This window comes from Sphingopyxis sp. SCN 67-31 (genome assembly GCF_001725095.1).
Genome location: NZ_MEFH01000051.1, coordinates 1 through 56623 on the forward strand (window position 1 = coordinate 1; position 56623 = coordinate 56623).

The 56623-nt window shown below is 68.3% G+C and carries 48 protein-coding genes and 2 tRNA genes (1 of these 50 cut by a window edge); 20 read left to right on the forward strand and 30 right to left on the reverse strand.

All coding sequences use genetic code 11. The annotated features are described in order from the left end of the window. Positions 1-73: 73 nt before the first annotated feature. Positions 74-460, reverse strand: a complete 387-nt coding sequence (locus tag ABS88_RS06705; protein ID WP_286749458.1) for a hypothetical protein — start codon at positions 458-460, stop codon at positions 74-76. Positions 461-469: 9 nt separating this feature from the next. Beyond that, on the reverse strand, positions 470-3472 hold the full coding sequence (traA, locus tag ABS88_RS06710) for a Ti-type conjugative transfer relaxase TraA (RefSeq protein ID WP_286749459.1): 3003 nt from the start codon (positions 3470-3472) through the stop codon (positions 470-472). Positions 3473-3607: 135 nt separating this feature from the next. Here traA and traD point away from each other — a divergent pair, with 135 nt between their 5' ends. Together traD and ABS88_RS06720 are read left to right on the forward strand one after the other, a co-directional pair. Then, entirely contained in the window at positions 3608-3913 is a 306-nt protein-coding gene (gene traD / locus ABS88_RS06715; protein WP_286749460.1) for a conjugal transfer protein TraD, read from the forward strand. A 37-nt stretch (positions 3914-3950) separates the two neighbouring features. Further along, the gene (locus ABS88_RS06720; RefSeq protein ID WP_286749461.1) at positions 3951-4172 is read left to right on the forward strand and encodes a conjugal transfer protein TraD; all 222 of its coding nucleotides are present in this window, start codon (positions 3951-3953) and stop codon (positions 4170-4172) included. A 6-nt stretch (positions 4173-4178) separates the two neighbouring features. Here the strand turns inward: ABS88_RS06720 and ABS88_RS06725 are convergent, their stop codons facing one another. From ABS88_RS06725 to ABS88_RS06735, 3 genes are all read right to left on the reverse strand, one after another. Next, positions 4179-5012 carry an NYN domain-containing protein gene (locus ABS88_RS06725; protein ID WP_286749462.1) on the reverse strand — a complete coding sequence of 278 codons (834 nt, stop codon included), beginning with the start codon at positions 5010-5012 and terminating at the stop codon, positions 4179-4181. Positions 5013-5095: 83 nt separating this feature from the next. Further along, positions 5096-5683: a hypothetical protein gene (locus ABS88_RS06730; RefSeq protein WP_286749463.1), complete on the reverse strand. Its 588-nt coding sequence runs from the start codon at positions 5681-5683 to the stop codon at positions 5096-5098. 2 nt (positions 5684-5685) lie between these two features. Further along, positions 5686-6276, reverse strand: a complete 591-nt coding sequence (locus tag ABS88_RS06735; RefSeq protein WP_286749464.1) for a hypothetical protein — start codon at positions 6274-6276, stop codon at positions 5686-5688. Between the two features lie 160 nt (positions 6277-6436). Here ABS88_RS06735 and ABS88_RS06740 point away from each other — a divergent pair, with 160 nt between their 5' ends. Next, positions 6437-6682 carry a YlcI/YnfO family protein gene (locus ABS88_RS06740; protein ID WP_286749465.1) on the forward strand — a complete coding sequence of 82 codons (246 nt, stop codon included), beginning with the start codon at positions 6437-6439 and terminating at the stop codon, positions 6680-6682. 27 nt (positions 6683-6709) lie between these two features. On the opposite strand, the gene ABS88_RS06745 is transcribed toward ABS88_RS06740, so the two are convergent. Next, a complete protein-coding gene (locus tag ABS88_RS06745) occupies positions 6710-6991 on the reverse strand; it encodes a type II toxin-antitoxin system YafQ family toxin (RefSeq protein WP_286749466.1) in 282 nt (93 codons plus the stop codon). Further along, positions 6978-7241 (reverse strand): type II toxin-antitoxin system RelB/DinJ family antitoxin, encoded by a 264-nt coding sequence (locus tag ABS88_RS06750; protein ID WP_286749467.1) that lies wholly within the window; start codon positions 7239-7241, stop codon positions 6978-6980. The genes ABS88_RS06745 and ABS88_RS06750 overlap by 14 nt, the downstream gene beginning before the upstream one ends. 525 nt (positions 7242-7766) lie before the next feature. On the opposite strand from ABS88_RS06750, the gene ABS88_RS06755 reads away from it, so the two are divergent. Further along, a complete protein-coding gene (locus ABS88_RS06755; RefSeq protein ID WP_105998980.1) occupies positions 7767-7970 on the forward strand; it encodes a helix-turn-helix transcriptional regulator in 204 nt (67 codons plus the stop codon). Between the two features lie 12 nt (positions 7971-7982). On the opposite strand, the gene ABS88_RS06760 is transcribed toward ABS88_RS06755, so the two are convergent. From ABS88_RS06760 to ABS88_RS06785, 6 genes are all read right to left on the reverse strand, one after another. After that, positions 7983-9215, reverse strand: coding sequence for a tyrosine-type recombinase/integrase (locus ABS88_RS06760; protein ID WP_286749469.1), 1233 nt, complete (start codon positions 9213-9215; stop codon positions 7983-7985). A 163-nt stretch (positions 9216-9378) separates the two neighbouring features. Then, positions 9379-9454: transfer RNA gene (locus ABS88_RS06765), tRNA-Glu, on the reverse strand. An 89-nt stretch (positions 9455-9543) separates the two neighbouring features. Further along, a complete protein-coding gene (gene recJ, locus ABS88_RS06770) occupies positions 9544-11313 on the reverse strand; it encodes a single-stranded-DNA-specific exonuclease RecJ (protein ID WP_067186406.1) in 1770 nt (589 codons plus the stop codon). Further along, positions 11310-12815, reverse strand: coding sequence for a PH domain-containing protein (locus ABS88_RS06775; RefSeq protein WP_076077337.1), 1506 nt, complete (start codon positions 12813-12815; stop codon positions 11310-11312). Before ABS88_RS06775 ends, recJ begins: the two co-directional genes overlap by 4 nt. Then, on the reverse strand, positions 12812-13342 hold the full coding sequence (locus ABS88_RS06780; protein ID WP_067105972.1) for a PH domain-containing protein: 531 nt from the start codon (positions 13340-13342) through the stop codon (positions 12812-12814). Before ABS88_RS06780 ends, ABS88_RS06775 begins: the two co-directional genes overlap by 4 nt. A 24-nt stretch (positions 13343-13366) precedes the next feature. Then, positions 13367-15328 (reverse strand): alkyl/aryl-sulfatase, encoded by a 1962-nt coding sequence (locus ABS88_RS06785; protein WP_067186404.1) that lies wholly within the window; start codon positions 15326-15328, stop codon positions 13367-13369. A 96-nt stretch (positions 15329-15424) separates the two neighbouring features. On the opposite strand from ABS88_RS06785, the gene ABS88_RS06790 reads away from it, so the two are divergent. Then, positions 15425-15910: a flavodoxin family protein gene (locus ABS88_RS06790; protein ID WP_067186402.1), complete on the forward strand. Its 486-nt coding sequence runs from the start codon at positions 15425-15427 to the stop codon at positions 15908-15910. A 46-nt stretch (positions 15911-15956) separates the two neighbouring features. Here the strand turns inward: ABS88_RS06790 and glpX are convergent, their stop codons facing one another. The 3 genes from glpX to ABS88_RS06805 all read right to left on the reverse strand — a co-directional run bounded on the left by glpX (position 15957) and on the right by ABS88_RS06805 (position 19524). After that, complete coding sequence (gene glpX, locus ABS88_RS06795) at positions 15957-16928, reverse strand: class II fructose-bisphosphatase (RefSeq protein ID WP_067186401.1); 972 nt, start codon at positions 16926-16928, stop codon at positions 15957-15959. Between the two features lie 337 nt (positions 16929-17265). Further along, a complete protein-coding gene (locus tag ABS88_RS06800; RefSeq protein ID WP_286749474.1) occupies positions 17266-18585 on the reverse strand; it encodes a homoserine dehydrogenase in 1320 nt (439 codons plus the stop codon). 129 nt (positions 18586-18714) lie between these two features. Next, positions 18715-19524, reverse strand: coding sequence for a hypothetical protein (locus tag ABS88_RS06805; RefSeq protein ID WP_067186398.1), 810 nt, complete (start codon positions 19522-19524; stop codon positions 18715-18717). A 344-nt stretch (positions 19525-19868) separates the two neighbouring features. On the opposite strand from ABS88_RS06805, the gene ABS88_RS06810 reads away from it, so the two are divergent. The 6 genes from ABS88_RS06810 (at position 19869) to ABS88_RS06835 (ending at position 24580) form a co-directional block, all read left to right on the forward strand. Further along, entirely contained in the window at positions 19869-20525 is a 657-nt protein-coding gene (locus ABS88_RS06810) for an energy transducer TonB (protein ID WP_067105960.1), read from the forward strand. A gap of 123 nt (positions 20526-20648) precedes the next feature. Beyond that, positions 20649-21407: a MotA/TolQ/ExbB proton channel family protein gene (locus ABS88_RS06815; protein WP_067106044.1), complete on the forward strand. Its 759-nt coding sequence runs from the start codon at positions 20649-20651 to the stop codon at positions 21405-21407. A gap of 98 nt (positions 21408-21505) precedes the next feature. Then, on the forward strand, positions 21506-22024 hold the full coding sequence (locus ABS88_RS06820) for an ExbD/TolR family protein (RefSeq protein ID WP_067105958.1): 519 nt from the start codon (positions 21506-21508) through the stop codon (positions 22022-22024). Between the two features lie 35 nt (positions 22025-22059). Then, complete coding sequence (locus ABS88_RS06825; protein WP_067105956.1) at positions 22060-22485, forward strand: ExbD/TolR family protein; 426 nt, start codon at positions 22060-22062, stop codon at positions 22483-22485. Between the two features lie 147 nt (positions 22486-22632). Further along, the gene (locus ABS88_RS06830; RefSeq protein ID WP_067186396.1) at positions 22633-23943 is read left to right on the forward strand and encodes a UDP-glucose dehydrogenase family protein; all 1311 of its coding nucleotides are present in this window, start codon (positions 22633-22635) and stop codon (positions 23941-23943) included. Positions 23944-24010: 67 nt separating this feature from the next. Further along, a complete protein-coding gene (locus tag ABS88_RS06835) occupies positions 24011-24580 on the forward strand; it encodes a superoxide dismutase family protein (RefSeq protein ID WP_076077326.1) in 570 nt (189 codons plus the stop codon). Positions 24581-24779: 199 nt separating this feature from the next. Here the strand turns inward: ABS88_RS06835 and ABS88_RS06840 are convergent, their stop codons facing one another. Next, positions 24780-26378, reverse strand: a complete 1599-nt coding sequence (locus tag ABS88_RS06840) for a spinster family MFS transporter (protein ID WP_067186394.1) — start codon at positions 26376-26378, stop codon at positions 24780-24782. A 118-nt stretch (positions 26379-26496) separates the two neighbouring features. Between ABS88_RS06840 and ABS88_RS06845 the strand changes: the two genes are divergently transcribed. After that, complete coding sequence (locus ABS88_RS06845) at positions 26497-26970, forward strand: low molecular weight protein-tyrosine-phosphatase (protein ID WP_067186392.1); 474 nt, start codon at positions 26497-26499, stop codon at positions 26968-26970. Here ABS88_RS06845 and thpR read toward each other — a convergent pair. Further along, positions 26952-27494 (reverse strand): RNA 2',3'-cyclic phosphodiesterase, encoded by a 543-nt coding sequence (gene thpR / locus ABS88_RS06850; RefSeq protein WP_067187202.1) that lies wholly within the window; start codon positions 27492-27494, stop codon positions 26952-26954. The genes ABS88_RS06845 and thpR overlap by 19 nt on opposite strands. A 171-nt stretch (positions 27495-27665) precedes the next feature. Here thpR and ABS88_RS06855 point away from each other — a divergent pair, with 171 nt between their 5' ends. After that, positions 27666-28394, forward strand: a complete 729-nt coding sequence (locus ABS88_RS06855; protein WP_067105949.1) for a Bax inhibitor-1/YccA family protein — start codon at positions 27666-27668, stop codon at positions 28392-28394. 76 nt (positions 28395-28470) lie between these two features. On the opposite strand, the gene ABS88_RS06860 is transcribed toward ABS88_RS06855, so the two are convergent. Further along, positions 28471-29106, reverse strand: coding sequence for a glutathione S-transferase family protein (locus ABS88_RS06860; RefSeq protein ID WP_067186390.1), 636 nt, complete (start codon positions 29104-29106; stop codon positions 28471-28473). A gap of 68 nt (positions 29107-29174) precedes the next feature. On the opposite strand from ABS88_RS06860, the gene ABS88_RS06865 reads away from it, so the two are divergent. Continuing rightward, complete coding sequence (locus ABS88_RS06865; RefSeq protein ID WP_067186389.1) at positions 29175-29933, forward strand: competence/damage-inducible protein A; 759 nt, start codon at positions 29175-29177, stop codon at positions 29931-29933. Here ABS88_RS06865 and ABS88_RS06870 read toward each other — a convergent pair. From ABS88_RS06870 to ABS88_RS06910, 9 genes are all read right to left on the reverse strand, one after another. After that, positions 29906-30064 (reverse strand): hypothetical protein, encoded by a 159-nt coding sequence (locus tag ABS88_RS06870; protein ID WP_158682342.1) that lies wholly within the window; start codon positions 30062-30064, stop codon positions 29906-29908. The genes ABS88_RS06865 and ABS88_RS06870 overlap by 28 nt on opposite strands. A gap of 88 nt (positions 30065-30152) precedes the next feature. Then, a tRNA-Gly gene (locus ABS88_RS06875) sits at positions 30153-30226 on the reverse strand. Positions 30227-30358: 132 nt separating this feature from the next. Continuing rightward, positions 30359-33217, reverse strand: a complete 2859-nt coding sequence (locus tag ABS88_RS06880; protein ID WP_148650934.1) for a CHAT domain-containing tetratricopeptide repeat protein — start codon at positions 33215-33217, stop codon at positions 30359-30361. A 31-nt stretch (positions 33218-33248) separates the two neighbouring features. Beyond that, positions 33249-33842, reverse strand: a complete 594-nt coding sequence (locus ABS88_RS06885; RefSeq protein WP_286749475.1) for a hypothetical protein — start codon at positions 33840-33842, stop codon at positions 33249-33251. Continuing rightward, a complete protein-coding gene (locus ABS88_RS06890; protein ID WP_311880232.1) occupies positions 33839-35179 on the reverse strand; it encodes a sensor histidine kinase in 1341 nt (446 codons plus the stop codon). Before ABS88_RS06890 ends, ABS88_RS06885 begins: the two co-directional genes overlap by 4 nt. Before the next feature lie 2 nt (positions 35180-35181). Then, positions 35182-35868: a response regulator transcription factor gene (locus ABS88_RS06895; protein WP_067112595.1), complete on the reverse strand. Its 687-nt coding sequence runs from the start codon at positions 35866-35868 to the stop codon at positions 35182-35184. Positions 35869-35947: 79 nt separating this feature from the next. After that, positions 35948-36826, reverse strand: a complete 879-nt coding sequence (locus ABS88_RS06900) for a hypothetical protein (protein ID WP_067186376.1) — start codon at positions 36824-36826, stop codon at positions 35948-35950. A 113-nt stretch (positions 36827-36939) separates the two neighbouring features. Continuing rightward, positions 36940-41982: a hypothetical protein gene (locus tag ABS88_RS06905; protein ID WP_286749476.1), complete on the reverse strand. Its 5043-nt coding sequence runs from the start codon at positions 41980-41982 to the stop codon at positions 36940-36942. Between the two features lie 19 nt (positions 41983-42001). After that, the gene (locus ABS88_RS06910; protein WP_286749478.1) at positions 42002-43306 is read right to left on the reverse strand and encodes a tetratricopeptide repeat protein; all 1305 of its coding nucleotides are present in this window, start codon (positions 43304-43306) and stop codon (positions 42002-42004) included. Positions 43307-43481: 175 nt separating this feature from the next. Between ABS88_RS06910 and ABS88_RS06915 the strand changes: the two genes are divergently transcribed. Further along, complete coding sequence (locus ABS88_RS06915) at positions 43482-44030, forward strand: GNAT family N-acetyltransferase (protein ID WP_067112583.1); 549 nt, start codon at positions 43482-43484, stop codon at positions 44028-44030. Positions 44031-44323: 293 nt separating this feature from the next. Here the strand turns inward: ABS88_RS06915 and ABS88_RS06920 are convergent, their stop codons facing one another. Then, the gene (locus ABS88_RS06920) at positions 44324-44794 is read right to left on the reverse strand and encodes an Lrp/AsnC family transcriptional regulator (RefSeq protein ID WP_067112580.1); all 471 of its coding nucleotides are present in this window, start codon (positions 44792-44794) and stop codon (positions 44324-44326) included. Positions 44795-44891: 97 nt separating this feature from the next. On the opposite strand from ABS88_RS06920, the gene putA reads away from it, so the two are divergent. Continuing rightward, entirely contained in the window at positions 44892-47984 is a 3093-nt protein-coding gene (gene putA, locus ABS88_RS06925) for a bifunctional proline dehydrogenase/L-glutamate gamma-semialdehyde dehydrogenase PutA (protein ID WP_286749479.1), read from the forward strand. 224 nt (positions 47985-48208) lie between these two features. Here the strand turns inward: putA and ABS88_RS06930 are convergent, their stop codons facing one another. Further along, positions 48209-49120, reverse strand: a complete 912-nt coding sequence (locus ABS88_RS06930; protein WP_148650933.1) for a tetratricopeptide repeat protein — start codon at positions 49118-49120, stop codon at positions 48209-48211. Between the two features lie 287 nt (positions 49121-49407). Here ABS88_RS06930 and ABS88_RS06935 point away from each other — a divergent pair, with 287 nt between their 5' ends. The 4 genes in view from ABS88_RS06935 to ABS88_RS06950 are tightly spaced (at most 5 nt apart) and all read left to right on the forward strand, a layout consistent with a single transcriptional unit that may run on beyond the window. After that, positions 49408-50847, forward strand: coding sequence for a multiheme c-type cytochrome (locus ABS88_RS06935; RefSeq protein WP_067186368.1), 1440 nt, complete (start codon positions 49408-49410; stop codon positions 50845-50847). Between the two features lie 5 nt (positions 50848-50852). Then, entirely contained in the window at positions 50853-52832 is a 1980-nt protein-coding gene (locus ABS88_RS06940; protein WP_067186366.1) for a heme-binding protein, read from the forward strand. Between the two features lie 3 nt (positions 52833-52835). Next, positions 52836-54734, forward strand: coding sequence for a hypothetical protein (locus ABS88_RS06945; RefSeq protein WP_076077310.1), 1899 nt, complete (start codon positions 52836-52838; stop codon positions 54732-54734). 3 nt (positions 54735-54737) lie between these two features. Next, positions 54738-56623, forward strand: partial view of a hypothetical protein gene (locus ABS88_RS06950; protein ID WP_076077308.1) — the 5' end (the start) only. Its footprint extends 2347 nt past the window's final position; the window shows 1886 of its 4233 coding nt (coding positions 1-1886); it begins with the start codon at positions 54738-54740; the stop codon falls past the right edge of the window.

Sequence of the window (56623 nt, forward strand, 5' to 3'; positions counted from 1 at the left end):
TCATATCCGTCCTTAAGCTCGCTCACACGAGCACGCTTATGAGCGCGCGAAACCTCAACCTACAACACGGCCCTCACCGGACGGGTACGGCGATGGTGGCGGCGGTGCCGATGGTCGTCCGCAAGTCGCGGCGGGCTTCGGCAAGCTCGCGCTTGAGTTCCGCAATCGCGGCCTGATCTTCGCGCCGCGCCAGCGCCGCCGCCGCCTCAATCCGCGCCGCCAAATCCTCCGGTGTCATCTGCAAGGCGGGGGCGCTCTCGATGGCAATCAACGCTTTTGCGATCTTGGCGAGGGTGTTGCTGTAGTCGGGTATCTCTATGTCGGCCTTCTCGGCTGCCACATGCTCGATGGCGCGGCGGAGCAGCGCAAGTTCGCCCTTAAGCTCGGTGAAGGCCCGCGTCGCCGGGTCCATCGGTGGCGGCTCATAGGGGAGTTTGCTAGGGATCGGTCGTTCGTCCATGTCGTTCTCCTATCGGCTCATGCCAAGGTCGCGGCCATGATCGAACGGCACGGAGTCCGCCAAATCACGGGCAAGGCTGCGGCCCATATCCACGTCGATGCCCAATTCCTGACGCCGCCCCGAAAGCAGCGATTCCACCTGCGCGTCGCGTTCGAGGCTTTTCGCCATCCCGGCCATCTCCTGACCGACGCGCTTCGCGCCCCGGAAATCGCCGTCGCGGCGCAATTCGTCCTGCGCCTGCCGGAGCTGCTGCCAGCCCTCCACGAAACGGTCGGCGCGGGCGTAGGGATCGGCGCGCAATTCCGCCTCTTGGTTCATCGCCTTCACCGCGACCTGGCCGCGCCCCTCCGCGGCCTCGCGGATCAGTTCCGGTTCACCCCGGAACGCGCTGTTCAAGTCGGTGGAGGCGTTGGGCCGGATCGCGTCCAGTGCTTCGCGCGCGCGGTCGAACGCTTCGCGCTGGTGAGGCATGGCGTCGATGCCCTGCGCGCGAGTTTGCTGGATGGCATCAAAGGCCCGCGCGTAACGCTCGACCGCCCCGCGCACGCTCCCGGCTCGCATCGGCTGCGGGTCATGCTCGCGCTGCTGCTGGCGGGCCGGGTCGCGCTCGGCTTTGGGCAGTGCGCCGCTCAGGTCCAGCCCGTCGAAGATGCCGCGCGGGCGTTCCGGCGTTGCTGCCGGCTCGCGCTGCTGACCGGGGAGCGAGAGGCGCAAGCCGTCGAAGATCCCGCGCGCCCTCTCGGCCACCGGACGGATGATTTCGGCAATACGCTCGCCAAGGCCGATGCCGCGCCGTTCGGCAAACTCCCTGGCCGGATCGGTGCGGGCATAGTCGCTCGCCATGTCCTTAGCCCGCTCGCGCGACAGGACGCCGACAAGGCGGGACTGGTCCTTGAAATCGTCACGGCCATAATGAAGCTGCGCCCCGTCCCTGTGGCGGGTCAGGCCGACATAGGCGGAATGGCGGTCCATGCCGGGGGTGGCGAGGACATGCGCCCGGTCCACGGTCATGCCCTGCGCCTTATGGAAGGTGGCGGCATAGCCATGATCGACATGGGCATAATCCTTGGTGTCGAAAGACACGGAACGCCCGTCATCGGTGCGGACGGTCATGCTCTGCTGGTTCACCTGCTCGACGGTGCCTAGCGTGCCGTTCTTGACCTCAAGACTCCGCTCGTTCTTGAGGAACATGATGCGGTCGCCGCTGGCGAACATGCGGTTGCCGCGCTCGGCCTTCACCAACACGTCATCGCCAAGCTGGCCCGCGTCGCGCATATGGTCGCGCGCCGCCTCGTTGAGTTCGCGCACCTCGTCATTGGTATGGGTAAGGATGATGCGCGATTGATCGGGCGCGGCGATGCGCTCGCGGTCCCATCGCTCCACAAGTTCGCCGCGAGCCTGCTCGCGAGTGTCGGCCGCGTGGACCATGCCCCTGTCGGCATAGGCGGCGATGGCTTTACCGATGCGGCCGGTCGCCAGATGCCGGGTGGCGTCCTGCTGCCAGCCCTCATGCTGGCGGCGGACCTCCGTAATCTCGACGCCGCCGTGGCGCTCATGGATCGCCCGGAACGCCGCGCCCGCCTCGATGGCCTGCAACTGCTGCGGGTCGCCTACCAGCACGACCTTGGCCCCGGCGTCGGCGGCATGGGACAGCACGCGCTCCATCTGGCGCGTGCCGACCATGCCCGCCTCGTCGATCACCAGCACGTCGCGAGATGTGAGCATATCGCGCCCCTGCGACCAGCCATGTTCCATGCTGGCGATGGTGCGCGAGGCGATGCCGGAACCGTTCTCAAGCCCTTCGGCGGCGATGCCGGACAGCGCCGCGCCGCGCACCTCGTAACCGCTGCGTTCCCACGCCTCCCGCGTCACGCCAAGCAGGGCGCTCTTGCCGGTCCCGGCGTAACCGACAACGACGCTAAGCCCCCGCTCGCCGGTCACATGCTCGAACGCCGCGCGCTGCTCGCCCAACAATTCCAACCCACGCCCTTCCGCGCTCGTCAAAGCCGCTTCGCGCGCCTGCTCGTCGGTGTGGTGCCGTTCGCGCTCGGCCATCAGTTCGCTGGCGCGCTGCAACCGCTGTTCCGTCTCGATCATCTCGCGGCTGGTGAACCGATCATCGCCGCGCCCGTCCTTGCCCAAGGCGATCATGTCGGGCGACGTGCGAACGGCGCTCATCGCCCGGTCATATTGTTCCTTTCCGTCGCTGTGCCGGTGAACAAACATCGCAAGGTCGCGAGTGGTGAACGTCGCCTGATGATGGGTGATCGCATCCAGCGCGATACGCGGTTCCGCGATGATGCGTTCGCCGTTGCGCTGTGCAATCTCGCGGTGCTGCTCGATGCGCTCGGACTCAAGGCCGCGCTCGCCCATGCGCGACGCTGCGGGGCCGATCTTGTCTTGCGGCTCAAGGTCGATGCCCTGCGCTTCAAGGGAGCGATGATCTATGCGGGCGTCTATGTCGAGTTCGGCAAGCCGCTGGTTGACGTGATCGGCCCAACGCTCGCGCCACTGTTCGACAAGTTCGGTGCGATTCCAGTCGCGTTCCTTCGCGCCGAACCCATCGGGGCCAACCTCCCGCATGGTGAGCATGACATGGGCATGGGGTTTAGGCTGGCCGTCCGCGCCCATGTCCCAATGCACATTCAAATCCGCGATCATGCCGCGCGCGACAAACTCCGCTTGCACGAAGTCGCGGGCCAGTTCGATGCCTTGCGCCTTGTCCATCTCGCGCGGAATGGCAAACTCGACCTCGCGGGCAAGCTGCGCGTCCTTGCGCTTCTCGCCTGTCTCGACCTCGTTCCAGAGGGTTTCCCGATCCGACAAGCGTTCGGGTGCGCCTTCGGGCAGCATGATTTCGCTATGCTCGACGCCCGACTTGGCGCGGAAATCATGGTCGCGGTCCAGCCGCTCGTCGTGAAGCCGCTCGCCAGCCCGATAGGCGGCGGCTGCAACGGCGCTGCGCCCTTGCCCGCGCCCGATGACCTGAACGGAGAAATGGTAGATCGCCATAGCGACATACCATCTACTGCCTTAAGCGCACGTCGGCACGACGTATAAGCGCGCCCTCCTCGAATAAAATCCGAGCAGGGACCTACGCAAAGCAATACTCTAGAATCACTCCATCTGCAAAGAATGGAGACTGTCATGCGAAAACCACGCGACTATGATTCGGAACTGAAAGCCCTTGCCGACAAGGCCAAGGCTATCAAGGAACGCCGTGTGCGCCAGCTTGGCGAACTCGTCGCGGCAACCGGGGCCGATGCGCTCGACGCCGATCTGTTGGCGGGCGCGCTGCTCGATGCCGTCGCCAGCAAAGACGCCGCGACAAGGGAGGGCTGGCGCAAGGCTGGGGCGGCCTTCTTTCGCGGCAAGCAACGCAAGCCTGCGCCGCGATCTGAACAACAGCCGGAAGGCGCTCTACCGCTCGAAGGCGGCGCGGCATCGCATTGAAGCCGCCAAGGCTAGGACTGACACAAGGGAATGGGTGATGAAGCGGCGGGAGAGAACGCGCCATTTGATCGAACTGGGCGGGCTGGTCGTCAAGGCCGGGCTGGTCGATCTGACCGACGATGATCGGGCGGCGCTCTACGGGGCGTTCCTCACGGTCGCGGGCAAGCTGCAAGGCGAGGAACGCCGCAACGCGCTCGCCCTGTGGAAGCGGCGCGGAAAGCGGGCGTTCGAGGCGGAACAAGAGGCAAGGAACAACTGACCCCGCCTATCGGCTCGGTTGTGGCGTTCGCTCCTTGTTGCGCCTGTCGGCAACATAGCTTTGACCGCTTTCGGTTTTCACAATCTCGAACAAGCCGGTCGCCGCAAAGAGCGCGGGGAAATTCTTGACGCCGTAATTGCGCGGGTCAATTGGGGCTTGCCGCTTGGCCGCGCTTCCCGCCGCCGACATCGCCGCCCATCCATCCTCGCGCACGGCGGCGTCAACCGCGCCTCGCAATATCGTCACAAGCGTCGTGTCCTGCGACAAGGTTTTGCTCGCCGGTTTATCGCTTGCCTTGTCGGCGGGTGCTGCCTTCGCCTTGGTCGCCGGTTTGCCTGCCGTCTTTGGCTTTGCGGCCGGTTCGGAAATGGCAGCGGGTTGCGTCGGTTCATCAAGCGTATCGAGATAGAGAAAGGTCGTGCAGGCATTGACGAAGGGAGCGGGCGTCTTGCGCTCCCCAAAGCCGTAAACCTCAAGGCCATTGGCTTTCAACTGCATCACCAGCGGCGTGAAATCGGCGTCGCTCGATGCAAGACAAAAGGCATCCGGCTTCTGCGTGTAGAGCAATTCCATTGCGTCGATCACCAGCGCAATGTCGGTCGCATTTTTCCCTGTCGAATAGCTGAACTGCTGGATCGGCCGGATTGCAAAATCGTGCAGCTTGTCCTTCCATCCCTTGAGGCCTGCGCTCGCCCAATCTCCATAAGCACGGCGAATGTTGGCTGCGCCATATTTGGAAAGCTCCGCCAATATCGCAGCGATCTTGCTATGCGAAACATTGTCCGCGTCGATCAACAACGCAATCCTGCGATCCGAGCCGTTCCGCGCGCGGTCGTCCATTTCCATTGTTCCGTTTGCCCCCCAACTGTCTCGATACAACCACCATCATTGCGCGGAAGCGATATAAACGCCATCGACAATAGCTAGACGACTGCCGGTTTCTGCAACCGTGCGGGCTTTGCGTCCGTGCAATCGCGCAGCTTCCATTCCCGCCGCGCCCATGCCTCATTTGCTCTGCTGAAAGGCGCGTCCGATCGGTGGCAGTAGTTGATGCCGATCCCCTTCCTCAAGTCGATGGTGCATAGACCTGCATCCCCCGCCAAGAGGCGCACGGCATCAAACGGCCTGAACCAGCCACGCAAGGCGCGTGATCGCTTTCCCGCCAAGGAGTCCGTCGCCATTATTATATCGCCATAGTGGGGCCGCGCGGCGTGATATATCCTGTCCCTTGCCGGGCCGGGCTTTATGTCGAAGTAGTGATATTCGGCGGGTGCGTTCGGGTCGCATATCTCGCCCTTTAGACGAGGCGGCTTGCTTTGCTGCGACGGAGGCTCGTCCAATAGATCGACCGTCAAGGCATCTGGCTCTTTCGGCCGCTCCGGTTGATCTTCCGATTGTTGCGAAATCGAGCAACCGGGAATCGAGAGCGGCACCAACAGCGCGATGTGCGCCAGCGTCGAAAGGAGCAAGGGACCGGCCACCTTCTTCCTGCCGCGCCGGTCGTCCGTCATCGCTACGCCGTCAACTGCCGTCCGCGTGGTCGAGGATGGCCGGTCACGTCCCGCACACGGTCCAGCAGGGCGCGGAGCAGGGCGTGGACCTGCGGGGCTGTCAGTCCGCCGTCATCGGGTTCCGGCTCGCCGAACAGGCGCACTTGGTTCCATCGCCAATAGGGGGTGAGAACAGCAGCGAGCCGCGCCATGTCGGGGCAGTCATGCCCCAATCCCGTCGTATTGGCGTAGGCGAGCGACTTGGCGACACGCAGGCCGATATGACGGGCGCACCAGTCATCGGCAAAGCCCATGTCCAGCAAATGAGAGGACAGGGCGAGTTGAGCGGTTATCCCGGCTCGATGCAGATAGCCGTGCCAATCCGCCCGCTCATGCTCGGCGGGAAAAAATCCCTCCGCGACATGATAGCGGCGGCGGCTCAAGGCCCGCCCTTCCTTCGTTCGGATGATCGCGGCCGGATCGTCGCCATAATCTGCGTGGAGCGACGCCAGCGCCTCGCTCCAGGGCGAGGCGATCACCGGAACCATAACCGGCGCGGCGGTCAACGCGCCCAAGAGCGCACGGCGCGACGTGGTAGGGATGACACGGCTCATTTGCACCTCCGTTCCGCATCCGTGGCGGCGGGACGGAAGCGACGGGGCGGATGCGGCACGGCCCCGACACTCCCGCGCGATTCGCGATGCCGGAGTGCTGACGGGCCAGAGGGACGCAGGGCCATTGCAGCAATATACGCCATCGTTTATCACATAAACGATGGCGTATATTGAAATAAACGGTGGCGTCAACGTGTTTGACTTGGAGATTGCGGGCATGGCCGATAGCGACGGGGTGATGGGACGCCCGCCACTTGGAATGAAGCCGACGACGATCAGGCTATCAGCCGATACGATCCGCCGTATCGAGGCGCTGGTCGGTAATCGACGTCTTGCCCTGTTCATTCGTGAGGCGGTGGAGAACGAATTGCAGCGTCGCGAAAAGCCGGAGCCGCCCAAGGACTAGCGTTGCCAGCGGGCGTTAGATGCCGCGTCACCACCCCAATTCGGCGTGTGATCCCAAGCGCACAAGCTGCAAGGTGTCATCGTCGGGCTTGCGGTAGATTAGCACGAGGTCGGGCTTGACGTGGCAATCCCGATGGTCGCGCCAGTCGCCGGTTAGCGCATGGTCGCGGTGGCGCGGCTCAAGCGGCTCGTCAGTCGCCAGCGCCTCGATAACCGGAATTAGGACAGCATCCAGCGTCTTGGCGTGCTGCCCCCTCTTCTCCCGCTTGTAATCGCGCTTGAATTGTCCGGTGCGCTCAATCGTCCGCATTGAGGTCGGCCATCAGGTCCGCCACCGTGCCGAAACGCTTGCCCTTGCCCTCGCGGGCTTCCTTCATCGCGGCAATCGTCGTTTCGTTCGGCGTCAGCGGCTCGAACGGCAACGCCTTTTCGCGGGCAACGCGGGTGAGCATCAGGCGCACGGCATCCGAGACGGTCAGCCCCATCGCCGCCAGCACGGTCGCGGCTTCCTCCTTCACGGCTCCATCGATTCGGGTCTGGACTAGTGCGTTCGCTGCCATGTCGATTTCCTTTCTGCATGACAATGTAATGCAAAAGGTTGCTGCGCGCAATGCTGGCGACTACCGAAAGCTACTATGTTGGCGCATCTACGACTAAGATGGCTGCGAGCGGCACTGTAGTGCCTCCCCTTCTTGCGCGGCGGGGCAAAGCGATACAGCATGGAAATGTGGCGGACGGACTGGGCGTTTTGAAAGGTCCGCCATGTCGTGCGAATCGGAAACGGGACGAGTTCATCCGTCCCCTTCTCCTCGTCGGAAACCGGGCAATGTCGTGGCTTATTTGTCACGGTCGGCAAAGAAACGTGCAAGAATAGATCGCAACCTCCTATCCTACGCCGTAGTCCGCTGCCGTGCGCCGCAGTATTCCGAAGTGCACCACCGTTCGCCGCAGCTACCCCCATTTATACCGCCGTAAGCATCATCTTCGCCACATAGCGACCATGACGCTCTTGCGGGCAGCGTCAAGGTCGCCAATTCTATTCGCAGGGGAGCTTTGTCAACCGCTACCAACCGAAAGTTACCTCAATGTCCAACCCTGAAAGGATCATCCGCCTCAAGACCGTGCTGACCCGCACCGGGCTTTCCCGTTCCACCCTCTATCGCAAGATCGCGGAAGGCAGCTTCCCCCGGCAAATCTCAATTAGCGTCCACGGCACCGGCTGGCACGAGTCCGCCGTGGATCGCTGGATTGCCAACCCCGCCGCCTACCGCGAGGATCGTGCCGAGTGACGCAAGGCCGGGCTACTGCCCGGCCTTGGCCTTGCGGAACGTGCCCTTGATAACCTTCGCGCCGTCGCGGAGGAAATCGAGATGATCGGACCAATGCTGCATCATGCGGACGCGCTCGTCCCAATACTCGCCGCGTGTATAGGCACGGCGAACGGCATTGTTGTCACAATGGGCAAGCTGGCGCTCGATGGCGTCGGGGTGCCATAGGCCCATTTCGTTCAAGAGCGTCGCCGCCATCGCCCGGAAGCCGTGGCCGGTCATTTCGTCCTGCGCGAAGCCCAAGCGACGCAGCGCCGCGTTGATCGTATTTTCAGACATGGGCCGATCAACTGAACGCAGCGACGGGAACAGATAGCTGCTGTAGTCTGCGTCATGCTCGATTGTTTCGAGGATCGCCAGCGCCTGCCGGGACAGGGGGATGCTGTGGATGCGCCGCATCTTGGTCTTGTGCGGGGGGATCGTCCAAAGCGCCTTGTCGAAATCGAAGTCGGTCCATTCGGCAAAGCGAAGTTCGCCGGGGCGCACAAAGACATAGGGCAAGAGGCGTAGCGCCGCCTTGGTGTTCGGGTGCCCCTCGAACACCTCTATGGCGCGGAGCAGGCCGCCCGCTGCATTGGCGTTCGTGATCGCTGCACGGTGAACAGGCTGGGGTGCAATGAGTGCGCCGCGAAGATCGGCAGCAACGTCACGTTCGGCGCGGGCCGTGGCGATGGCATAGCGGAATATCTGGCTGCAAGTGCTGCGAAGTCGCTTCGCCGTCTCGTAGCGGCCCTTGCTCTCCATCTTGCGGAGCACCACCAATACCTCCTGCGCGGAAATGGAGGCGATGGGGCGTTTGCCGATGGAGTCGTTAATAAAGTCCAGCAGCCAGCGCAGTTTCTTCATGGTGACGGCGGAGCGGCCTTCGCGCTCGACCTTCACAAGCCACTCGTCGGCAACCGCCTTGAAGCTGTTGGACGCCGCGACGGCCGCCGCGATCCTTTCCAGCTTGATCCGCTCGGCCGGATCGTCGCCGCGCGCCAGTATCTTGCGGGCCGCGTCGCGCTGCTCGCGGGCTTCTGCAAGGCCGGTGTCGGGATAGACGCCAAAGGCAAGCGTCTTTTGTTTGCCAAGGTGGCGGTAGTTCATGCGCCAATAGCGCCCGCCATTGGGGGTCACATACAGAAACAGCCCGTCGCCATCGGTGAGTTTATAGGGCTTTGCACGGCCCTTGGCGTTTTTGATCGAAACAGCGGTAAGCGCCATGATGGTATCTCCTTTTGGGGGAGGACCGCGCTGCCATCAAATATACCATCAAGATGGTGGTATCCGGTGGCACTCGGCCGCTCCGTATGGGATACCTATACCACAAAAACCCGCAGAAATCAGCCAGTTATGGCATCTTCTGGAACCCTCTGGGAGAGGATTTTGGTGACCCCTACGGGACTCGAACCCGTGTTTTCGCCGTGAAAGGGCGACGTCCTAGACCGCTAGACGAAGGGGCCGTCAGTCGGTGAAGCGGCGCCTTAGACGCGCGTGTTCCTACGGTCAAGCGCGCCGGTGGCCGGCAGGGCAGAAATATTGCCGGCGCCGGTCAGTCGGCCCAGGCGGCATCCTCGAGGTGCAGTTCGGCGGCGGGGCGGCTGCCCCAGTCGTCGCGTTTCGCGCGGCCTGCGAGCCACAGCTTGCGGCCGCCGCGCGCGTGGAGCAGCGTCTGGCCGAGCAGGCCTTCGGCGCTGCGGAAGGCGATCGCCTTGAAACGCGCACCGTCGTCGCCCGCGACGATCAGGCGCAGGTGATCGGTGCCGACGATCCCCGCCTCGACGATACGCACCGGGCCGGTCGCGACGCGCGGCGCGGGCCAGCCGGCGCCATAGGGCCCCGCGCTGTCGATCGCTTCGCACCACAGCGGGCTGATGCCGCGCGGCGCGAGCACGGCGTCGATCAGCAGCGCCTTGTCGCCGCTCGCCCGCTCGACGTCGGCGGCGAGCCGGTCGCTTAGGAAGGCGCCGAGCGCGTCGATGCGGTCGGCGGCGACGGTCAGTCCCGCCGCCATCGCGTGACCGCCCCCTGCGACGAGCAGCCCCGTCTCCTTCGCGGCGAGCACCGCAGCGCCGAGGTCGACGCCAGCGATCGAGCGGCCCGACCCCTTGCCGATGCCGTCGTCGCCCAGCGCGACGACGATCGCGGGGCGGTGCAGCCGTTCCTTGAGCCGCCCCGCGACGATGCCGATCACGCCGGGGTGCCAGCCCGATGCGGCGACGAGCGCGACGGGGGCGTTGGCACAGGCGATGCTCGCCTCGATCGCCTGGTCGAGCACTGCCGCCTCGATCGCGCGGCGCTCGTCGTTCAGGTGATTCAGTTCCTGCGCGATATCGGCGGCTTCCTGCGGGTCCGAGGTGGTGAGCAGTCGCACGCCGAGGTCGGATTTGCCGACGCGGCCGCCGGCGTTGATGCGCGGGCCGAGCGCGAAGCCCATATCGCTCGCGGTCGGGGGTTTGGTGAGCCGCGCCGCGTCCATCAGCGCCGCGAGACCGATGTTGCCGCGCCGTGCCATTACCTTCAGTCCCTGCGTCACCAGCGCGCGGTTAAAGCCGGTCAGCCGCGCGACGTCGGCGACGGTGCCGAGCGCGACGAGATCGAGCAGGTCGATCAGCGCGGGTTCGGGCCGCGATCCGAAGAAGCCGCGCGCGCGAAGCGTGCGGAGCAGCGCCGCGCCGAGCAGGAAGGCGACCCCGACCGCGGCGAGATTGCCGTGGAGTGCCGCGTCGGGCGCCTCGTCGAGCCGGTTGGGGTTCACGACGGCGAAGGCCTGCGGCAGCGTCGTCGCGCATTGGTGATGGTCGACGACTATCACCTCGACCCCTGCGGCCTTGGCCTCGGCAATCGCGTCGAAGGCCTGCGCGCCGCAATCGACGGTGACGACGAGCCGCGATCCGGCCGCGCCGATCCGGACCAGCGCGGCGCCCGAGGGGCCATAGCCTTCCATCAGCCGGTCGGGGATATAGGCGCCGACGGGGACGTCGAGCGCGCGCAGCAGGCGGACGAGCAGCGCCGCCGAGGTCGCGCCGTCGACATCATAGTCGCCGAAGACGGTGACCGCCTCGCGCGCCTCGACCGCGTCGGCGAGCCGCGCGGCGGCGGCGTCCATGTCGCGGAACAACGACGGATCGGGCATGAAGGCGCGCAATGTCGGCGCCCGCTGGCGCTCGATATCGTCGCGCGGCACCCCGCGCGCGAGCAGGAGCTGGGTGACGAGATCGTCGGGTGCGAGGCTTTCGCCGCCCATCTGTGCGCTGGTCCGCCGCCAGCGCCATGGCTGGCCGAGGATGGACTGCGCGATGCCGAGCGCGGTGTCGGTCATGCCGCGCCTCCCGCCGCGAGGATGCGCGTGCGCAGCGCCTGCGCGACGCCGGCTGGGATAGCGGGGATCGCATGGCTGCCGAGCGCGCTGCCGCCGGGCACCCCGAACACCAGCGTCGCGAGGCCGAGCGGGCGGAGGACGAAGTCGGTCCTGAGGTCGATGCTCTGCACCGAGGCGTGCGGCAGCAGGGTCAGCTTCGGTTTCCACCAGCCGCGGCGGATCGCGACCCGGTCGCCGAGGTCGGCCCACAGGCGGAAGCGCGCGCCGACCAGCGCGACCAGCGCCACAAGGACGGCCGCCGCAATCGTGAGGCTGCCGAGCGGTTCGCCGAGTGCGATCGCCACCGCGCCGCCGAACGCGGCTATCACGGCGCCGAGTAGCCCGCCGAGCGCAACGATATGGTGACTGCGTTCCCAGCGCGTTTCCCCGGGCGGACGATCAATCGCCACGGTCGCGAGCACCGGATCGATCTCGCGCAGCGTACCGAAGGGCACCACCTGGTGGTCGCGCTCCTTCCCGCCGTCGCTTGCCAGGCTCTGGAGCCGCAGCTCGTGCCAGCCAAACCGCTCGCGCAGCCAGCCGGTGACGAGGATCGCGGCCTGCACGCGGCGCACCGGCATCGCGACGTCGGTGCGCGTCGTCAGCCCGCGGGTGCGGCGCAACGCGCGTGTTTCGCGCGTCAGGCGGAAACCCCAGTTGGTGAAAAACATCGTCGCGACCCCGCCGGCAAAGCCGATGAAGAGCAGCGAGATCGCCGCGCCCAGCCCGGCGACCCAGCGATGCGCGACGAGCCAGGCGTCGAGGCCGTAGGCTTCGGCGACATCGATCCAGTCGACCGGGTTGAAGATGTTGAAGTCGAAGGGCAGCAGATTGTCGAAGAACTGCATGGCCGCGCCAAAGACCGCGAGCGCCGCGAGCGAGAAGTTGAACAGCCCGGCGATCAGCAGCCGGCGCGCGCCCATCGCGAAGAGCAGCCGGTCCTCCGCTCCCGGCGCATCGGCCGGGGCAAGCGCGGCAGCCCGTTCGCTGCGGTGCGCGCGGATCGCGCCGCGCAGCGCTTCCGCGGCGTCGAGGCCGACCGCGTCGAGGCTTGCGTCATGGTCCTTTCCGCCGCCCGCTCCGGTCTCGAACTCGACCTTCGCGATGCCGAGCGCGCGGGCGATCAATCCCTGTTCGATGCTGACGTCCTGGATGCGATCGAAGGGGATGGTGCGGTGCTGGCGCGCCAGCACGCCGCTTTCGATGACGACTTCGTCCGCCCCCACCGCGAAGCGGAAGCGCAGCCAGTGAAGCCAGGCCGCGAGTAGCGAGAAAAGCAGGAAGAGCAGGAAGGCCGGCACGATATAGGCCCAGTTGCCGGTGACCCCCAGCGCCGCGATCGCGGGCAGGAAATTGAGCGAGCGCGGCCCGAGCTTCGCGATCGACAGCGCGAGCGTCGCGGGGTGGAGGCGCAGCCAGTGCGGCTCGGCTTCCGCGGCGGGCGGGGCGGCGGCGTCGGTCATGCGAAATCGGTGTGGATATGGCGGCGGATCGTCTCGCGCATCGCGGCGGCAAGGTCGGCGGGCAGGCCGGGCAGCGTCACCGTGCTGTTGTGGGTGCCTGACGTGTGGACGACCAGATGCGCGAGGCCGAACCAGCGCTCGACCGGGCCCTGCCCGACGTCGATATGCTGGACGCGGACGAAGGGGACGATCGTGTCGGTGCGGAACAGCCAGCCGTGCGCGACGCGAAGCTGCCCCTCGCCGACGCGGTAGCCCCAGCGCTGCGCGCGCCGCGACGGCAGGATGGCGACCGCCAGCGCGCCGAGCAGCCAGCCGAGCACGGTCAGCAGGCCATAGGGCCCGTCGATCGCGCGGACGAGGAAGATGTCGGCCAGCATCGCGGCGATCGCCAGCGGCAGCGCGTTGAGCAGCGTCGCGATGCGCAGCACGTGGCGAAAGGCGGGATCGACCGGCGTCAGCCCGTCGACGGCGTTGATCGCCTCGGGCGCGAAGGGGTCGGTGGGGTGGGGGATGGCGGCGTCGCTCATCCCCCTCGATAGGCGCATGCGCCCTTAAGGCACAACCACATTGAAGCGCGGATCGGCGGGCGGATGCAGCGCGAACCACGACAAGAAGGCGGCGCGGTCGCCGTCGATGCGGATCGCACCCGACTGGAGCAGCGCCGGGAATTGCGCCTGCCCCAGCATTACGTCGTCGAGCGTCTTGCGGTCGATGGTGATCGTCGCGGTCGGCGCGGGGTCGGTGACGCCGTGGCGCGGGAATTCGACCCCGCCGCCGACGACCACCGCGACGGCTTCCCGGCTGTCGGGCAGCACGAACTGGAAGGTGCCGGCGAGCGCAGCGCCCTTTGCCGCGTCAAAGCGCGTCGCGAGCGCGTCGAAGAAGACCGCGGTGGGAATCGCGCTGACGAAGCTGCGGCTCTGGCCGTTGCCGGTGAGCGTGTCGAGCTCGGTCCCACGCAGCGTCGCGGCGGCGGCGAGATAATAGTTGCGCCACGCCCCCGATTCGGCCTGATAGCCGAGCTGGTCGTAGGCCGAGGCCAGCGCCGCGCGCGCGTCCTGGCTGTCGGGCTGCGCGAAGACGAGCTTGTCGAGCAGTTCGGCCGCCCAGCGATAGTCGCCCGCCGCGATCGCCGCCTTCCCGGCGGCGAGCAGCTTGTCGGGCCCGCCGGCGAGCGCGACATATTTGGGTGCCGATTGCTCCGGCGGCAGCGGGTTGAAATGCGCCGGATTACCGTCCCACCAGCCGAAATAGCGCTGATAGGTCGCCTTCATATTATGGTTGAGCGTGCCGTAATAATCGCGGGTCGAGAAATCGCGGCCCTGCACCGGCGCCTCGGCCGTCTGGTCGGCGAGTTCGTGGAGCGTCGCGCCGCGGTTGGCGAGGAACAGCGTGCGGTCGTGGACATAGCGATAGGCGTCGCGCTGGTCGGCCAGCCACTTCGCCACCGCGCCCTGCCCCCAAGTGGGCCAGTGGTGCGAGGCGAGCGCGACCTCGGCCGTGCCGCCCCATTTGAGCAGCATCGCGTCGATCACCTTCGACCAGTGCAGCGCGTCGCGCACCTGCGCGCCGCGCAGCGTCAGGATATTGTGGAGGTTGTGCGTGACGACCTCGGTCGTGTGCAGTGCCTTGTAGGCGGGGATGTAGAAGACGAATTCGGCGGGCGCCTCGGTGCCGGCGGCGTCGAGGAAATCGAATACCAGCCCGTCGATCGTCAGCGTCGCGCCCGCGGCGGGCACCGTCTCGGTCGGCTCCATATAGCCGATGGTGCCCGACGACAGCTTCGGCCCCAGCCCGGTGTCGACCTGTCCCGTCGGGCCGGGCGGCAGGATCGCGCCGAACATGTAGAGCGCGCGGCGGCCCATCGCATTGCCAGCGAGGACGTTCTCCGCGGTCGCTTCCTCCGAAAAGCCGTGCGGGGCGATGATGCGGATCTTCTCCCGGCGCACCTGTTCGGGGGTGACGACGCCGCCGACGCCGCCGAAATGGTCGCTGTGGCTGTGGGTGAAGATGACCGCACGGATCGGCCGCTTGCCCGCCTTCGCCTCGACGGTGTCGGCGAACAGCTTCCAGCCCGCCGCCGCCGCCTCTTCGGTCAGCAGCGGATCGACGACGATCCAGCCCGATTCGCCGCGGATGATTGTCATCACCGAGATATCGTAGCCGCGCACCTGCCAGATCTTGCCGGGCACCACCTCGAACAGGCCGTGCACCGCGTTGAGCCGCGCCTGCCGCCACAGCGAGGGATTGACCGTATCGGGCGCCTGGTCGGCGGCGAGGAAGGCGTAGGGGCGGCGGTCCCAGACGATCCGGCCGTCCTTGCCGAGGATCACGCCGTCCGCGATCTCGGCGATCTTGCCGCGGGTCGCGTTCGCCATGTCGGCGGGATCGTCCAGCGGCAGGCGCGCGGCGAGTTCGGCCTGCGCCGCGCGGGTCGCCTCGCTCGCCGCGTCCTGCGCCACCGCACCGCTCGCCCACAGCAGCATTGGTATCAGGCCGATCGCACGCTTCATCGCATCCCCCCTCGCTTTTCGTCCAGCTTGCGCCTCGCCCGGGGAATTGGCAAGCCGATGCCCCCGCACGCCGCACCCCGCGTAGAGGATTCGCCGATGTCGAAATGCAAACTTCTTGTCATTTGGCACAGCCGTACCGGCGGCAGCCGCGCGCTGGCCGAAGCGGCGGCAGAAGGCGGCGGCGCGGCGGCGCGGCTGGTCCCCGCCGGGCGGGCGGCGCCGGCCGACCTGCTGGCGGCGCAGGGCTATCTGTTCGTCGGCCCCGAAAATCTCGCGGCGCTGTCGGGGACGATGAAGGAGATGTTCGACCGCTGCTATTACCCGTGCCTCGGCCGGCTGGAGGGGCGGCCCTATGCGACGATCATCTGCGCCGGATCGGACGGCGAGAATGCGCAGCGCCAGCTCGACCGCATCGCCACCGGCTGGCGGCTGCGGCGCGTCGCCGATCCGCTGATCGTGAACACCGACGCCCAGACGCCCGAGGCGATCCTCGCGCCCAAGACGATCCCCGAAGACCGGCTGGCCGAAGCGCGCGATCTGGGCGCCGCACTGGCCGAGGGGCTGGCGGCGGGGATTTTCTGAAAAAGCAACGCTCCCTTCCCGCAAGCGGGAGGGGAGAATGAGTCGCTCACCCCTCGCGGTGTTCGCCCTTGACCCAGCGCACGGTGCCCGACGAGGCGCGCATCACGATGCTTTCGGTGGTCAGGATGCCGCCGCGGCGATGCTTGACGCCGCGCAGCAGCGATCCGTCGGTGACGCCGGTCGCGGCGAAGATCACGTCGCCCTTCGCCAGATCCTGAAGGTCGTAGACGCGGTCGAGATTCTCGATCCCCCATTTGCGCGCGCGCTGCCGCTCGTCGTCGTTGCGGAACAGCAGCCGGCCCTTGAACTGGCCGCCGACGCAGCGCAGCGCCGCGGCCGCCAGCACGCCCTCGGGCGCGCCGCCCGACCCCATGTAGATGTCGATGTTGGTTTCGGGGTTGGTCGTCGCGATCACGCCGGCGACGTCGCCGTCGGGGATCAGCGCGACGCCGCAGCCGATCGCGCGCAGCTCGGCGATCAGCGCCTCGTGGCGCGGCCGGTCGAGCACGCAAACGATGATGTCGGCGGGCGCCACGCCCTTTTCGCGCGCGATCGCCTCGACATTCTCGCGCACGCTGTTGTCGAAGTTGACGATGTCGGGCGAATAGCCGGGGCCGACCGCCAGCTTGTCCATATAGACGTCGGGCGCGTTGAGCAGGCAGCCTTCCTCGGCGATCGCGAGCACCGCGAGCGCGTTCGGCCCGGCCTTTGCCGTGATCGTCGTGCCTTCGAGCGGGTCGAGCGCGATGTCGATCTTCGGCCCCTTGCCGGGGGCGGCGCCGACCTTCTCGCCGATATAGAGCATCGGCGCCTCGTCGCGCTCGCCCTCGCCGATGACGACGGTGCCGTCCATATAGAGCGTGTTGAAGGCCGCGCGCATCGCCTCGACCGCGGCGGCGTCGGCGGCCTTTTCGTCGCCGCGCCCGATCAGCTTCGCGGCAGCGATCGCCGCGGCTTCGGTGACGCGCACCATTTCGAGCACGAGCACCCGGTCGAGGTTGCTGCTGCTGTTCGTCATTGTCCTGACTCTCCGTCTGTATCCGTGTCGCGCCGCGCGGGCCTGCTGCGCGCCATATGGTCGCCCGCGCCGCTTGTCGAGAAGGCTTCGCCCGATTCGAAGCCGCCTTGACGGCTTTCCCTGCCAGCTGGGTGATGGGCCTTCCGGTGCCGGCGCATGTGGTCGGCACCGCGCCATATGGGTTTCACGCGAAGACGCGAAGGAGAAGAGTTGGGCCGTAAGGCCCCCTTTTCTTTCAGCGGCGCGTCTTGCCGCATGGCTGGACAAAAAGCCGCTTCGCGGCAAGAGCGACTTCTTCGCGCCTTCGCGTGAGATTTTCCTGCACGCCTCCGGCGTGTCAGAGCGCCAGGATCGGCATGTGCATCGGCGTCCCGACGACGTGGTCCGACGCCGACAGCGTCGCCAGCGCCGCGTGGATCGCGCTGGCCGGGCCGGCGTGGGTGACGAGCGCGATCACGACGCCGCCGTCCGCGTCGTCGCCGCGCTGGATGAAGCTTTCGATCGACACACCCGCGTCGCGCATCGCCGTCGCGATCTCGGCGAGGACGCCGATGCGGTCCTCGACGACCAGGCGGACATAATGCTTGCCGACGCGCGCGCCCGCGTCGGCGGTGGCGGCCCGATCGAGCGCGTCGACCGGCATCGCGAAAGCCGGCCCATATTCGTCGCGCGCGATGTCGATGATATCGGCGACGATCGCCGATGCCGTCGGCCCCGCGCCCGCGCCCGCGCCCTCGAAGAACAGCCGCCCGACGAAATTGCCCTCCGCGACCACGGCGTTGAGCGCGCCGGGGACATAGGCGAGCGGGTGGTCGGCGGGCACGAGGCACGGCTGGACATGCTGATAGAGGCCGGTCTCGTCGCGCTCGGCCATGCCGATCAGCCGCACGCGATGGCCGAGCGCTTCGGCCTCGCGGATATCGGCGGCGATCAGGCCGCGGATGCCGGTCGCGGTGACCGCGCCGATATCGAGCTTCGTCCCGAAGCAGAGCGCGGCGAGGATCGACAGCTTGTGCGCGGCGTCGATGCCGTCGACGTCGAAGGTCGGGTCGGCCTCGGCATAGCCTTCGGCCTGCGCGGCGGCGAGCGCGTCGGCGAAGCTCGCGCGCTCGCGCTCCATCAGCGTCAGGATATAATTGCAGGTGCCGTTGAGGATGCCGTAGACGCGCGCGATCTGGTTCGCCGACGCGCCTTCGCGCAGCGCCTTGATCACCGGGATGCCGCCCGCGACCGCGGCTTCATATTTGAGCGGCGTGTCGCGCGCCTCGGCCAGCCGCGCGAGATCCAGCCCGTGATGCGCGATCATCGCCTTGTTCGCGGTGACGAGCGCCTTGCCCGCGCCGAGCGCGGCGCGCGCGAGGGTCAGCGCCGGGCCGTCGGCGCCGCCGACCATCTCGACGACGACATCGACATCGTCGGCAGTGACCAGCGCGCCCATGTCGTCTTCCCAGCGATAGGCCGACAGGTCGACGCCGCGGTCCTTGTGGCGGTCGCGCGCCGACAGCGCGACGATCTCGATCGCCCGCCCGGCGCGGCGCGCGATCAGCTCGCGGTTTGCCTCGAGCAGCCGGACGACGCCGCCGCCGACCACGCCGATGCCCGCCAGCGCCACGCGCAGCGGGGGGCGGGACGCGGTGGGAGAGGGAAGGGGGGACATGCGGCTACTCCGTCGATGGCGCGGGCCATCGCCCGCCGTTGCCAGCGCCCCCTATCGGCTTTTCCGGCGGAAACAAGGGAACAAGCGCGATAGAATTTCTGTTCGCGCCGTCGCGGCGGCTACGGGGCGTCAGCCGCCGACGGGTGCGCGGGTCCGCGTGCATTCGCCGAGCGCGCCGAGGATCATCGCATAGTCGGCGGCGGCCTTCTTGCGGTCCTCGGGCGCGGTGCCCGCCAGCTTGTCGAGCGGCAGCGCCTTGGGCAGGCCGCAGGCGAGGCGGTACCAGGCGAGCGTGTCGCGGCGCGGCACCGCCGCCGACCCGTCGACGATCTCCCCGAAGGCGGCCGCCCAGCGGCGCGATCCATCGGCGGCGGTGATGACGGTCAGCGAAACCGGATCGCCCGTCGCGGTGTTGAGGAACAATTGCGTCTCGCCCTCGCCAGGTAGCGTGCCGGGGACGTGGAAGCCGTTGGCGATGCCGGTGATCGCGGGCGGGGCGCCGGGTTTGACGAGCTCGGTCAGGATCGCGCGCAGCCGCGCCTCGGTCGCGGGGTCCCACGCGAGCTGCGCGTCGGGCGCGACGAGGCGGACGCTGCCGGTGTCGGTCGTCGTGCCGCTTGCGACCGGGCGCGCGAAGATCAGGACGGGCTGCTTGCTCTTCAGCTTCGGCGCCTTGCCGTTTGCCGCGAGCGGCAGGTCGACGAGGTAGGAGATGCGCGCGGCGAGCGGTCCGGAGCCGCGAATCAGGCTGACCACATCGGCTTCGATGAAGAATCGCACATGGCCCGCGGCGAGCCCCGGGGCCTGTTCGGGCTTCAGCGCCGCGGCCTTCCGGATGCGCGCGTGGATCGCCATCGGCGCCGCGACGGCAAGGTCGGCGAGGTCCGCATAGCTGTAGGGACTGGCGGCGGCGGCGACCGCGGGTGCCGGTTGCTCCATGGCAAAAACGCTAGGGATTCCGGAGCTTATCAAAGCGAGGAGAGCGGCGATGGCGGGCGGAGTCATGCGCATGGATCGATCCGTTTCTGTTTGTCGGGGCGCTCGAAAGGCGCGCGGAAACCCTGCATTGGGCTATGGCACATTAACCGCTGATAAAGGGTTTGCGAACTTGCCGCCACCACGATAGGACGGGCGACGAAGCGTCCGGCAAGAACAGAACATGCCGGCTGCTAACCGTCGGGTCTCGCGGAATGGATCGGAAATTATCCGGGCATGTTGGCAACCCAACCCGTCGGGAAGGATTTTTGGTGTCAGGATGATCTAGCAAGGAGCGTCGTCCCTGAATGGCTTATGGTGATAATGTCGACCCTAAAAACAGGGTAGTGGCGATTGTCTTGGTTGGTCTGTTTACGGCAGTTCTGGGTTATGGCCTGGTCAACGGCCTGAATATCAGCATCGTCAAGAAACTCGCCGAGAAACTGGACGTCGTGGACGTCAACGAACCGCCGCCGCCGGAAGAACCGCCGCCGCCGCCGCCGCCGGACAACAAGCTTCCGCCGCCGCCGCCGGTGGTGACGCCTCCGTCGCCGATTCCGCCGCCGGTGACGTCGAACGTGATCCAGTCGGTGCCGAAGGCTCCGCCGGCTCCGCCGCCGCCGATCTATGTTCCGCCTGCGGCTCCGCCGGCTCCGCCGGCCCCCGATCTCAGTCAGGAAGGGACGCCGAAGGGCAACCCCGGGCGTTGGGCGACCAACGACGACTATCCGGCGCGCGCAATGCGTGAAGGCCGCGAAGGCACCACGGGTTTCCGCGTCAGTTACGGTGCCGATGGTCGCGTGACCTCGTGCGACGTGACCTCGTCGAGCGGCCATTCCGACCTCGATGCCGAGACCTGCAAGCTCATCACGCGCCGCGCCCGCTTCAACCCGGGCAAGGACCGCGAGGGCAATCCGAAGGGCGGCTCCTACAGCAACCGTATCCGGTGGCAGATTCCGCAGTAATCCTGCGCGTGTCGGCCACAGGCAACATCAGCTTTCATGAATATCACGATTTTTGAGAGGGAATAACCAATGCTTAATCTGATCGCAAATGCCGCTGCGGCGGGTGGCCATGCCCCGACGGGGATGACCCTGATGCCGGCATCGATGTGCACCGTCGGCGAGGGCGAGAGCCCCTACGGCCTCATCCCGGCGCTGTGCGAAGGCGGCATCGTGTCGCAGCTCACCTTCCTCGTGCTGCTGATCATGTTCGTCGGATCGCTCTACATCCTGTTCACCAAGCTGTTCGAGCAGAACAAGGTGATGAGCCAGGGCAAGACGGTCACCGCCAATTTCTGGCGCGCCCCGACGCTCGCCGAGGGCGCCGCGAAGCTCGAGAAGAACAGTGCCTACCGCCAGGTGGTCGAGGACGGCCTGCGTGCGCATGAAGAGCATGGCAAGCTGACCAACCCGATCGAGGCGCACGACTGGATGCACGGCACGCTCGAGCGGTCGCAGGGCCACATCAACTCGAAGCTCAACGGCGGCCTGTCCTTCCTCGCCACCGTGGGTTCGACCGCGCCGTTCGTCGGCCTGTTCGGTACGGTTATCGGTATTCTCCGCGCGCTGGTGAAGATCGGTGCGTCGGGCCAGGCCTCGATCGACACCGTCGCCGGCCCGGTCGGCGAAGCGCTGATCATGACCGCGATCGGTCTGATCGTGGCGGTTCCCGCGGTGCTCGCGTTCAACTGGCTGCAGAGCCGCAACAAGGCGATCTCGCGCAGCCTGTCGACCTTCTCGAACGACGTTCTCGGCTCGATCATGTCGGGCGGCCAGGTGCGCCCCGTCGCGCCCGCCCCGGCCGGCAAGCCGGCTGCTCCGGCTGCGGCGCCGAAGAAGGCCTGAGGATTCGGCGAACCGACGTCCGGCGCTCCTGCCGTCAGGGCAGGTCGGCGGGCGCCGGGTCGTCCCACGAAATCAATTTGTGACAGGATGCTGATCCTATGGCGATGAGTGTAGGTGAAATTAGCGATGAGGCCCCGATGTCGGAAATCAACGTGATTCCGCTCGTGGACATCATGCTGGTGCTGCTCATCATCTTCCTCATCACGGTTCCCGTGGTGTTGGAGACGGTGAACCTCAAACTGCCCGACGTGCCTTTCGAACCCACGACGACCAAGCCCGAGAACGTCAATATCTCGGTCCGCTCGGCGGACACCGACGGCGATGGCCAGCCCAACGCCGACAGCGCGTCGTGCGAAGTCTATTGGGGCCGGACCCCGGTCGATTCGCGGCAGCTGCTCGAACGCGGGCAGAAGAAGCTCGAGGATCTGATCGAGAAGATCGGCGGCGTGCAGAACATTACCGAAGAGAATTTCCCCGAAGTGCATATCCGCGGCGACGTCAACACGCCGTACCAGTGCATCGGCGGGGTGATCTACACGATGCAATATGCCGGTTTCCAGAAGATCGGGTTCATTTCCGAGCCTGCGCCTGGTTCGGCCACGCTGGGCCGCCTCTAAAGGCGCGATCCCCCCTAGTTTGAAGGAATAACGCCATGTCCGCAGCTGTGAGGGAAGACGGCAATGACGAACCGATGATGGAAGTGAACATGACGCCGCTGATCGACGTCATGCTCGTGCTCCTCATCATGTTCATCATCACCATCCCGGTCCAGACCCACGCGGTAAAGATCGATCTGCCGGTGCCCAACGACGCGCCGACCAATGTTGATCCGGAAAAGAACAAGATCATGATCGACCCGGCCGGGACGATCACCTGGAACGGGACGCCGGTCGATCTGGCGCAACTCACCCAGTATCTCGAGCAGACCAAGACGTTGCCGGTCGAGCCCGAGTTGCAGGTGCAGCCCGACCCCTATGCTCGCTATATCGTCGTCGATCGCGTGATGGCTGTCATCAAGCGCAGCGGCGTCGGCAAGCTCGGCTTCGTCGGCAACGAGCAATATGCCCGCGCCTTCTGATCGCTGATCGGCGCGAGCCGCAAAGAGAACGGGGCCGCGAAGTCATTCGCGGCCCTTTTTCTTTGCGTCTTTTCGCCTTAAGGACGCGCCATCCGCCCGCACCGGTGCGGGGCATCCCACGGCAGTTAGGACAAGAGGTAAGCGCCCATGAAGATCGCCATGATCGGAACCGGCTATGTCGGTCTGGTTTCCGGGGCCTGTTTCTCCGATTTCGGGCACGACGTCGTCTGCGTCGACAAGGACGAAAGCAAGATCGATGCGCTGCACGCGGGCCGTATGCCGATCTACGAGCCTGGTCTCGACGCGCTCGTCGCCGCCAATGTCGCGGCGGGGCACCTATCCTTCACCACCGATCTGGCGACGGCCGTCGCCGGTGCCGACGCGGTGTTCATCGCGGTCGGCACGCCGTCGCGGCGCGGCGACGGCCACGCCGACCTGTCCTATGTCTTCGGCGCCGCCGAGGAACTGGCCGCAACACTTGACCATGACTGCGTGATCGTCACCAAGTCGACCGTTCCCGTCGGCACCGGTGATGAAGTCGAGCGCATCCTGCGCGAGGGCGCGCCGGCGCGTGCGCACAGCGTCGCTTCCAACCCCGAATTCCTGCGCGAAGGCGCGGCGATCGGCGACTTCAAGCGCCCCGACCGCATCGTGATCGGTACCGAGGATGCGCGCGGTGAGGCGGTGCTGCGCGAAGTCTATCGCCCGCTGTTCCTCAACGAGGCGCCGATTCTCGTCACGCGCCGCCGCACCGCGGAATTGATCAAATATGCCGCCAATGCCTTCCTCGCGACCAAGATCACCTTCATCAACGAGATCGCCGATCTGTGCGAGGCGGTCGGCGCCGAGGTGCAGGACGTCGCGCGCGGCATCGGGCTCGACAACCGCATCGGCGCGAAATTCCTCCACGCCGGACCCGGCTATGGCGGAAGCTGCTTCCCCAAGGATACGCTTGCGCTGCTCAAGACCGCGCAGGACCACGACGTGCCGCTGCGCCTTGTCGAGGCGACGGTGCAGGCGAACGATCTTCGCAAGCGCGCGATGGGTCGCAAGATCGTCCAGGCGATGGGCGGCAGCGCGCGCGGCAAGACCGTCGCGCTCCTCGGCCTGACCTTCAAGCCGAACACCGACGACATGCGCGATTCGCCCAGCCTCGCGATCGTCCAGACGCTACTCGACGCGGGCGCGCGGGTGACGGCCTACGATCCCGAAGGCATGGCCATCGCGGCGCCGATGATGCCCGAGGTCGAGATGCAGCAGAGCGCCTATGCCGCGGCCGACGGCGCGCATGCGGTCGCGATCGTCACCGAATGGGATGCGTTCCGCGCGCTCGATTTCGGCCGGCTCGGCGGGGTCATGGCCGATCGCCTGCTCGTCGACCTGCGCAATATCTATCGTCGCGACGAGGTGCTGCGGCACGGTTTCCGCCATATCGCTATTGGAAGCAGCGCCGAATGAGGGCATGATCGCGGACCGAAGCCGTCCGTCCACGCCGGCGGCACCGTGGCAGCAAGGGAGCATCGGAATGATCGAGCATCGGCGGATCGCGCATAGTCTGGTCTGGAGCACGGTCGCGCTCGGCGCGCTGGCGCTGACGGGGTGCGCCACGACGGACAAAGGCGGGTCGAGCAACCTCCCGACGCCCGATGCCTATGCCGAACTGCGCGACGCGCGCGGCGCGGACCGCGGGCGCGTCGACATCTTCCGCGATTCGTCCGGTCTACGGCTGGAGGTCGTGGCACGCGGCTTCGGACCCGGCACCTATGGCATGCATGTCCATGCGGTCGGACAGTGCGCGGCGCCCGATTTCAGCAGCGCCGGACCGCACTGGAACCCGACCGGCGCGCAGCACGGCCGCGACAATCCGATGGGTGCCCACCATGGCGACCTGCCCAATCTGGTCGTCGAATCGGGCATGATCGGCCGCGCGACGCTGCACATGGTCGGATCGCGGCTGACCGGCGAGGGCGGGCTGCTCGACGCCGATGGCGCGGCGTTCGTCATCCACGCCGGCCCTGACGACATGCGGACCGACCCGGCGGGCAACAGCGGCGGGCGCGTCGCCTGCGGCGTGATCGCGACACCGGCGGGCTGAGCGCGTCGGTCTGATTTCCGCGCCTCGCCGATCGGCCTCGCGCCACGCTCCCGGGGCGTGACCTTCTAAATTTTCCGAGCTTCGTGCTCACGCGAAGGTGGGAGCTTGGAGCGGCGAAAGACCTGCGCAGGCGTCAGAACGCTCTGGGTCCCCGTCTGCGCGGGGACACGGCGCTATCCTATTCGAGGATGATCATTCTCTAAACCGGTTCGCCCGCCGAGCGCGCGCGCTCGATGACGTGGGCGGCGGCGTCGGGAACGCGCCGATAGGCGATGACGAGCGCGACGAGGCCGAAAGGCACGATGACCAGCGTCGACAGCACCCCGGTCGACAGGCTGCCGGTCATCGCCGACACCTGTCCGGCCATATAGGGGCCGAGCGCGAGGCCGACGAGCGTCGTTGCGAGGAAGAAGGTCGCGGTTGCGGTGCCGCGCATCCGCGGCAGGACGAGGTCCTGCGTCGTCGCGGCTGCGGCGCCGAGCGCGCTGCTGGCGAGCAGGCCGCCCAGCGAGGCGAAGACGGTGAAGCGGATGAAATCGCCGTTGCCGGGCGTCGACGGCGTCGTGAAGGCGATCACGATCGGGACGATCGGCGCGATCAGGCCGAAGGCGACCACGAGGATGCGGCCCGCTTCGTTGCGCAACCGCAAGCGGTCCGACATGCGTCCGCCGAGGATGACCCCCAGGAAGCCGGCGAGCGCGCCCGAGCCGCCGACCCAGAAACCGACCGTACCGGCATCCTCGCCGAGCGCCTCGAGCGCATAGACCGGCGCGAAGGCGCTCGACGCATAGGAGATGAAGGCGACGGTGCCATAGCCGAGGATGGTGGCGAGGAACGCCTTCGATTCCCAGATCAGGCGAAAGGTCGGGGCGTCGCGGCTGCGCAGCGAACTGGCCCAGGAAAAGACCGCGTAATAGCCGAAGGCGATGCAGATCCATTGCAGCGTCGCGCCGGTCAGCCGGATCATCGCCAGCGCGCCGAGCGCGAGCAGCGCCGCCGCGCCGAGGTTGATCGCCAGCGCCCGCCCGCCGCGCGCCATCGCCGATAGGATGGTGAAGGGCGGGATCACCGCGTATAATTCTTCGAAAAAGCCCTTGAACGGCGTCGGCGAAGGCTGGGTCGGCACGCCGTCGACCAGCCCGCGCACCGGTTCGCGCAGCGTCGCGACCCACGCGGCGAGCAGCAGACCGGGGATGCCGACCGCCATGAACGCCGCCTGCCAGCCGACGAGCCCGAAGGGGCCGCCCTGCGGATAGGCTTCGTTCCAGCCTTCGACGATGAAGCCGCCGATCATCAGCGAAATGCCGCCGCCGAAATAGAGCCCGGCCGAATAGATGGCGAGCGCGGTCGCGCGCATATTCTTCGGGAACAGGTCGGAGATCAGCGAATAGGCCGAGGGGCTGGCGGTCGCCTCGCCGATGCCGACCCCCATGCGCGCCCCGGCAAGCTGGAACTTGTTCGCCGCGAGCCCCGATACTGCCGTCATCGCCGACCAGATGGCGAGGCCGGCGGTGAGCAGCCGGACGCGGTGCCAGGCGTCGGCGAGCCGGCCGAGCGGGATTCCGAACAGCGCATAGAAGACCGCGAAGGCGGTGCCGTAGAGAAAGCCGATATCGGCGTCATCGAGCCCGAGGTCGCGCTTCAGGTCGGGCGCGAGGATCGTGATGATCTGCCGGTCGATGAAATTGAGCACATAGACGAGAAAGAGGATGCCGAGCGCATACCAGGCATAGGAGCGTGAAGGAGGAAGCGGCGCTACGCCAGCGGTCGATTCTGTGTCGCGCGCGGTTTCGACCATCTGGCAAGCCTCTCCCTGACCCGTTATCGCTTTGTCGCCTTCGCTAGCAGAGCCATGGGGGCGCGCAAAGTTGAAAACCGGTTCAACTTTATTTTCTTTCCAGGAGCCAACACAGACCATGATCGACCGGCCCGCAATCCTTTTTCTTTGCCTCGGCAACATCTGCCGCTCTCCACTGGCGGAAGGGGCGGCGCGCGCGGCCTTTGCCGCGGCGCGGATCGAGGCGGCGCTCGATTCGGCGGGCACCGGCGACTGGCATGTCGGCCGCGCCCCCGATCCGCGCGCGCAGGCAGAGGCACGCCGCCGCGGGATCGACATCGGCGACCTGCGCGCCCGCCAGCTCGGGCGCCTGGATTTCCGGCGCTTCGACCTGATCCTCGCCGCCGATACGGCCAATCTGCGCGATGCGCGCGCACTGATGCCGATCGACGCGAGGGCGCGGCTGGCGTTGATGCTCGATCTTGTCCCGGGGCGCGCGGGGCAAAGCGTCGCCGATCCCTATTATGGCGCGGAGGATGGTTTTGCCGCGACCTGGGACGATGTCAGCGCAGTGGCCGCCGCGCTGGTCGCGACCTATGGTTCGAGCGAATAGCGCGCGACCGGATGATAGCGCGAGCCGTCATGGCCGAGTTCGCTTTCGTAGAGGACGACATGGTCGAAGGCGAAGGCGGGGCTCGCCAGATCGCCGTGTTGCGCGAGGAAGGCCGCGACCGGCCCCGCCGCACGGTTCAGGCGCGCGATGGTGATGTGCGGCACGAAGGCGCGCGGTTCGGGGGCGAGACCGACGCGCGCGAGGCGCTGGTCGACCTTGCGATGCAGCGCGGCGAGCGGCGCATGCGGCTCGACGCCGACCCATAGCGTGTGCGCTCGTCCCTGCCGTTCGAACAGTCCGACCCCGGCGATGCGTGCGGTCACGGCGGAGGCGTGCAGGCCGCCGAGCGCCGCGGCGATGTCCTCGGCGCGATGGTGGTCGACCTCGCCGATGAAGCGCAGGGTGAGATGCAACTGGTCGTCGTCCTGCCAGCGCGCCGCCGAAACGCCGTGCATCGCCGCGAGCAGCATCGCGCGAATCGGGCGCGGTGGGCGCAGGGCGACGAACAGGCGATGCGTGGACATGGCGCCAGCATAGGCCGGGCGGCGGCCGATGCCATCCCGCTCGTCGCGCGGCAGCGGGCGCGGCGGGGAATGTCCGATGGCGTCTTGTCCGGTTTCGCTTGAAACGGCGGCGCGAAATGCCGATATTGCCCCCATGGCCGGTATGCCCTGGCCAGATATGGAGTAACAACAATGGCTAATTGGAACGACCCCAATATGGCGGCGTCCGGCTTTCCTGGCACCGCGCGCGGGATGGATCAGGCCGTCGATGCCGGCCTGCGGTCGTACATGCTGTCGGTCTACAACTATATGGGATCGGGCGTCCTGCTGACCGGTATCGTCGCAATGCTAGCCTATTCGACGGGCTTCACGCTGTCGCTGGTCGGCAGCCCGCTGATGTGGGTGGTGATGCTGGCGCCGCTGGCGTTCGTGATGGTGCTGAGCTTCGGCATCAACAAGCTGTCGACCGGCGCGGCGCAGGCGCTGTTCTGGGCTTATGCCGCGATCATGGGCCTGTCGATGTCGACGATCTTTCTGGCCTTTACCCAGACGTCGATCGCGACGACCTTCTTTGCGACGGCCGCGGCCTTCCTGGGCCTCAGCCTCTACGGCTATACGACCAAGAAGGATCTGTCGGGCTTCGGCACCTTCCTGATCATGGGCGTGGTCGGCATCCTGGTGGCGATGCTGATCAACCTGTTCGTCCAGTCGAGCGCGCTGAGCCTGGCGATCAGCATCATCGGCGTCCTGCTCTTCGCGGGCCTGACCGCCTATGACACGCAGAAGATCAAGAGCATGTACTTCTATGTCCGCGGGACCGATTTCGTCGGCAAGTCGGTGGTGATGGGCGCGCTGACGCTCTACCTCGACTTCGTGAACATGTTCACCTTCCTGCTCAACCTGCTGGGCAACCGCGAATAAGCGGACGCACGAGGCAAAAGGAGAAAGCCCGGCGGAGCGATCCGCCGGGCTTTTTCTTTCGGGTCGGGCGTGGCGCTCAGGCCGGCCCCGCCGCCTGCATGTCCGCGATCAGCGCATTGTCGATCTCCTTCGCGCGCTTGTAGCCCGTGCGCTCGCGCAGAGGCGCGATATAGGCTTCGAACGCCGGGCGCGATGGGATGGTGCCGAATTGCAGGCCCCAGTCGATCTGGCTGCCGACATAGACATCGGCGGCGCTGAAGCGGTCGCCGGCGACGAAGGCCTTGCCCGCGACCGCGCCTTCCAGCGCTTCGAGCACGGATGCGAGCGAGCCGAAACCCGCCATCCGTTGCTGATCGGCCTCGGGTTCGAACCCGAACTGCTTTGCGGTGATCGCCTGTTCGAGCGGCCCGGCGGCGAAGAAGAGCCAGCGGTAATAATCGGCGCGATCGACCGGCGCGGGCGCGAGGCCCGCGTCCGGGAAGGCGTCGGCCAGATAGGCACAGATCGCCGCGCATTCGGTGACGGTCCTGCCGGCATGGACGATCGCCGGAACCTTGCCCATCGGATTGATCGCCAGATAATCGGCGCCCTTCATCGTCGTCCCATAGTCGAGCAGCCGCGTTTCATGGGGCGCGCCGACCTCTTCGAGCATCCATCGGACGATCTGCCCGCGCGACATGGGGTTGGTGTAGAAGATCAGTTCGGCGGCCATCGCGCACCTTCCTTTCATGGCATATCCGGCACCCTTGTTTTGTCATGGCAGCAGGTTAAGGCAAGGGGATGAGCGACGAACGCATCTGGACCGCCGCTGTGCTGGTGATCGGCGACGAAATCCTCTCCGGCCGCACGCAGGACAAGAATGTCGCGCAGATCGCGACCTGGCTCGACGTGCAGGGGATCCGCCTGCGCGAAGTGCGCATTGTCCCCGATGACGAGGCGGAGATCGGCGACGCGCTGAACGCGTTGCGCGCGCGCTACGACTATGTCTTCACCACCGGCGGCATCGGGCCGACGCACGACGACATCACCGTCGATGCGGTGGCGAAGGCGCTGAAGGTCGCGGTGGTGATCCATCCTGAGGCGCGCGCGATCCTCGACCGCTATTACACCACGCGCGGCGGGCTGACCGAGGCGCGGCTGCGCATGGCGCGCGTTCCGGACGGCGCCGAACTGATCCCCAACCGCATGTCGGGCGCGCCGGGCATCAGACTGGGCAACCTGTTCCTGATGGCGGGGGTTCCGCACATCACCGCGGGGATGCTCGATGCGCTGACCGGTACGCTCGAGGGCGGCGCGCCGCTGGTCGCACACACGATCGGCGCCTGGGCGCCCGAAAGTGAGATCGCCGACGTCCTGCGCGCGGCCGAGCGCGATCATGCCGGCGTCGCGATCGGCAGCTATCCCTTTTTCCGCGAGGGACGCACCGGCGCCAATTTCGTCATCCGCTCGACCGACGGCGCGGCCGTCGCCGCTTGCGTCGCGGCGCTCACCGTGGCGATCGAGGCGGCGGGCTATGCGGTGACCGACGGCGGCATCTGATCGCCCGTCTCGCCCGCCGACCGCGTAACGCGCGGCAGGCGGCGCAGCATCGCGACGGCGAGCAGGCCGAAGGCCGCCGCGACGAAGGCGCCGAACGTCGCGGCGTCGCGGTCGCCGAAGCGCGCGACCATCGGCAATCACCGGGAGCCAGAGAATGCCCAAAAATAGTCAGTTTTCTGGGTTTTTTCAACCATCAGCGCCCGCGCGCAGTCGTCAAGATGGAGCGGGTGAAGGGAATCGAACCCTCGTCGTAAGCTTGGGAAGCTTCTGCTCTACCATTGAGCTACACCCGCGTTTCAAAGGCTTAACCGTTAGCTCGCTTGCTGTTTCACAGTGCGTTTCACGGTTGCCTTCGCGATGCGTCGCCTTTGCCGCCAAAGCGGGCGCCGGTCAATCCACAGAATGCGGCTGCGGCCCGCACCCGTTCAGCGCGAGAAGAGCTCGAAGGGGGCCCAGAGCGCGGGGTGATCGGCGCGGGGTTCGCCGTCGCGGCCGGTGCGGACCGCCGCGATGGCGGCGCGCAGCGCGGCGGGGGGATCCTCGCCCGCGCGCATCCCCTTGACCATGCCGACCGACAACCGCCGCGCGATATCGTCGCGGACCGGCCAGTGACTGGCCATCACCCGCTCGGCCCCGGCGAGAAAGAAGCCCTCGACCAAGCCCGACAGCTGCGGGCGGTCGGTTCCCGCCGCCCCCGCGGTGTTGCATGCCGACAGGATGACGAGCCGGGCCGGCAGAGTCATCCCGCCGATCTCGCTGGGCTTGAGCAGGCCGTCGTCGCCGCCCGCCGGGGTCAGCAGCAGCGCGGGTTCGTCGAGCCCGTCGAGCTCGCCCGACAGCAGGCCGTGGGTGGCGAAGGCGAGCACCGCGCCCTGCGGTACCGGCATCGCCCGAAGCTGCGCCTCGGTCGCGTCGTCGCCGATCAGCAGCCGCGCGCCGTCGTCGCCCAGCGCCGCGGCCAGCGCCGCCAGTTCGCGCGGCGCGCCGGGCAGTGCGGGCAGCTCGTCGATCGCGCGCGCCGTCCCTGCCGACCGCATCGCCATCAGCGTCCCGGCGCGCCCGCTCTCGACCCCGCCGAGGCCGATCAGCACCGCACCCGCCGGCCCGGCATCGGGCCCGGCGTCGCCCGCGCGCGGCGCGCGCACCATCCGGCTGACCGTCGTCCGGTCGGCCAGATAGCCGGGCTTCCCGGCGTCGGGAACGAGCAGCCCGAACGGCAGGGCGCCGAGCGATCCGTTGGCGATCACGGCCAGCCTGCGCGTCGCGGCGAGCCATTTCGCCGTCGCGCCGGGAAAGAGGCGGGCATGAAGTTCGGCGGCGGCAGCGCGGTCGAAGGCGTCCTTCTCGCCCGCGTCGATCGAGGCACGCAACCGGCCGACGAGCGCGTCGACCGGTGCGTCGGCGGCGATCAGATATTGCTGCGCCTTGCCGCCGCCGGCCGCGGTGACGAGCCAGGGTCCGCCAAGGTCGGTGATCATGACGGTTGCGGCCGCGCGCGAACCCGCCGCTTCGAGATCCGCCAGCCGCGACGGCATGAAGAGGAGCGCCGCCCGCTGATCGAGCGTCAGCGTGGCGTCGAGCGCGGCGATCGCCTGCCGGTTACCGTCCAGCTCGCGGGTCAGGCCCGCGAGGTCGAAGGCGGCATCCGGGCGCATCAGATTGGCGTCGAGCTTCGCTTCCAGTCCCTGGCGCGCGGCGAGGAGCTGGCGGCGCTTCCCCGCGATGGCGGCCAGCGCCGGATCGGCGGCGGCGGCGCGTTCGCTGGCGGCGACGGCGAGCGCATCGTCGAGGCTGCTGCGCGCCGCCCATTGCTGCGCCTCGAACGCATCCTCGACCGCGCCGCGCCGTGCGAAAATCTCCGCCAGCCAGCCATAGGCCGGGCGCTGCCGCTCCGCCTGCGCCGAGCCGCGCGCGAGATGGGCATTGCCGGTTAGCGCATCGAACAGCGCGCGCGCGTCGGCGACCAGATCGGTGGCCGGCCGGGCATCGCCGCGATCCTCGGCGCGCAGCAGCAGCGCGCGGCCGAGCAGCAGGTCGGGATGATCGGGCGGCAGCATCCCGGTGCGCAGCGCCACCGCTTCGCGCGCGGCGCCCGCCGCCGCGGCCCAGTCGCCGTTCGCGAAGGCCGCCTTCGCCAGATTGTCGCGGGCGTTGGCGCGGTCGCGGTGCCCCTCTGGCAGGCGCGCGTCGCGGACGGCGATTAGGCCGCGCGCCAGCGCCTCAGCCTCGGCGCCATGGCCGGTGGCGATCAGCGCGATCAGCCGCGTGTCGCGCGCGGCGAGCGCGCGGTCGCTCTCCGCGCCGAGCTGCGCATCGATGATCGGCGTCGCGGCGTCGAGAAAGGCGATGGCGTCGTCATATTGGCCGGCGCGGATCAGCGCCTGCGCGAACTGCACGCGCATCGCCGCGCTGTTCTGGTTGGGGCCGCCGCCCGCTTTCTCGATCAGCTCATAGGCGCGGCGGATCATCGGCATCGCATCGTGCGGCCGGTTCAGCCGGAACAGGATCGCGCCCAGATTGGCATAGAGGTTGGCCATCATCGGGTGATCGGCCCCGATCGCGTTGCCGAGGCGTCCGATCGCCTCCTGCGCGGTCGCGATCGCTTCCTCGGTGCGTCCCGACGAATAGAGGTAGACGACGCGGTTGGCGTTCCAGATCGCGACGTCGCCCGGCACCGGATCCAGCGTCAGACCGACCGCGATCGCTTCGGCATTGCGCTCCAGCGCATCGTCGAGCCGCCCATGCTCCAGATAGGAGGCGGCGAGATTGGACAGGGTGGTGGCATGGTCGCGCGGCGCGACGCCCGCGGGATTGGCGGCATAGTCCGCGACCAGCCGTTCGTTGATCGCCAGCGACGCGGCGTGATCGCCCTTGAAATTGAGGATATAGGCCCGCAGGTTCAGCGCGTTGCGCCAGTCCGCGCGATAGGCGGGGGCGGCGGCGAGGATCGGGATGATCCGGTCCGCCTCGGCAAGCGCCTGGTCCATCTCCCCGGCCGCCGCGCGTCCCATCGCGACGTAGAGCGAGCGCGCGGCGATTTCGGGATGGTCCGGGGGATAGAGCCGGCGCGCCTCGGCGAGCGCGTCGGCCGCGGCGGCGCGATAGGCGGCGGGGTCGGCTTCCGAATCGGCGGCCTCGAAACGCGCGATCAGCGCGTCGAGCCTTGTGCGGTCGGGCGGGCGGTCGAGCGCGGCGGCGGGGGCGGCCGGCGCGGCGGCGCTCCATGCCAGGCCCACCGCCAACAGCGCCGCGCGCGCGGGCCTCTTGCCCATTCCCCTGGTCATTGCGTCCCCCCTTTTGGTCCCCGTGACGGCCTCAATCGACCACCAGATAATAGCGCGCGGCTGCGGCGCCCGCGTTGTTGAGTTCGATCCGATAGCGCTGCGTGAAGACCGGCGTGAAGCGGCAGTCGCGCGCCGACGCCGGCGCGCGTTCGCAGACCAGCTTGCCTGCGGCGTCGTAAAGCCGCAGCCGCAGGTCGTCCCGCGGCCGCGAATTGGCGGCGACCGTCGCCGCCTGCCCCGACAGGAAGAGCTGTTCGAGCTGCGTCGCCGCCCCGGGCGCCAGCGTGCCGCGAACATAGCCGGGACCGAGCGCGCGGCCGCGCAGCGGCGGGACGTCGCCCGGCACCGCCGCGCGCCACAGCGGCACCGGATCGGGCGCCCCGGGGTCGAGCGGGCGGGCGCTGCGCCGCGTGATGCGCGTCAGCGCCGCGACGAGCGCCGGCCTGTCCTGCGCCTCGAACGCCGTATCGGCGGCGGCGAGGTCGGCGGCGAGCTGGCTGGCCCGCGATTCGGCGGCCGCGGCGGTGCGCGCCGCCGGCGGCTCCGAGCCGTGCGCGGCGCATCCGCACAGCGCTGCCCCCGCAAGGCCGATGCCCCATGTCCGTCCCCATTGGCGTCCGTTCATGCCGCTCCCTCTTTCACGACGAACCTGGCGCCCCGGTCGGATGGCATCAGGCGGATGGTCAGATCGTGGCGCTCGGCGATCGCGCGCGCAAGCGCGAGGCCGAGGCCGCTTCCCGGTATATCGTGCCGGGTGCCCGCGACGCGGTGGAAGCGCCGGAAGATTTTCTCGCGCTCGGCCTCGGGGACGCCCGGGCCGTCGTCCTCGACCGTCAGCACCGGCCCGGGCGCGAGCCCGAGCCGCACGCTGCCGCCTGCGGGGACGTATTTGAAGGCGTTGTCGAGCAGGTTGGTGACGAGCTGGCCGAGCTGCGTCTCCTCGCCGTCCATCGTCACGCCGGGTTCGACGACCCAGGTGAAATCATGCCCCGATTCCTCGGCGCTGTCGGCGTAAAGCTCGCAGATGCGCGTTACCATCTCGCTGAGGTCGACGGGCTTCAGCCCGTGCCGGTCGCCCTGCCGCGCCTTGCTCGCGGCGATGTCGAGCAGTGATTCGAGCATCGCGACGAGCCGCTTGATGTCGACGCGCGCCTCGATCAGCCGTGCCGCGACCGTCTCGCCCGGCCCCGCGGCGAGCGCCTTGGTCAGCCGCCCGTCGAGATGCATCAGCGGGGTGCGGATCTCGTGCGCGATCTGGTCGGTGGTTTCGCGATAGGCCTCGATCAGCCGCTTCTGCCGCGCCAGCGCCGCGGCGCTGTGCCCGGCCAGCTCGTCGATCTCGTCGCTTTCCGCGTCGGCGGTCATCGCGATCAGCCGCTCTTCGTCGGGATCGCGGAAGGCGTCGTTGATGCGCTCGATCCGCCAGTGCAGCCGCCCCGCCGCGATCTTGCCGAGGGTGCCGACGAGCAGCACGAACAGCGCGCCGCCGGCGAGGAAGACCAGCGCGACGCGCCAGCGCAGCGGCGCGCCGCCGCGCGTCTCGCGCGCGACGATCAGTTGCAGGTCGGGGCCGAGCCGCGTCGCGCGGGCATGGGCGCGCGTGCCTTCGCCGAGGCGGATCGACCCGCTTTCCGAGATCGCCGGGTCGAGCCGCGGCCAGGTGCGGATATCGCCCGCGATCCATCGCCCCCGCGCGTCGGCGAGCATATAGTGCGGCGCGCCGCCGTCCGACGGCGTGATCGCGAGCCGGTCGCGAATCCGGCGTTCGAGTTCGGCCCGGCCGCTCGTCGCATGGATGTCGGCAAGCCCCGCGAGATCAACGTCGACCGCCTTGTGCGCCGATTCGGCGACCGTCGCGCGGATGGTCTGGTCGGTGAGCGCCCACAGCGCGGCGAGCAGCACCATCGACAGCAGGATCGCGGCGAGGACGATCCGCGAAAAGATCGAGCGGCGCGCCGCCACCCTCAGCGCCCGTCGAGCAGGCGGTAGCCCGAGCCCCAGATGGTTTCGAGCGCGGGGGCGCCGAAGCCGTCCTCCAGCTTGCGGCGCAACCGGCCGACATTGACGTCGACGACGTTGGTCTGCGGGTCGAACGACATGTTCCACACGTCGCGCAGCAGCATCTCGCGCGTCACCACCTCGCCCGCATTCTCCATGAAATAGCGGAACAGCTCGAACTCGCGCGGGCTGAGCGCGAGGTGGCGGTTCTGGCGAAAGGCGGTGCGCGCCTTCACATGGCATTCGAAGGCGCCGTAGAGGATCACCGCGCTATGTTCGCGCCCCGACGCACGGCGATAGAGCGCGCGCAGCCGCGCCATCAGCTCCTCGGCCTCGAACGGCTTGGCGAGATAATCGTCGGCGCCGGCGTCAAGCCCTTCGGCGCGGTCGCTGGTGCGGCCGAGCGCCGACAGCATCAGCACCGGGGTGCCGACGCCGCTTTCGCGCAGGCGCCGGAGGATGGTCAGCCCGTCGAGATCGCCAAGCATGCGGTCGAGGATGATGACGTCGAACTTTTCCATCCCGGCGCGCAGCAGCCCGCCGGTGCCGCTATTCTCCCAGACGAGCGTATCGCCGCGCGCCGCCGCGAGTTCCTGAATCTCGCCGGCCGCGCGCTGGTCATCCTCGACATACAGGATCTTCAGCGTTTCCATGCTGTTGGCGCCATCTTCCCCCAGGATAAGCGACCCCGGCCCTTCTGGCATAGCCAGGGGGCCGGGGCAAGCGGGGCGCTCAGCCAAGGTCCTCGACCGACACCCAGCCCTGGGTGCCATAGCTGTCCTTGACCTCGATGAAGAGGCCGTTGCGCTGGCCGGTGGGGACAAGGTCGGTCCCGGCGCGCAGCGCGCGCACCGTGGCGGCGTCGGCGGCGGGGGCCGCGCGCATCACCGTGTCGATCGCGACCTGTGTTCCCGCTGACGCCGCGGCGGCCTGCGCCGGCCGGGCCTTCGGGATCGCGGCGATTGCCGAACCCTGTGCCGAGACGGCGTTGAACGCCTTGACGAAGGCCTCGACCAACATCTTGCCGTCCTTGCTGCCGGCGTAGCCGCTCGCGTTCGCCGCGGCGGACCAGGCGTTGGCGCCGCCGAAGCTGATCGACGTCTTGCGCACTTCGCCGGTGCCCGCGACGATTGCCTGGCCGGTCGCGGGGCTGAGCAGCTTGATGCCCGCCGCGACGCGCTTCTTCTTGCCGCCGAGGCCGCCGAAGGCGCCGAACAGCGCGCCGCCCACCGGCACCTTGGAGATGATGCTGGTCGCGGCGCCCGACCGCACGAGGCCTTCGACCGCCGCCGACTTGGCCATCTCGACCGACTTGTCGACCTCTTCCGAATCGCCCGCAACGACGTTCATCAGGAAATCGGCGGGGGTGCCGCTCGCCGGGCTGTGCGGGGTGAAGCAGCCCGATTCGATCGCGAGCGAATTGATCAGCTCGCGCGGGGATCCGAGGCCGTAGTCGGACCAGCCCTGCGTGTCGCCTTCGACCACGGCGATGGAGCCATAGCTTTGCGCGCATTTGTTGAGCGCGACCGCTTCCTGCTCGGCGGCCATCGCCGATGGGGCGGTGCCGGCGAGCAGCGCGGCGGCGGTGATCAGCGTAACCTTCGTCTTCATGGAAATTCCCTCCCTTGGCTTGTGGGTCGCGCCGATCATGCCGGGCACGGCCGGCGCGGCCCACACACCAAGGCTGTCAGAGAGATGACAATCGCCGTTAGGGACCGGCGATCTCAGGGCACCGGGGGCGCGGGGGGTTGCGCGGCGAAGGTCGCGACGCCGCTGACCGCCAGGCTTCCGTCCTTGATCGCATAGCCGAGGCCGACATGCGATGCCCCCGGTCCGAACAGGGCGCCGCGCACATCGCTCGAACAGCTGACCGTGCAGCTCGCGGCGGTCGTTCCGCTGATCATCGGGGCGCCTTCGAACGCGGTCCGGTCGAGTCCCAACAGGTTCTGGCCGCCGTTGGCCGGGTTGGCCGCGCCGCCAGCGGTTCGGACTTCCCATCCATATTGATCGATGGCGACGGCGAAATCGAAACCGACCTTTTTCGTCGCGAAATCGACCGCAAGGTTGCCGGTGAAGGTGCCGGGTTCCAGATTACCCGCGCGGTCGACCGGCCGCGTCTGGCCGATCAGTTGATATTCGACCCCGCCGCTGGTCGGCAGCGCCGATGCCAGCGTGCCCGTCAGGATTGGATTGCCCGAATTGGGCAGCTTGGGGTTGCCGGCCCCGATATTATTGACGTCGAGCCAGCGTGCCCAGCCGATCACGCCGTTGACGCTGCCGCTTTCCTCTGCCGGCCCGCGATGCTCCGGCAGGACGCCGACCGGCGATCCGTTGCTGCGCGTCCATTGGGTGACCATCCCGTTCGCGTCATAGGTGACCTTTGAATTATAGGCGGAGTCGTTGGTCCGGGCGTAGGTCACGTTGAGCACATATTGGTTGGTATATTCGCCGGTCGAGAAGGTCGGGGCGGGCTGTGCCTCGAAGGCCGCGACGCCGATCACCTCGTTGGTCGAAGTTCCCAGCTGGACGACATATTCGAGGCCCATTTCCTTGCCCGCGGGGCCCGCGAGGAAGCCGCTCCAGATCGCCCGGCAGCTGGTGGTGCAGGTGCCGCCCGTGCTCGTCACATTGCCGTTCGCGCCAATGGCATAGAAGGCCCCGTTGGAGAGCGAAAGCTCGCTCGCCGACAGATTGGCGAGCCCCCCGGCGGTCCGGGCCGTGAAGCGATCGCTGTTATAGTCGAACACCAGGTCGATCCCGACCTTGGCCTGCGTGCCGAACTGCACCGCCGCGGCGCCGCTGACCAGCGTGCCCGGCGCAGCCGCGCCATAGCCCTGCGTCGGCCGTGTGCCGCCGACGAGCTGATAGTCGACGCGCCCCGAAGCGGGCAGGTTGGTGGCCGGGGCTCCGACGATGAAGTGATAGCCCTGGTTGTCGGACAGCGTGACGGGCCCGCGACCGCCGGTGCCGGCGTTGCGCCGCATGTCGAGCAGGCCGCCGGTCCAGCGCGTCCATTGCAGGACGCCGCTGTCGCTCGCCCCGCTGTCGGCGTGCGTCGCGGTGCCGATCCGGTCGTACCCGCCATAGGTGCCGATCGTGCGCACGCCGACGATCGCGCCGCTCGCGTCGATCTCGTACCCCTGGTTCGCATTGGGGCTGGAGGTGACCGACAGGTTGATCGGGTGGATGGTATAGGCGTCGTAGGTCGAGCTGAGCCGTGCCTCCGAACTCAGAAGGTTGGCGGTCACGAAGGTCGGCTCGGGCGGCGGACCGCCCGAAAGCGTGCCGTTGCCGAAGATCGCCGCGCCGATCGCCGCCTTGGCGCTGCCCAGATCATTATGGGCGGCATAGGTCAGGCCGAGCTGGTTCGCGTTGCCGGCAAAGACGCCGCTGGCGTCGAACTGGCAATTGGTCGTCTGGCAATCGGCCCCGGCGACGCCGGGGACGAGGATGCGGAAATTGCCGCCGCTCGCCAGGGTCAGCGCGGTCTGGGACTGGGTCGGGTCGGTCACGCCGCCGGCGGTCGCATAGCGGAACGTCCGGTCGGGCTGACCGACGAGGCCGGGCATCGTCACCGTGGCGTCGAAGGCGACCTTGGGCGCGGCGCCGAGGACGATCGCCATGTCGCCGGCGAAGCCGCCCGCCGGCAGCGAGCCGTCGACCATCGTCGGCCGCGTCGCGGCGAGCAGGTCATAGGCGATGACGCCCTGCGCAGGCAGCGCGAAGCCCGCATCGACCGGCCGCGCGAGCAGATAGTGGAAGCCTTGGGCTGCGCTGAGCGTGAAGGGATTCGCGCCCGTGCTGACGCCGTCGCTCCAGCGGCCGATCACGATGTCGGCGTTGCCCGATATGTCGGTGACCGTCGTCGTCCCCCTGGTGCGTGTGACGCCGCCCGCCCGCGTGTAGCTGGTCAGGCCGCCGTCGCCGTCCAGCGCATAGGCGGTGGTCGTGAAGCCGGCTTCGCTGCCGGGCACCGTCTGCCCGTTGCCGACGTTCAGCGTGGTGACGAAATTGACCGCCGCCGTCGCCGGATTGAAGCCGCCCGCATAGGCAAGCCGCGGCGGCTGGGGAACGCTGTTATACTGCGGGTCGGGGGGCGTGTTGATCGGCAGGCCGGCGAACTGGTCGGGGTCGGCGCCGGTGCCCAGCCAGGCGAGATAGTCGGTCAGGAAGACGAGCGTCGTGTCGGAAAGCTGCGCCTGAAGCACCCCCGCGTCGCCGAGCAGCGCCAGATAGGTTTCGACCTGTTCGGGGGTCAGCGCCGTATAGTCGGACGGCCGCCCGCCGCCGAGGATGAAGGCGTACCAGGCCTGCACGGCGGCGAGATAGTCCGAATAGACGGGCAGGGCGGCATATTTCAGCGGATCGCCGCCGGCGCGCACGAAGGCGTAATATTGCGCGAAGAAGGCGTTGAGGCTCGCGTGCGACGCGAAGCCGCCAGCCGCGTCGAGCGCCGCGAGATAGGCGTTGATCTGCGCCTGCGTCAGCGCCGCATAGCCCGTCGGCAGGCCGCCGCCGGCGAGATAGGCGTAATAGGCGTTCAGCGCCGCGACATAGTCGGCATAGACGGGCAGCCCGGCGAAGCCGTTGGGCGCGCCGCCGCCGGCCAGATAGGCGAAATAGGCGTCGAGCAGCCCGGCATTGGCGCCGAGCAGGTCGCCCGTCTGCCCCGCTGCGGCGATCGCCGAGAGATAGGCGCGCAGCGTCGCGAGGCTCTGCGCGTCATAATCGGCGGGCAGTCCGCCGCCCGCGAGGAAGGCCGCATAGGCGTTGAGCGCGGCGGCGAAGGCGGGATAGTCGGGCGGCACCGGCAGCCCGGCGAACAGGTCGGGATCGCCGCCGCCGGCGACGAAGGCGAAATAGCCGGCATAGAAATCGGCGAGGCTGTCGAGGAAGGCCCCGCTCGCGCCCGCGCTGTCGAGCGCGGCCAGATAGGCGCGGATTTGCGCCTGCGTCAGCGCGGTATAGCCCGACGGCACGCCGCCGCGCGCCAGATAGTCGTAATAGGCCGCGAGCGCCTGCGCATAGCCCGTGAAGACGTTTGCGTTGAGCCCCGCGAAGGCATCGGCCTGGCCGCCTCCCTGAAGGAACGCCAGATAGGCGGCGAAGAAATCGGCCCGCTCGCCGAGGAAGCGGTCGAGCGCGCCCGCCGCCTGGAGCTGCGCGAGCCAGGCCTGAAGCTGCGCGAGATCGGCGCCGCTGTAGGCCGAGGGCAGGTTGCCCGCGGCAAGAAAGGCGAAATAGGCGTCGAGCTGGCTGGCATAGCCCGCGAAGACATTGGCGGGCAGGCCGGCAAAGGCGTCGGGCGCGCCGCCGCCCTGGAGGAAGGCGAGATAGGCGGCATAGAATTGCGCCTTGTCGCCCGCCAGCGTCGTCAGCAGCCCGGCGCTCGACAGCGTCTCGAGATAGGCGCGCAGCGTCGCCGCGTCGAGCGCGGCATAGCCGCTCGGCAGGCGGCCGCTTGCCAGCCATGCGAAATAGGCGTCGAGCGCGTTGCGATACTGGCCTGCGAAGGCGAGGCCGCCCTTGTCGAGATAGGCGGCGAGCAGCGCGCGGTCGGCCGCGCTCAGCGCCTCGGCCAGCCCGCTGTCGGACAGGAAGCGGATATAGGCATCGAGCGTCGCGGCGCTCGCCTGCGTGAAATCGGCCGGCGCGCCGCCGCCGCGGATGAAGGCGAAATAGGCCTGCGTCAGTTCGGTGAAGCCTTGCCCGAAGCGGTCGGGATCGCCGCCGCCGCGCAGGAAGGCGAGATAGGCGTCGACCAGTGTCCGGTCGCGCGCGCCGAGTTCGGCGAGCCGCCCGCTGCGCGCCGCATAGGCGAGGAAGGCGTTGATGTCGGCAAGGCTCGCGCGTTCGAAGCGCGACGGCGCCGCGCCAGAGCGGATCAGGTCGAGATACTGGCCGAGGAAGCCGGCATAGGCGGTGAGGAAGTCGGCACCGCCGCGCCCCGAGGCGAGCCAGCCCAGATAGGTGCGGATGATGTCGGCCTGCGCGGCGGGGAAGGGCGTGCCGCCATAGGCGCGCTCCAGCCCGCCCGCGGCGGCGACCAGCCGCGCGAGGTCGCCGCTCGGAAAGCGTTCGATCGCGGGGTTGGCGACCGCGGCGTCGACGCGTCGTGCCGCCGCCAATATGTCGCTCGACGCGCCCGCGGCGGCGAGCGCGTCGCCCAGCGTTACCGGCACGCCGTTCTGCGCCGCCGCCGCCGGGCCGCCCGCGGCCATGTCGGCGACCTGCGCCGCATCGTCGCTCGCGTCGGGGGTGGTCTGCGCCCCGTTCGACACGACCAACTCGGGCTTCCTGCCCGGCGCGACCGCGAACATCTCGCCGGTGCCGAAGCGGCGCAGCGCGTCGGCGCGGCCGATGAAGGCCTGTCCGGTCAGCACATGGCCGCGCGCGCCGCCGTCGGCGGCGACGCTGAAGCTCGCCGCCGATCCGCGCCCGGTCACGCGGCCTTCGACCCCGTCGGGCATCCGCACGATCGTCGTGGCGTCGCCCCCGGCGACCGTCACGCTGCCGACATAGAGGTCGACCGTTCCGTCGGCATTGATGCGATAGTCGGCGGTGTCGAGCACCGACACGACGGCGCCGTCGTCCAGCCGGACCTGCTTCAGCCCCGCGATCTGGTTGACCCGCTCGCCGATCTGCGGCTGCGTATCGCCTTTCGACGAGAAGAGGATGTGCGCGGCGAACGCGGGGGTGGCGAGCGACAGGCTGGAGGCGGTGACCATCAGCGCGGCGCCGAGGCGAAGCTTCGGATTAGGGGTCATGGCGATATTCTCCCGCGGATCAGAATTCGAGGCGGAGGCCGGCCGACACGGTCCAGCGCTCGTAATCGTAAAGGGCGATGTTGCTCCAGTTGCGCGACCAGGTGGCGCGCGGCTGGAAGAAGAGGGCGTCGGTCAGCGCGACCTTGACCCCGGCGGTCAAATCGACCCGCTCGTCCTTGCGGCGGGTCAGGAACAGCGCGTCGGGCTGGTCGTAGCGGCGCAGGTCGAAGGCGGCGCCGGCGACCAGCGCCACCTTGGCCGCGACGGGAAATTCACCGCCGATGTTCGCGCCGGCGAACCAGTTCGATTCGGCGTCGCCCACCTGCCGGCGCGTCTCTTCCTTGCCGCCCGACACGCCCGCGGCGAGCGTGCGCGTCACATAGCCGACGCCGACGGCATAGCGGTCGGCGTCGCGCAGCGGCGCGCCGTCGTAATCGAACCGGTTCCACTGCGCCGACAGGGTCAGCGCGCGGCCGCCGGCCAGCGGCTTCGTATATTGGCCGATGACGCCGTAAGAGGTGCGGTAGCCGTCGTGGCCCAGCCAGAATTTCTGCACCTGCCCCGACAGCGAGACGACGTCGCGGTTGGCGAAGCTGTGGGCATAGCCCGCGGTGCCGGTCAGCGCCGCCTGGTCGAAGGCGCGGCTGTCGACATTGTCGCGCCAGTTGCCGAGCGCGCTGGCGAACAACCGGTCCTGCCGTCCGATCGCGGTGACGCCCGACACGCCGCCCTGTATCTCGTAATATTCGTCGCCGCGCGCCACCGCACCGGGCCCGAGCGTGCCGGGGCCGAGGAAGCTGAACAGCGGGATGACGATGGTGGTCAGGTCGGTCGCGGCGTTGATATTGTCGTCATAGCCGGCGCGGACGTCGAGGAACCCCGACACGTCGGACCCGCCGCCCCCGATCTGCCGGTCGAACTGGCGGACGAAGCCGGTGAAGCGCTGGCGCACCGGATCGGGCAGGCTGGGATCGTCGACCACGGTCGCGAATTCCTGCCGCGCGGTGTCGATGTCGCCCGCCATCGCATAGGCGCGCGCCAGTTCGGCGCGCGCCGGCGCATTGCCGGGCTGCACCGCAAGGACGCGCTGCAGCGCGATCACCGCCTCGCCATAATGGCCCGCGTCGAGCGCGGCGATGCCGAGCCGATAGTCGAAATCGGGATCGCCGGCGCGCCGGTCGGCTTCGGCGGCAAGCTCGGCATAGGCGCCGGCGGCCGGGCCGGCAGTTGTCGGCGCTTGGGCCGCGAGCGTCGGCTGCGCGGCCAGCGGCGCGAGCAGCGCCAGCCCGATCGGCACGGCAAGGGTCAGGAATCTGTTCGGCATAGGGTGAATCCGTCCGGTCGTTGAGTCGGGAACGATCTAGGATTCGGGCGGGGTTCCTGTCCGGTGACGATGTTCGTCGCAATGATGACAAAGGCTGACAGGAGATGGGAAAACGGGGCTTGCGGGTCGCGGTCCGAAGGCGCAGGGCGGTTTCCTCTTCCTCCCGATGGCTGCCATGTCCGACCTGTCCTGCCGCCTTGCGACCTTCGACGATCTTGCCGCGATGCGCGGGGTGATGACCCGCGCGATCGACGAGTTGCAGCAGGGTTTTCTCGATCCCGCGCAGGTCGCCGCGAGCCATGCGATCATGGGGCTCGATCGACAGCTCGTCGAGGACGGCACCTATTTCCTGGTCGAGATCGACGGATGCGTCGCCGGGTGCGGGGGCTGGAGCCGGCGCGCCACCCTCTATGGCAACGACGCAAGCGCGGGGCTGCGCGAACCGCGCCTGCTCGACCCGGCGCACGAGGCGGCGCGGGTACGCGCCATGTATACCCACCCCGATTTTACGCGGCGCGGGGTCGGACGCCATATCCTGGCGGCGGCGGAGACGGCGGCGGCCGCGGCGGGTTTCCGCGCGGCGGAGCTGATGGCGACGATGGCGGGCGAGCCGCTCTATCGTGCCTGCGGCTATCGGCCGAAGGAGGCGGTGCTCGACCGCGTCGGAAGCGTCGACATCCCGCTGCTGCGCATGGTCAAGCCGCTTACCCCTGCGGCGCCCTGACGCCTTTCGCTGCGGCCTCCGATGCGCGTCGGAGCGCGTGAATCAAAACCGGTATCTTATGATCTGTCCTGTCCAGGTTGAGGCGGCCTGATAAGCCCCTCCCCTTCAGGGGATGGGTTCGATTTCAAGCCAGACAGGACAGAGTCTGGCGGCGTCATCATGTCTGGATGAACCACGCCGTGTCCCCGCGAAGGTGGGGACCCAGAGCGATGTGATGCCGGCCCCGGCTCTTCGAAGCTCTGGGCTCCCGCCTGCGCGGGAGCACGCGGCTCTGCAAGCCAGGACGATCCGTCCTAGCGCGCCGATTCGCAGATCGTCTCCATCGCGACGAAGGTCGATGTGCTCGCGACGTGCGGCAGGCTCGAAATCTTCTCGCCCAGCACGATGCGATAGCGGCGGATGTCGGGCGTGCGGACCTTGAGCAGATAGTCGAAGCCGCTCGCGATCATGTGGCATTCCTCGACCTCGGGAATCCGGCGTACCGCCGCGTTGAATTCGCGCAACGCCTCCTCGCGCGTGTCGGAAAGCTTGACCTCCGCGAAGGCGACATGGTCGAGGCCGACCTTGGCGGGATCGACGATCGCCCGGAAACCGATGATCAGCCCGCTGTCGACCAGGCGCTTGACCCGCTGCTGACAGGGCGTCTTCGACAGGCCGACGCGCTGCGCGAGCTCGGTATAGGTGATGCGTCCGTCGCGCCCCAGGATCGCGATGATCTTGCGGTCGAACTCATCCAATTCCACTATGATGCCGTCTTTCTTCATCCATTTTGCCTAACTTCTGTTCATATTTTGGTCAAACCGTAAAATAATTGCTTCATATCAGGGCAGATCGACCAATGGCTTTCTGTTATGACGGGCCATGACCATCGCCCCCGACCGCGCGGCTCTTCGCGCCCTCGCTCGCCGTCCCGAAACCGAAATCGTCACCGATCTGCGGCGTGCGCTGGCGGATTCGCCCGCGACTGTCGAGGCGACGACGCGGCGTGGTCTCGCGCTGATTCGCAAGGCGAAGGCCGAGGGCGAGCGCGAGACGCTCGTCGCGCAGCTGATGAATCGCTACCGTCTTTCGACCGAGGAAGGCGTCGTGCTGATGTGCCTCGCCGAGGCGCTGCTGCGCGTTCCCGACAGCGCGACCGCCAATGCGCTGATTCGCGACAAGATCGCCGGACGCCGCTGGAACGAGGGCGAGGACGAGGACAGCCCGCTGATCGTCGCGCTGTCGGCGCGCGGCCTGTCGCTCGGTTCTGCGACGCTGATGCTCGACGCGCTCGGCAGCAAGGCGAACCCGCTGACCCTGCTCAAGGCGATGGTCAGGCGTTCGGGCGAGCCGGTGATCCGGCAGGCGGCACTCGCTGCGATGAAGCTGCTCGGCCAGCAGTTCGTGATGGGCCAGACGATCGATGCCGCGGTCAAGCGCGCCGACAAGGCGAAGACGGAGCTCGCGAGCTTCGACATGCTGGGCGAGGCGGCGCGCACCGCGGATGACGCGCGGCGCTATTACGACAGCTATGCTGCGGCGATCGCGCGCATCGGCCGCGATGCCCGGCCGGGCGATCCGTTCGCCAACCATGGCATCTCGATCAAGCTGTCGGCGCTCCACCCGCGCTACGAATATCTGCAGGGCGACCGCGTCCGCGACGAGCTGATCCCCAATGTCGTCGAACTCGCGCGCGCCGCGCGCGCGGTCAACATCCCGCTGATGATCGACGCCGAGGAAAGCGACCGGCTCGAACCGCATATGGACGTCTATGCCGCGCTGATCGACGCGGGGCTGGCCGACGACTGGGCCGGGCTCGGCATCGTCATCCAGGCCTATCAGCCGCGCGCGCCCGAAGTGATCCGCTGGGTCGCCGCCAAGGCGCGGGAGCGCGGGGTCAAGCTGTCGATGCGGCTCGTCAAGGGGGCCTATTGGGATACCGAGATCAAGCGCGCGCAGACGCTGGGTCTCGACGATTTCCCGGTGTTCACCGCGAAGAATCACACTGATCTCAACTATATGGTCTGCGCGCAGATCCTGCGCGAATGCCAGGACTGCCTGTTCCCCGCCTTCGCCAGCCACAATGCGATGACGCTGGCCTTCGTCGCCGAACTGTTCGACGGCGCCGATTATGAATTGCAGCGCCTGCACGGCATGGGCGAGGGCGCCCACGACGCGATCCTCGCGCTGTCGCCGCCGCCGCGCCCGGTGCGCGTCTATGCGCCGGTGGGCACGCACCGCGACCTGCTCGCCTATCTCGTCCGCCGCCTGCTCGAAAACGGCGCCAACTCCAGCTTCGTGCACCAGTTCTCCGATCCTGAGGTGACCGCGGAAGACCTTGCGGTCGACCCGCGCGGCATCGCGAGCGTCCCGACGACCATCCCCACCGGGCTGCACCTGTTCGACCCGGCGCGGCGCAATTCGCGCGGCTACGACCTCGGCGATCCGGGGGTGCCCGAGGCGCTGATGGCCGCGATCGGCGCGGCGCGGCGTGGCGACCTGGTCGCCGCCCCGATCGTCGGCGGCGCGGCGCGGGAGGGCCGGCCCGAGCCGGTGCGCAATCCCGCGACCGGCGCGACCGTCGGCCAGGTGATCGAGGCCGATGCCGCGGCGGTCGACGTGGCGGTCGCGACGGCGCGCGCCGCGCAACGCGACTGGAGCCTCGCCGGCGGCGCCTTTCGCGCCGAGCGGCTCGAACGCGCCGCCGACCTGCTGGAGGAACGCGACGCCTTCTTCCTCGGCCTCGCGATGGACGAGGCGGGCAAGACGCTCGCCGACGCGATCGCCGAGGTGCGCGAGGCGACCGATTTCCTGCGCTATTACGCGGCGCAGGCGCGCGCCGATTTCGCCCATCCCGTCGCGCTCCCCGGCCCGACGGGCGAGCGCAACGAACTGATGCTCGAAGGCAAGGGCGTCTTTGCCTGCATCAGCCCGTGGAACTTCCCGCTTGCCATCTTCCTCGGCCAGGTGTCGGCGGCGCTCGCCGCGGGCAATGCGGTGCTCGCCAAGCCCGCCGAACAGACGCCGCTGATCGCGCACGCCGCGGTGGCCTTGCTGCTCGAAGCCGGCGTGCCGGGCGACGTGCTCCACTATCTGCCCGGACGCGGCGAGACGGTCGGCGCGGCGCTGACCGGGCACCCGGACCTGCTCGGCGTCGCCTTCACCGGGTCGACCGAGGTCGCGCGGATGATCAACCGCGGCCTCGCCGGGCGCGACGGCCCGATCGCGACGCTGATCGCCGAAACCGGCGGAGCCAACGCGATGATCGTCGATTCGACCGCGCTGCCCGAACAGGTGGCGCGCGACGCGGTGGCGTCGGCCTTCCAGTCGGCGGGGCAGCGCTGCTCGGCGCTGCGCCTGCTGTGCGTGCAGGAGGATGTGGCGGAAACGATGATCGCGATCGTCGCGGGCGCGATGGCCGAACTGAACGTCGGCGATCCGGCGATCCTCTCGACCGACGTCGGCCCGATCATCGATGCCGAGGCGCAGGCGAATATCGCCGCCTATGTCGCCGAGGCGCGCAGCGCCGGTCGCGTGATCGCCGAAGCCGCGCGGACGGTGCTGCCCGACGGCGGGACCTTCGTGCCGCCGGTGATGATCCAGCTCGATCATGTCACCGACCTCAAGCGCGAGATTTTCGGCCCCGTGCTGCATGTCGCGACGTGGAAGGGCGGCGAACTCGACGCGCTGATCGATGCGATCAACGCCTCGGGCTATGGCCTGACGCTCGGCATCCATACCCGCATCGACGCGGTCGCGGCGCATGTCGCGGCGCGCGCGCAGGTCGGCAACGTCTATGTCAACCGCAACCAGATCGGCGCGATCGTCGGCTCGCAGCCCTTCGGCGGCCGCGGTCTGTCGGGCACCGGCCCGAAAGCCGGCGGCCCGCACTATCTGCACCGTTTCGCGGAGGAAAAGTCGATCTCGACCGACATCACCGCCGCGGGCGGCAACGCGGCGTTGATGGCGGGATAATATACGGCGCTCCGGCGAAAGCTGGAGCCGCTATCGGCCTGCTACGACGCCAGCGATCCCGGCTTTCGCTGGGATGACGTGGCTGGTTAGACTCTGATGACTTTAGATTGACCCACTTCGTCATTGCGAGCGGAGCGAAGCAATCCAGAGCGGTTTGCGCACACTCTGGCTTGCCGCGTCGCTTCGCTCCTCGCAATGACGATTCCAACTCATGTCATCATGTTCTAGGCCCCCGGCACGCCCAGCATCTGCGCCTGCGCCTTGATCCGCGCCGCCGCCGCGGGGTTGGCGGCGACGCCGTCCTTCAGCGCCTGCGCCGCCTTCGCCGTCTCGCCCAGCGTCATGCGGCTGCGCATCAGCATGATCCAGCGGTCGACGTCGGACGGGTCGGCCTTCAGCTTCGCTTCGAGGCTGGCGACCATGCCCTCGATCATCGCGTCCTGCTGGCCCTTGGGAAGCTGCGAGGCGGCTTCCATGTCGGCGCGGCTGGGGCCGGGGATCGCGCGCGCGGCGACGGGCATCTCCTCGGCTTTCAGCGGACGCGCCTGCGTCGCGGCAAGGCGGGCGGCGACGTCGATCTTGTGGATCGCGCCGACCTGCTCGATCGTGCGGTGCAGGTCGGCCTCCCACGGCGCGCCCTGCGGCGTGTCGGCGAGCAGCGCGAACCAGGCGTCGATCGCGCCCCGGTGGTCGCCGGCCAGATCCTTTTTTACCGCCATGAAATAGCGCGCGCGCGGGTCCTGCGCATCGAGCGCGATCGCTTTTTCGAACGCCTCGAGCGCCGCGGGGGGCAGCGGGTCGCGCTTGCTCGAATAGGCGCGCGCCTCGCCGAGCGCCGACCACAACCCCGCCGATTTCGGCGCGAGGGCGACGGCCCGTTCATAGGCTTCGGCGGCCCCCGGATAATCCTCTAGGTCGAAGCGCGCCGCGCCGAGCGCGGTCCATGCCTCGGCGTCGCCCGGGTTGCTTCGGGTCCGCGCCTCGAGCGCGGCGAGGCGGTCGGATGGCGGTGCGTTGGTGACCATTCCCGCCGGGACGACGGCCGCGGACCGCGCATCGCGCCACAGCGCATAGCCGATGGCGCCCGCGAGCAGCAGGAAGGCGGCGATCAGGATCGCACGATTGGTGGCCGTCATCTTCTTGCTCTCGTCCATTTTTGCCCCTCGAAAATCCCGGCTGTGATCGCAGGCATATTGCCTTTGCCCGGCGATGGTGTAGCCTTTGAGGATCAAGGTCGGTCAACGATAAAATCGCAAAACAAGGGGTCGCACCGGATTTCCCGATTCGCAGGGGGCAGGTGCCATGGCAGTTTCAGACCACGTCGATCGATCGACGGTGACGGAGGACGACTCCGCGACCCGGCCGCTTGCGCGGCGCCGGTCCAGACCCTAGGGCACGAACGGGGCAACGGGGGATGGCGGGAATGAGGATGCACGCTGGCACGGGGCGCAGCGACCGGCCGTGGGCCGCGATGGCGGCCCTTGCGGCGCTGCTGCTCGCGCTGACGGCGGCGGCCCTGATCGCCGCGCCGCCCGCGCGGTCGCAGGGTGAAAGCGGCGGGCGCTTTCTGGGCGTCGCCTCCTGCGCGGGCTCGACCTGCCACGGCCGGATGGAAGGCGACGGCACCGTCGTTCGCCAGGACGAGCTGATGCGCTGGCAGGACCCCTCCACCCCCGGCGGCGCACACAGCCGCGCCTGGGCGGTGCTCGGCAATGGCCGCAGCCAGTTCATCGCGCGCAACCTCGGCATCGGCGATCCGGCGCGGGCGCCGATGTGCCTCGGCTGTCACAGCGACGCCGCCGTCAGCCGCGGCACCGCGCCGCTCGCCGACGGGGTGAGCTGCGAATCGTGCCACGGTCCGGCGGGCGGCTGGATCGCGAGCCATTATGCCGGCGTCGGCACCAACGCCAATCCGGGGGCGGAGATGCGCGAGAAGCATCTGGCGAATCTGCGTGCTGGCTTGCGCAAGCTGGAGGACCCGGTGGTGCGCGCGGGCGTGTGCGTCGATTGCCATTTCGGCGCGGCGGGCGAGGGGCAGTTCGTCACCCACCGCATCATGGCCGCGGGGCATCCGCGCATCGCGTTCGAACTCGACCTCTTTTCCTCGCTCCAGGCGCATCATCAGGAGGATGAGGATTATGGCTGGCGCAAGTTCGGGGCGCCGTCGGCGCGCACCGACCATGTCCAGATGTGGGCGGTGGGGCAGGCGACCGCGCTCGAACGCAGCCTCGCGCTATTCCAGTCGAAGCGCGGAACTGAAGGGATTTTCCCCGAATTCTTTTTCCTCGACTGCCACAGCTGCCACCGCCGCATCTACGACCAGGCGAAACCGGTGAAGACGAGCCTCGACAATCCGGGCCGCCCCGGCATTCCCGAGGGCATGCCGCCCTATAATGACGAGAATCTGATCATGCTGGCGGCGGCGGCGCGCGTCGCGGCGCCGGCGCTGGCCGACCAGCTCGCGGTGCGCAGCGCGGCGTTCCACCGGGCGATGGCGACCGACCGGCCGAGCGCCGTCGCCGCGGCGGCGCAGCTCGCGCAGACGGTCGCGGCGCTCAAGGGCGCCTTCGCCGCGCGCCGTTTCGCCGGCACCGATACGTTCACGATGGTCGACGCGATCGCCGCGAAGGCGGTCAGCGACCGCTTCACCGACTATGCGGGGTCGCAGCAGGCGGTGATGGGGGTCGACACGCTGCTCGGCGCGATGGTCTCTTCGGGGCGCGTCACGGTCGGCGCGGCGGCGGGCATCCGCAGCGACATCGACCGCGCCTATACCGCGGTCGCCGACCCCAACAGCTACAAGCCGTCCGAATTCCATGCGGCGCTGGGCCGCGCGGTGCAAGCGATCCGGGCGCTGCGGTGAGGGCGATGACGATCCGCGCGCGCCTGTTCCGCGCCTCCGCGCAGGCGGTCATGGCCTCGCTGCTGCTCGCTTCGTGCGGGGGTGGTGGCGGCAGTTCGACGCCGACCCCGTCGCCCGCTCCGACCCCGGCCCCCACGCCGACGCCGACCGGCGTCTATGTTCCGCCCGCCGCCGAAGCGCTGAGCGTCGCCGACGTGCAGACGATCCTCGCGCAGGCGATTGCAGAGGCACAGGCGCGCGGCCTGCCGTCGGTGATTGCGGTGACCGACCGCGTCGGCAATGTCCTGGGCGTCTTTCGCATGACCGGCGCGCGCGCGACCGCGACGACCTCGCCGGCGCCGAACGGCGACAGCATCGACGCGCAGAACGTCACCTTCCCCGCTGAAGGCGGCGCGATCGCCAAGGCGATCACCGGCGCCTATCTGTCGAGCGGCGGCAACGCCTTTTCGACCCGCACCGCGAGCCAGATCGTCCAGCAGCATTTCCCGCCCGCGCCGACCACCGTGGGGCTGGAAAGCGGGCCGCTGTTCGGGGTGCAGTTCAGCCAGTTGCCGTGCAGCGACCTGTCGGCGCGCTTCGGCGCGGCGGGCGGCGCGGCGCTGATCGGGCCGAAGCGCTCGCCGCTCGGCCTCGCCGCCGATCCGGGCGGCTTTCCGCTCTACAAGAATGGCGTGCTCGTCGGCGGCATCGGCGTGATGGGCGACGGCGTCTACGGCAGCGATCCCGACATCCTCGACATCGACGACGATGCCGAGGAGGCGATCGCGCTCGCCGGCACGCGCGGGTTCGAGGTGCCGGCCGGCATCCTTGCCGACCGGATCAGCATCGACGGCACGACCCTGCGCTTTTCCGACGCCAGCTATGCGGGGCTGAAGGCGGGCGGCGGCGCGAGCTTCGCGAGCCTGAACGGCACCGCCGGCAATCTCGTCGCGGTCATCGGCTATGCCGGCGCGGCGGTCGTCGCCGGGACCGCCTATGGCAGCGAGGCGTCGGGCATCCGACCATCGACCGGCGCCGAATTTTCGAACCGCGACGCGTTCGTGCTGTCGGACGGCAGCGGCGCTAACCGTTACCCGATCCGCGCCGGCACCGACGGCGCGACCAACGGCGCGCCGCTCACCGAGGCCGAGGTGCGCGCGGTGCTGGAAGAGGCGTTCGCGGTGATGAGCCGCGCGCGCGCGCAGATTCGCCGTCCGCTCGACAGCCGTGCACAGGTGTCGATCAGCGTCGTCGACACGCACGGCGCGCCGCTCGGCATCGTGCGCTCGCCCGACGCGCCGATCTTCGGCACCGACGTCAGCTTGCAGAAGGCGCGCACCGCCGCCTTCTTTTCCGGGGCGCAGGCGGGCGCGGAACTCAGCGCCAACGCCAGCGCCGACGTGCGCCAGTTCGTTCCCGCGCTACGCAGCTTCCTGAACGATCCGGCGGCGCTGACCGGCACCATCGCCTTCCCCGACCGCGCGAACGGCAATCTGTCGCGCCCCTATTTCCCCGATGGCGAGGTCGGGCGGCCGAACGGGCCGCTGTCGCGCCCGATCGCGCAGTTCAATCCCTTTTCCACCGGGCTCCAGTCGGCGCTGATCATCGGCAATCTCGGCCAGCACCTCGGCTTCGTGTCGGGGGCGAGCGCGACCGACACGCCGCAGCGCTGCACGACGCTGCCCGATGTCGCGCCGGGCATGAACCGTCTGCAGAACGGCATCCAGATCTTTCCGGGTTCGGTCCCCATCTATCGCGGCGACCGGCTCGTCGGGGCGATCGGGGTGTCGGGCGACGGCATCGACCAGGACGACATGATCAGCTTCCTCGGTGCGCACAACGGCGGCGCGCGCGCCGGCGGCATCGGCAATGCGCCCGCCGCGATGCGCGCCGACCGGGTCGTCGTGCGCCTCGCCGACGGCAAGACGGTGCGCCTGCGCTACATCGCCTGTCCGTTCGCGCCCTTCCTCGACACGGCGCAGCAGAATGTCTGCGACGGGCTGTAGGCGATGAGCGCGGGGGCAAGCCTTTGGCCGATCGTCGCCAGCCTGGCCGCACAGGGCGCGCCCGCCGGCGAGCCCCCCTCGGCCCCGCCCGCCGCCGCAGCGCCGCAAGCCGACGAACCGGTGCCGCCCCCGCCGCCGGTCGAGTGGAAGGAAATGCTCGACGACGATTTCGTCACCCGGATTCTCGACGGGCGTCGCCGGCCGGGGTATCGCCCCGACCTTCCCGAACGATCCAGCCAGGACAATGTCGGCGCGCTGCGGCCGCCGCCGCCGCAGGCCTTTCCGGGGATCGAGGATCAGCTTCCGATCCCCGACCGCTGGCGGCTGATCGAGACGCTGGGGGTGGTCAAGGAACGCTGGTTCGACCCCTATCACCAGAACACGCTGAAGGGCGACCGGCCGATCGACCGTGACAAGGTGAAGTGGCTGCCGATCCGGGGCGACGACTGGTTCTTCGTCGCCAACCTGATTTCGGACGCGGTAGTCGAACCGCGCACCTTCCCGATCCCGAACGGCATCCAGACGTCGGCGCGCCCGGGCAGCCTCGATGTGTTCGGCAAGAACCGCAGCGTCGTGCTGTCGCAGACGCTGATCGGCGGCTTCGCGCTGATCAAGGGCAACACCGCATTCAAGCCGCCCGACGTCGAATATCGCCTGACGCTCGCCTATAATGTCAACCATGTCGACGTGCCCGAACGGCGCGTGCTCGACGTGCGTCCGTCGCGGCCCAGCCATCGCACCGACGCGTTCCTGGGGGTGCAGGAAGCCTTCGTCGACAAGCATCTGGGCAACGACAGCGATCGCTACGACTTCCATTCGATTCGCGTCGGCATCCAGCCGTTCCAGAGCGATTTTCGCGGCTTCCTGTTCAACGACAGCCAGCTCGGCATCCGGCTGTTCGGCAACCGCGACAACAACCGCTTCCAATATAATCTCGCGGCCTTCTGGCGGCTGGAAAAGGATACCAACAGCGGCCTCAACGACGTCACCCAGACGCCGCGCGACGATTTCGTCCTCACCGCCAATCTCTATCGGCAGGATTTCCCGTTTGTCGGCCTGACCAGCCAGATCAGCGCGACGTGGAACATCAACCGCGAACGCGACGACATCCAGATCGACCATAACGGCTTTCCCGTGCGACCGGCGCTGCTCGGCGATCTGCGCGGGCGATCCTACGACGTCGTCTATTTGGGCTATGGCGCCGACGGGCGTATCGGGCGCCTCAACCTGACCGCCAGCCTCTATGCCGCGCTGGGACGGGATCGCAACAGCATCTTCACCAGCCGCCCGGCGCGGATTCGCGCGGGGTTTGGGGCGGCCGAGCTCAGCTACGATCAGGATTGGATGCGGTTCCGCCTCTCGGGCCTCTATGCGACCGGCGACGGCGATCCCTATGACGACGTCGAAGGCGGCTTCGACGCGATCTTCGAAAACCCGGTCTTCGCCGGCGCCGATACCAGCTACTGGATCCGCCAGACGATTCCGTTCGCGGGCGGCGGGCGCGCGATCTCGATCAACGGCCGCAACGGCATCCTCAATTCGCTGCGCTCGTCGAAGGAAGAGGGGCAGTCGAATTTCAACAACCCCGGCACGATCCTGGTCGGCGCGGGGGGCGATTTCGACCTGTCGCCCGAGATGCGGGTCAGCACCAATTTCAACCATCTGTGGTTCCAGGATACCGCGACGCTGCAGGTGCTGCGCAGCGAAGGGTCGATCCCGACCGACATCGGCTGGGACCTGTCGGTCGCCGGCATCTGGCGGCCCAGGGCGACGCAGAATATCGTCGGGCGTCTGAGCGCCGCGGTCCTGCTCCCCGGCAAGGGGTTCAGGGACCTGTTCGAAAATAAGGCGCGGGACGATGCCTATGTGTCGATCCTCGCCAATCTGGTGCTGAGTTTCTAGCCGATGATCCGCACGCTCCTCGCCCTCTTCGCCTTCGTGCTGACGATGCTCGCGGTCGGCCCGCATGCCGCGCGCGCGTCCGAGGGAGAAAAGCCGGTCAAGGTCGAGTATCGCTTTACCCCGCCCGCCCCGCGCGAACAGAGCGAGGCGGAGATGATTGCGAAGTCGGAGGGCTGCTACAGCTGCCACGTCCGCACCGACCGGCCGACGATGCACGCGAGCCCCGCGGTGCGGCTCGGCTGCACCGACTGCCACGGCGGCGACGCGGCTCAGGTCGGCGACCCGCGCCTTGGCTACGACGATCCGCGCAACCGGGCGGTGATGGCGCGCGCCCACCCGCAGCCGACGCTGCCGGGCGCGTGGGGCGACACCTCGGCGAACCCGAAGCGCAGCTACACGCTGCTCAACAAGGAGGCGCCCGAATTCATCCGCTTCGTCAACCCCAGCGACTATCGCGTCGCGCGCGAGGCGTGCGGCGCCTGCCATCAGGAGACGATCGAGGCGGCCGAGCGGTCGCTGATGGCGACGGCGGCGATGTTCTGGGCGGGCGGCGCCTACAACAACGGCATCCTGCCGTTCAAGAACTCGCTGTTCGGGGAAGCCTATACGCGCGAGGGCGTGGCGGCCTGCCTATTGTCGCCCTCTTCGCTGCTGACCGCTGAAGAGTATAAGGAGGCTTGCAAGCCGAACTTCGGCTTCGACAAGATATTGACCGACGCGGAAAAGAAGCGCGGCGCGCTCGCCAAAATCTATCCGCTGCCGCGCTGGAACGTCATGCCGCCCAGCGACGTGTTCCGCGTCTTCGAGCGCGGCGGGCGCAACGTCAGCACCCAGTTCGCCGAGGTCGGGCTACCCAACCCGACGGGGCAGATCCAGCGGCTCGAGGAGCCGGGGCGCCCCGACCTCAAACAGTCGAACCGCGGGCCGGGCACCGGGCTGCGCGTCGCGATCGCGGTGCTCAACATCCACAAGACGCGCCTCAACGACCCCTATATGTGGTTCATGGGCACAAACGACCAACCCGGCGACTACCGCCATTCGGGCTGCGCGGGGTGCCATGTCGTCTATGCCAACGACCGCGAGCCGCGGCACAGCCTGATCTATGCCCAATATGGCCGCGACGGAGAGAGTGCGACGATCGACCCGACGATCGCCGGCAAGAAGGCGAAGCCCGAAGGCGACGGCCATGATAGCGGCCACGGCGCGCTGATCGACCCGGCGGCCCCGGCGCGCGAGCGGGGCGAATCGGGGCATCCGCTGACCCACGCCTTCACGCGCGCGATCCCGACCTCGCAGTGCATGACCTGCCACATGCACCAGCCGAACATCTTCCTGAATTCCTATCTCGGCTACACGATGTGGGACTATGAATCGGACGCGCCGCAGTTGTGGCCCGGCCCGGACAATACCGCGCCGCGCCCGCCGGGGATGAGCGACGCCGACTATCAGCGCCTCTACAAGCAACAGCATTATCCGACCGCGGCCGAGGTGCACCGGACGCTCGAACGCAACCCGGAAGGGGCGGGACCGCGCGGGCTGTGGTCCGACGTCGAGTTCCTGCGCGACGTTTATGACGTCAACGACACGAACAGGGTGACGCAGTTCGCCGACTATCACGGCCACGGCTGGAACTTCCGCGGCGTCTTCAAGCGCGACCGCAACGGCAATCTGCTCGATGCCGAGGGCAATATGGCGACCTACGGCACCGACACGGCGCATATCGTCGACCCGAACGATCCCGAGAAATGGCGCAAGAACTGCGCGAGCTACAGCGATGCGAAGCAGCGCGACCTCTGCCTGGCGAGCGCCGATCTGGGCCGGCCGGGGGTCGAAGGCAAGTTCGTGCCCCCCGGCCTCAACCCCGGCAAGACGGTCCACATGATGGACAT

What these genes read in the sequence shown, in the direction of transcription:
- ABS88_RS06860 (WP_067186390.1), bottom strand. Translation starts at nt 29,106, where the DNA reads ATGGCCGCCGAACTGATCTTCTACACCAACCCCATGTCGCGCGGGCAG.
- ABS88_RS06840 (WP_067186394.1), bottom strand. Translation starts at nt 26,378, where the DNA reads ATGGTCGAAACCGCGCGCGACACAGAATCGACCGCTGGCGTAGCGCCG.
- ABS88_RS06865 (WP_067186389.1), top strand. Translation starts at nt 29,175, where the DNA reads ATGAGCGACGAACGCATCTGGACCGCCGCTGTGCTGGTGATCGGCGAC.
- ABS88_RS06750 (WP_286749467.1), bottom strand. Translation starts at nt 7,241, where the DNA reads ATGGCAGCGAACGCACTAGTCCAGACCCGAATCGATGGAGCCGTGAAG.
- ABS88_RS06805 (WP_067186398.1), bottom strand. Translation starts at nt 19,524, where the DNA reads ATGGAGCAACCGGCACCCGCGGTCGCCGCCGCCGCCAGTCCCTACAGC.
- glpX (WP_067186401.1), bottom strand. Translation starts at nt 16,928, where the DNA reads ATGACGAACAGCAGCAGCAACCTCGACCGGGTGCTCGTGCTCGAAATG.
- ABS88_RS06735 (WP_286749464.1), bottom strand. Translation starts at nt 6,276, where the DNA reads ATGAGCCGTGTCATCCCTACCACGTCGCGCCGTGCGCTCTTGGGCGCG.
- ABS88_RS06825 (WP_067105956.1), top strand. Translation starts at nt 22,060, where the DNA reads ATGTCCGCAGCTGTGAGGGAAGACGGCAATGACGAACCGATGATGGAA.
- traD (WP_286749460.1), top strand. Translation starts at nt 3,608, where the DNA reads ATGCGAAAACCACGCGACTATGATTCGGAACTGAAAGCCCTTGCCGAC.
- ABS88_RS06845 (WP_067186392.1), top strand. Translation starts at nt 26,497, where the DNA reads ATGATCGACCGGCCCGCAATCCTTTTTCTTTGCCTCGGCAACATCTGC.
- ABS88_RS06815 (WP_067106044.1), top strand. Translation starts at nt 20,649, where the DNA reads ATGACCCTGATGCCGGCATCGATGTGCACCGTCGGCGAGGGCGAGAGC.
- ABS88_RS06705 (WP_286749458.1), bottom strand. Translation starts at nt 460, where the DNA reads ATGGACGAACGACCGATCCCTAGCAAACTCCCCTATGAGCCGCCACCG.
- ABS88_RS06835 (WP_076077326.1), top strand. Translation starts at nt 24,011, where the DNA reads ATGATCGAGCATCGGCGGATCGCGCATAGTCTGGTCTGGAGCACGGTC.
- thpR (WP_067187202.1), bottom strand. Translation starts at nt 27,494, where the DNA reads ATGTCCACGCATCGCCTGTTCGTCGCCCTGCGCCCACCGCGCCCGATT.
- traA (WP_286749459.1), bottom strand. Translation starts at nt 3,472, where the DNA reads ATGGCGATCTACCATTTCTCCGTTCAGGTCATCGGGCGCGGGCAAGGG.
- ABS88_RS06720 (WP_286749461.1), top strand. Translation starts at nt 3,951, where the DNA reads ATGAAGCGGCGGGAGAGAACGCGCCATTTGATCGAACTGGGCGGGCTG.
- ABS88_RS06885 (WP_286749475.1), bottom strand. Translation starts at nt 33,842, where the DNA reads ATGAACGGACGCCAATGGGGACGGACATGGGGCATCGGCCTTGCGGGG.
- ABS88_RS06945 (WP_076077310.1), top strand. Translation starts at nt 52,836, where the DNA reads ATGAGCGCGGGGGCAAGCCTTTGGCCGATCGTCGCCAGCCTGGCCGCA.
- ABS88_RS06810 (WP_067105960.1), top strand. Translation starts at nt 19,869, where the DNA reads ATGGCTTATGGTGATAATGTCGACCCTAAAAACAGGGTAGTGGCGATT.
- ABS88_RS06760 (WP_286749469.1), bottom strand. Translation starts at nt 9,215, where the DNA reads ATGGCGCTTACCGCTGTTTCGATCAAAAACGCCAAGGGCCGTGCAAAG.
- ABS88_RS06745 (WP_286749466.1), bottom strand. Translation starts at nt 6,991, where the DNA reads ATGCGGACGATTGAGCGCACCGGACAATTCAAGCGCGATTACAAGCGG.
- ABS88_RS06880 (WP_148650934.1), bottom strand. Translation starts at nt 33,217, where the DNA reads ATGACCAGGGGAATGGGCAAGAGGCCCGCGCGCGCGGCGCTGTTGGCG.
- ABS88_RS06830 (WP_067186396.1), top strand. Translation starts at nt 22,633, where the DNA reads ATGAAGATCGCCATGATCGGAACCGGCTATGTCGGTCTGGTTTCCGGG.
- ABS88_RS06780 (WP_067105972.1), bottom strand. Translation starts at nt 13,342, where the DNA reads ATGAGCGACGCCGCCATCCCCCACCCCACCGACCCCTTCGCGCCCGAG.
- ABS88_RS06800 (WP_286749474.1), bottom strand. Translation starts at nt 18,585, where the DNA reads ATGTCCCCCCTTCCCTCTCCCACCGCGTCCCGCCCCCCGCTGCGCGTG.
- ABS88_RS06740 (WP_286749465.1), top strand. Translation starts at nt 6,437, where the DNA reads ATGGCGTATATTGAAATAAACGGTGGCGTCAACGTGTTTGACTTGGAG.
- ABS88_RS06935 (WP_067186368.1), top strand. Translation starts at nt 49,408, where the DNA reads ATGAGGATGCACGCTGGCACGGGGCGCAGCGACCGGCCGTGGGCCGCG.
- ABS88_RS06855 (WP_067105949.1), top strand. Translation starts at nt 27,666, where the DNA reads ATGGCTAATTGGAACGACCCCAATATGGCGGCGTCCGGCTTTCCTGGC.
- ABS88_RS06775 (WP_076077337.1), bottom strand. Translation starts at nt 12,815, where the DNA reads ATGACCGACGCCGCCGCCCCGCCCGCCGCGGAAGCCGAGCCGCACTGG.
- ABS88_RS06900 (WP_067186376.1), bottom strand. Translation starts at nt 36,826, where the DNA reads ATGAAGACGAAGGTTACGCTGATCACCGCCGCCGCGCTGCTCGCCGGC.
- ABS88_RS06940 (WP_067186366.1), top strand. Translation starts at nt 50,853, where the DNA reads ATGACGATCCGCGCGCGCCTGTTCCGCGCCTCCGCGCAGGCGGTCATG.
- ABS88_RS06870 (WP_158682342.1), bottom strand. Translation starts at nt 30,064, where the DNA reads ATGGTCGCGCGCTTCGGCGACCGCGACGCCGCGACGTTCGGCGCCTTC.
- ABS88_RS06915 (WP_067112583.1), top strand. Translation starts at nt 43,482, where the DNA reads ATGTCCGACCTGTCCTGCCGCCTTGCGACCTTCGACGATCTTGCCGCG.
- ABS88_RS06930 (WP_148650933.1), bottom strand. Translation starts at nt 49,120, where the DNA reads ATGACGGCCACCAATCGTGCGATCCTGATCGCCGCCTTCCTGCTGCTC.
- ABS88_RS06725 (WP_286749462.1), bottom strand. Translation starts at nt 5,012, where the DNA reads ATGGACGACCGCGCGCGGAACGGCTCGGATCGCAGGATTGCGTTGTTG.
- putA (WP_286749479.1), top strand. Translation starts at nt 44,892, where the DNA reads ATGACCATCGCCCCCGACCGCGCGGCTCTTCGCGCCCTCGCTCGCCGT.
- ABS88_RS06920 (WP_067112580.1), bottom strand. Translation starts at nt 44,794, where the DNA reads ATGAAGAAAGACGGCATCATAGTGGAATTGGATGAGTTCGACCGCAAG.
- recJ (WP_067186406.1), bottom strand. Translation starts at nt 11,313, where the DNA reads ATGACCGACACCGCGCTCGGCATCGCGCAGTCCATCCTCGGCCAGCCA.
- ABS88_RS06905 (WP_286749476.1), bottom strand. Translation starts at nt 41,982, where the DNA reads ATGACCCCTAATCCGAAGCTTCGCCTCGGCGCCGCGCTGATGGTCACC.
- ABS88_RS06895 (WP_067112595.1), bottom strand. Translation starts at nt 35,868, where the DNA reads ATGGAAACGCTGAAGATCCTGTATGTCGAGGATGACCAGCGCGCGGCC.
- ABS88_RS06730 (WP_286749463.1), bottom strand. Translation starts at nt 5,683, where the DNA reads ATGACGGACGACCGGCGCGGCAGGAAGAAGGTGGCCGGTCCCTTGCTC.
- ABS88_RS06785 (WP_067186404.1), bottom strand. Translation starts at nt 15,328, where the DNA reads ATGAAGCGTGCGATCGGCCTGATACCAATGCTGCTGTGGGCGAGCGGT.
- ABS88_RS06910 (WP_286749478.1), bottom strand. Translation starts at nt 43,306, where the DNA reads ATGCCGAACAGATTCCTGACCCTTGCCGTGCCGATCGGGCTGGCGCTG.
- ABS88_RS06790 (WP_067186402.1), top strand. Translation starts at nt 15,425, where the DNA reads ATGTCGAAATGCAAACTTCTTGTCATTTGGCACAGCCGTACCGGCGGC.
- ABS88_RS06820 (WP_067105958.1), top strand. Translation starts at nt 21,506, where the DNA reads ATGGCGATGAGTGTAGGTGAAATTAGCGATGAGGCCCCGATGTCGGAA.
- ABS88_RS06755 (WP_105998980.1), top strand. Translation starts at nt 7,767, where the DNA reads ATGTCCAACCCTGAAAGGATCATCCGCCTCAAGACCGTGCTGACCCGC.